The following is a 57,281-nucleotide window of genomic DNA, read 5'->3' as shown; positions in this document are numbered from 1 at the left end:
TTTATCAATATTCGCTTGATCATCTTTCGGCTCTCCAGCAAAACGAGCTGAATAAACTCCTGGTTTTCCGTTTAAAGCATCTACAATAAGACCTGAATCGTCCGCAATTACGATAGAATTCAACTGTCTACTCAGACTATCTGCTTTTAAGATCGCATTTTCTTCAAATGTTTCACCAGTTTCTTCGACTTCTTCAATATGAGGAAAATCGTGTAATGATTTCACTTCTAAATCAAATCGCTCAAATAACTCAGCAAACTCACGTACTTTCCCCACATTTTTTGTCGCTACAACAACTTGTTTCATATTTTCCACCTCTACTCTATATGAGATACGATGTCACCTAACGCTTCTTTTTGCTTGTCAATCAATTGGAAAATACCTTGTTCCGCAGCATCAAGTAGTTCATTTAACTGAGTTCTGCTAAACGTCGCTTCTTCTCCAGTTCCTTGCACTTCAACAAACCGACCTTTTCCAGTCATAATCACGTTCATATCAACGTCTGCTTTAGAATCTTCGGCATAGTTTAAATCTAAAACAACACCTTGCTCCTCAACAATTCCTACTGACGTTGCTGCTAAATAGTCTTTCACTGGAATTTTAGATACTTTTTCTGCTTGTAGTAGCTTCTCAAACGCTAATACCATCGCTACATATGCACCTGTAATAGAAGCTGTTCTTGTTCCACCATCTGCTTGAATAACATCACAGTCAATCCAAACCGTTCTCTCGCCAAGTGCTTCTAAGTCAACTACCGCACGTAATGCTCGTCCAATTAAACGCTGAATTTCCATTGTACGTCCTGTTACTTTCCCTTTACTTGACTCTCGAATTGTACGTTGTTCTGTCGCACGTGGAATCATCGCGTATTCAGCTGTTACCCAGCCCTTTCCTTCTCCACGCATAAACGGTGGTACACGCTCTTCAATTGTTGCTGAGCAAATTACCTTCGTATCCCCAACTTCAATTAGCACTGACCCTTCTGGATGTTTTAAATAATTCGTATGAATATGTATATGGCGTAATTCTGTTTTCTCTCTACCATCTACTCGCATAAAATAACCTCCTCATAACTAATACTCGTTAGTATAGCCAAATTTAAATGTATGATATGTATACAATAAAAGAAGGAGAACCCAAAAAGCAATTCCCCTTTCTTACTTAAGTATATCAAATTATTCGCGATTAAAAACCACCTGCGTTCACGTTTTGTGGACGATTAACAGGTTTTGTTAACTTTTCACCCTTCTCATCCATAAGATTCGCTTTTCCATTCACTTCAATAGAAACATTTTTCACACCTTGTTTTTCCGTTAACGATAAAACTAATGATTTCAATACGTAGTTTGAAATCTTACTTTTATCTTTATTCGCAAATATATTTTCATTAAAGTTTAACGTAATATTCCCGTCTTGCAATTTTGGATTCGTAATAAGTTTGACACCTGGATTAAAATCACTCAACAGCGAATTTTGATTCGGCCCTTTTACTAGTTCATTTACAACTGTCGTAATATCATTTTCTTTCCCTTCTGCAACACGGCGCGTGACTGGTACATAATATTGCTGTTTATTATTCTGCGCCATAAAATACAGCGTGACTGGTTTTGTATTTGTTACATCTGCTACTTGTTCATCATCAAAGTTAATACCATTCGCACGACTCACCCCTTCACCAAGCGGCGTACCACCATTAGGCATCTTCGCTAACTTTTCACCATTTATTTGGAACTGCACTTGTTTTATTTCTTTAAACTGCGTCAAAGTCCAAGCTACTGACTCAACAATTTGACGCTCTTCTTCTTTTGCATAGTTTTTCATTTCCTTAGAGAAATCAATGACTGCCGTACCATCTTTTTTCAGATTAAGGGTCATCGTTGTATTTGCGGGAATGACTGCACGGAACCCATTCGGTAATAAATCAGTTACCGGCCCATCTTTCACAAGGTATTCTAACGTTTGCTGCACGACCTCATTTGCTTTCGGAGTTGGTATAGCTAACGTTTGTGGTACAACATAACCATTTTTATCAACAAGGTATAGTTCTCTATTCACCGTTTGTCCTTGTTTATCTTTCTTAGCTGTTTCTTTCTTTCCACCCTCTGTATATGTAACTTGTTTTGGCGGATCAATTTGTTCAGTCGCTTTCTCCTGATTTATAAAGCCACACCCTGTTAGTAAAACAGCGCTCACAGTAGCACCAACAACCCATTTAAAAGTGGATTTAGGCATGCCATTCCCCCCTAAAATCTAAGTTTGTACTATTATGTATACGAGCTGTTTCATGTTTTAGAACAAGCCATGCTTCTTATAAACAAAAAAACTCCTGATTTCTCAGGAGTTCACTTATATGAGTCTACTATTATTCTGTTTCTAAATTAATATGTTTCACATTTTCAATTGGCTGACCGAACCACTTTGATGCGATTTCTTTAAATAAGCCTATTTTTCCTGTTGTTAAAAAGAGATGATCACTTTGTTCTTCTCCATCATTCAACATTTTACTATGGTATAAAATCGTACTTACTTCACGTGCTGTTTCATCACCAGAACTAATTAATTGTACTTTATCTCCCATTACCTTTTTAATAACCGGACCTAAAATCGGATAATGTGTACACCCTAAAATAAGGGTATCAATATCAGTTCTTTTCAGCGGTTGCAATGTTTCTCTTACAACTTCATACGCCATTTCACTTTCGAAATTCCCACTCTCTACAAGTTCAACGAAAGGTGGACACGCTAAACTTTCTACCATAACACGGTTATTAATAGACTTTAACGCATCTTCATATGCACCACTTTTCACCGTTCCAATCGTTCCAATAATCCCAACATGGTACGTATTTGTCACTTTTAAAGCTGTACGTGATCCTGGGTGAATAACTCCTACTACTGGAATTGGTAATTGTTTCTGCATCTCTTCTAATACAACCGCAGTTGCTGTATTACACGCAATAACTAACATTTTGATATTTAAATCTAGTAAATGCTCCGTCATTTCCCACGTAAATTGACGCACTTCTTCTCGAGAACGCGGGCCATACGGGCAACGTGCTGTATCTCCTAAATATATAATACGCTCTTTCGGCAACTGACGAATTAATTCCTTCGCTACTGTTAAACCGCCAACTCCTGAATCGATAACACCGATTGCTCTATTCAACTTCATCACCCGTTTTCTCATTCATCATTTTATTTTATGTTTATCAGTATATTTTACGCACTTTAAGTTCGCTCACTTAAAATGCTTCTGTATAAAATTTTTTCATTTGTACCTATATAGACTAGGACCTTTTTTATTTTGCTCCTTTTTTTCGTAATTTGCAAGACAGAAAAATAACCGACCTTCTATATGAAAGTCGGTTTCTTCTATATTAATATCTTCATTCATACTTTCTTCATTGTGCTATCTTTTTCCGAAAAGAGGGCATTCCAATTAAAAAGAAAAAGTGAGCTGAAATTAAGACTACAATCATATATAGCATGAAACAAACAAAAAAATAGCCGACTCTTTGTATAAAAGTCGGCTGCTTTCTTATAGTTCGAGCTCTCCCATACGAAGAAGCTCAACAACTGCTTGTGAACGTCCTTTAACCCCTAGCTTTTGCATTGCGTTTGAGATATGGTTGCGTACTGTTTTTTCACTTATAAAAAGTTCACCTGCAATTTCCTTCGTTGTTTTATCTTGAACCAGTAATTCAAATACTTCTCTCTCTCTCTTTGTGAGTAAAGGTTTAGATTGATACGCTTTTTCCTTCAACTGGTATAACCCTCCTTGCTTAAGCCAGAGCTGTATATGTGTAAGTTGGGTGTTTATTTAGTCAAGATATTGTATGAACGAAATGTGCAGGTGGTGAATGAAAATGGGCTTTATTTCTTATGTTAATTTAGACTTTTATACAGTGCGTACACTCGTTTTATCCACTTACTTTCCCGTACGCCATATTTGTTCTAGCAATATACTTACAACTGTACCTACGAACAAACCATTTCCGAATATATATTGCATAACAGACGGCAAGGATTGGAGTGCGCCAGACGGTAAAAACATAACTCCGCTTCCAAATAATACCGCAACCCCTAAAATCGTTACATTCCTTTCGCTGAGCTCCACTTGTTTTATATTATGCAACCCAATTCCAATTAGCTGTACGAACGAAGCCATTAAAACTGCAGATGCAACTGCAGACGGTAAAGATGCTAAGTAACGAATAACACTTGGAAAAAGCGACATAACAACTAGTAACACACATGCCATTAAAAACGATCGTATATATTTTTGTTTTGTTAAGCGTATAAATCCTGCCGTTGCTGGTAACGGCACGACACCTACAGTTGAAAATACAGAGGAAATGATATGCGAAATCCCTCCAATCCACGTACCATCCTTCAACTGTTTTTGTTCAATAGTCGCTTTATGAATCGTAGCTTGATTAATTGCTATAATAGCTGCCACTGTATTTGAAACTAGAATACATACCATAACGAAACTTGATACCGCCATACCTATATTCCATTTTGGAAGTCCCCAAGCAAATATATGTGGCAGTTGCACAAAATGAGTTACTTGAGATGGAATCGTCACTTTCCCTGCCATTAGAAAAATAATCCATCCGCTAATTAATCCTATTAAAACTGCATAACTTTTGACAAAGCCTTTTCCAAAATTAGAAAGTATAATAACGAACAGAAATATACTAAACGCGATTAACGCTGTAAATCCATCGATTTGAGAAACAGTAGCTGTAATTCCTAGCATTCCTTTTAAAAATACACCACTTAATTGTAAACATAATAAAAGTAAAAATGTCCCTGTCACAAGTGGCGTAAATAAAAATAAAATACGTCCGATAAAACCAGTTACTCCTAATCCTATTAAAATGACTCCGGAAATTATCATTCCTAATTCTAAAATTTGCAGTGTACTATGTAATTGATCCTGCCCGACAGTTGCATAAGCAAGTACGGTAAATACACCAACCCAAGATCCAGCTGGGCCGTCCGCAATTGGTAGTTTATGTCCAAGCCATCCTTGTAAAAAAGAAGATATACCAACTACGAAAAACGTACGCTGCATTAAATAAAATACTTCTTCCGTCGTAAGATGAAATAATCCGCCAACGACAATTGGTAGTGCGATTGAATTTGCTAACAAAAAAATAAACCATTGCAAAGTTCCCATAATATGATTTTGATTATGTTGACTGTCCAAATCTTTCATCCCTTCTAGCTTTCCTATAAGAAATATATCTTTAGAATAAAAAAGAAGAGTTCTATACTCACAATTAGAACCCTCCTCAAAGCATTTAAATGATTCTTCTACACAAGATTATTCAATTCCACCTCATTTAAACTTCCGACAACAATATTTCCCTTATACACAACTAAACGCTTCTCTGTTTGACGCGCTACCGCTTCAGCAGTGCATGTTGCATTCGTCAAAACAAAGCTCGCTTCATCCCCTACATTCGGCCATACTCGCTCCCCTTCATTATTTAACGTCTCTTTTCCTCCCGTAATAAAGCGAAGCGCTCTACCTAATGATCTTTCGTCACTCCACCCAAATCGCTCTGCTAATCGATTTGCCTTTTGAAGCATATCACCTGTTCCGAAAGGCGACCAATGATCTGTAATGCTATCATTTCCTAATGAAACTTTAACACCTTTTTCATCTAATAATGGAATCGGGATTACTTGTTTACCAATTGGCACGGTTGAAGTAATATCAATGTTTAAAGCTGCTAGTCTTTCTGCCACTTCTTCAGCTTCTTTATCAGTAACCCCACCAAGTCCAAGAGCATGACTAATTGTTACACGACCTTGCCATCCCGCTTCTTCTGTTAGACTTGCCAATCTCTTCATCGTAAATGTTCCAAGATTACTCGCATCATGCAAATGAATATCAACATCTGCATTAAATTCTACTGCGATATCCATAATTGTATGTAATGATTTTTCGATGTCATTATCCACTGTAGCTGGATCCACTCCGCCTACTAGATGCGCCCCCATACGCATCGCATCTTTTACAAGTTGCACAGAATTACTGCGTAATAACCCATGTTGTGGAAAAGCAACGATTCTACCAGACACCCGATTTTTATATGTTTCTAATGCCGCTAACGTCGCCTCCAAATTACCAAGTCCAATAATCGGATCAATATTACAATGCGTTCTAATATTCGTTGCACCATTTCGAAGCAATAACTTTAGCATATTTTCCGCCCTGTCTTGAGCAGTTGCTAATTGCTTCGGTAAAATCTTTTCTTCTTCACTAAAGCGTGTAAAAATACTGTCTGCTGGCATGCAAGCTTTCCAAGGCCCACTATAATACGTTTTATCAATATGAATGTGCATCTCTTCGAAAGCTGGCAAAATTAATAAGCGATTAGCATCAAGAGTTAATATCCCTTCCTCTTGAACAACACCTGCTATAATTTTTTTAATTCTCTCATCTTCAATGAGTAAACTACATAATTTTGTTTCTGTTCGTGAAATTTCCTCTTCTTCATATGTATACCCTGATTCAAGCATTACATTAGTCAACCAATATACTGTCATCTCTATTTCCCCATCCTTTATTAAAAATCACCTCATACCCCTTACTATAATTTTAATATCACCTGAAAATTAAGACAATTAATAAGACCGTTTCCCTAAAAAAATGTCATACAACCTCATAGTCTTCTCATAAATTTCCATATAGAATAGAAGTATGTAGCTTCATATAAAAAAGGAGTTGATCGTCATATGTCAAAAAAATTATGTAAATCCGAAACTGATAAAATGATATTTGGTATATGTGGTGGTTTAGGAGAATATTTTGATATTAGTTCTACTCTCATTCGTATCATTTGGGTCATTGCTGTTTTATGTTTTGGGACGGGATTTTTAGTTTATTTTATTTGTTTATTACTTATGCCACGTTCGTACTAATGGCATCATTCCATATACTTAAGAAGAGCATATAAAAAATCACCTATAGAATTCTTTTCTATAGGTGATTTTTTCATGAAGAATATTTCATCGTTAAATGTAATACCGCCACTTCATCTTCATTATTTCGGTAACTATGTTTCTTATTTGCTTCGAATTGAATGGAGTCAAACTCATTTAACTCGTACACATCATTCTCCACTTGAATCGAAACTTTCCCTTTCATTACTGTTACAAGTTCAATAGCACCTTCATGATGAGCTTCCGGTTCATATATACTATTGGATCTTAAACAAGCACGGTGCATTTCCATCCCTGTTTCTTTCGTGTAACGGAACATCGTTTCTAAATGCCATGCTTGTCCTACATCTACTGCAAATCCTTCTCCGCAGCGCGCAACAGCTACAGGTTCTCCAACAACCATTAATCTTGATAAAGGAATCGATAACCCTTTCGTTATTTTCCAAATGACAGCTAACGTTGGATTCGTTTCGCCTCTCTCAATTTTTCCTAATGTTAATTTACTAACCCCTGTTTTTTGAGCCAACTCTTCTAAACTTAATTTTTTTTCATTTCGAATTTGTCTTAATAACTGACCTACTTGCTGAATGACTTCTTTCGTTTGCATATCTTCATTTTCTTTCATCTATAAAACCACCTTAAAGTATAAAATAGTTTACTTTTTTGACATTAAAGTATATTATACTATACATAATTATTTGTTTCCAAAAGGAGTGTTATATTTCATGCGCGCAATATTATTAGGTCTTTTGTCATCAGCCTTTTTTTCTGCAACTTTTATTATTAACAGAGCGATGAATGTATCGGGAACTAGCTGGGCTTGGACAGCTTCCTTCCGTTTTTTATTTGCTCTCCCTATTTTATTCCTTATCGTTTTATTTCGCAAAAACTTAGGTGGGTTATGGGAAGAGTTAAAAAAACATCCATTTGCATGGATCGGATGGGGTTCCGTTGCAGGTATTGGCTTCTATTCTTTATTAAGTTTCGCAGCTGTCTTTTCTCCAGCTTGGCTCGTTGCTGGAACTTGGCAAGTTACGATATTAGCAGGTTTACTTTTATCACCACTATTTTTCGTTAAAATAGAAACAAAGTCAGGTACGAAACTTGTACGTGGAAAAATTCCCCTTCGCAGCTTATATGTAGCGTTATTTATTTTACTTGGTGTAATTTGTATGCAAGCAACTGAAGCAGGCCACATTACAATGACTCAGTTCATCTCAGGGTTTTTACCTGTCGTGTTAGCTGCTTTCTTATATCCATTCGGCAACCGAAAAATGATGGAGCTTGTGGGTAGACGTCTTGATACGTTCCAACGTGTATTAGGAATGGCAATTGGAAGTCTCCCTATTACAATTTTACTTGGTATATACGGATTTTCTACTACTGGTATTCCAACATCCAGCCAAATGCTACAAGGATTTTTGTTAGCATTATGTTCCGGCGTTATTGCAACGATGACATTTTTCTTTGCTACTGACTTAGCAAAAGACAATCTCGCTTTACTTGGTGCTGTTGAAGCAACACAAGCTGGAACGATGGTCTTTACAGTGCTTGGTGAAATTATTTTCTTGAATGGTTCATTCCCCGGTGGCCTTTCCCTATTTGGAATGATTATTATTATGTTAGGAATGGTTGCAAATAGTATTTTAAATCGATCTGTTCCAGTCGTTAAACCGAAAAAGTCAGCATAAAAAAGATATGGTTCTTCTTCATAGAGCCATATCTTTTTTTATTGTCCCCCTATTTCACCTTATCAGAATAGTATTTCATTGGCTGTTTATACCAAAACTTATGTTATAATACGTTTCATGCGCATTAATAGGAGGTAAATTATGTTAAAAAAAGCAATTGCTGAATTTATTGGTACATTTGTACTTGTATTATTCGGAACTGGAGTAGCTGTCACTGGCGGCGGAATTGAAGGAATTGGAACATTAGGAATCGCTATGGCTTTCGGTCTATCTATTGTAGCTATGGCATATAGCATCGGCACAATTTCTGGATGTCACATTAACCCAGCAGTATCGGTAGCTATGTTCATCAACAAAAGAATGAATGCTATGGAACTTTGTTATTATGTATTAGCTCAAATTTTAGGTGGTTTATTAGGAACAGCAACGTTAGTAACAATTTTAAAATCTGCTAAAACACCTTTAGATAATTTAGGACAAAATGGTTTTGGAACTCTTGGTGTATCTGGAGCATTTTTAGTTGAGTTCGTTTTAACTTTCGTATTTATTTTAGTTATCGTGGCTGTAACAGGTAAAAAAGGAAGTTCTTCTTTAGCGGGACTAGTAATTGGTTTCACACTAGTTTTAATTCACTTATTAGGTATTCCGTTAACTGGAACATCTGTTAACCCAGCTCGTAGTATCGCGCCAGCTTTATTTGTTGGTGGAGAAGCACTTTCTCAACTATGGGTATTCATCGCGGCACCAATTCTTGGTGGTATCGTAGCAGCTGTTGTAGGTAAATTCATTTTAAACACTGAAAAATAGAATTTTCAGTGTTTATGAACAAAAAAGGCGAGCCCTCATGATGAGGAAGCTCGCTTTTTTATTCTTTCATTTTAGATTTTAAATTTGTAACTAATTGCTCTACCGTTACATTTGCAAGTACGTTTTCCATCGCTTCTTGCGCTTGCATTAAAATAATTTCTAATACTGATTGAATATTAGCTCCTACTGGACATTCAATGTTGGGATTTTCATGGAAGGAAAATAGATGCCCTTCTTCTACAACTTCCACTGCTTTATATACATCAAGTAATGTAATTTCTTCTAAATCACGAGCAAGTGTTGTACCGCCTTTACCGGCTTGTACATCAACAAGTCCTGCTCTCTTCAACATTCCTGTAATGCGACGAATCACAACTGGATTTGTATTCACACTACCAGCAATCCATTCAGAGGTACAGCGAGAGTTTCGATCTATCGCAAGTAATGTCAGCATATGAACACCTACTGTAAACCGGCTACTAATCCCCATCTGCACACCCTCCTTTTTATTCATTCTATTAAAAGACGACTCTTATTATTATATACTATTTTTAATTTATACATAAAGAAAAAGCATGATTTCAGTAGGAAATCATGCTTTCTTTTTATTGGCGTTTAATAAATTTTGCTAAATCTTTAAATTTCACTTTATCTGAGTAATTCATTACACCGTTTACGTAAATGCGACTTGTAACAGCATTTAATATACCGATCGTCACCAAGAGAACCGCCAGTGTGATTGTAATTTCTAACATCCCTGCCTCACCAGCTACAATACGTGAGAAGGTAACCATCGGTGTAAAGAACGGAACGTAAGAACTTACAACAACGATAGTACTATTCGGATCACTTAATGATTTAATACTAATGAAGAATGCAGCCATAATTAAAATCATTACTGGGAAAGATACAGCTTGTAAATCCTCAGTCTTAGACACGACAGCCCCGGCAGCTGCATACATCATCGCATATAGTAAATACCCCGTAATGAAATACACAAGGAACATGCTTATAACTTTTGCATCTAATTTTGTAAAATCAATTGGAATCCCAAATAATGAAGCATTATCTAAATCAACCCAACCTAACAAATACGGAATAAGGTAACCACACGCCAATATGACAAGTTGTAATAACGCTGTAGAAACAACTGCTAATATTTTCGCATACATCATCGTAAGAGGCCTTACTTTCGGAAGCATTACTTCCATTACACGTGACGCCTTTTCCGACGCAATATTCATTGCAATTGTATTTCCGAACGCAACAATAAACATATATAAAGCAAACGTAAAGAAATAGGCAATTCCGAAAGAAGAAGAACGATCTTTTATCGCTTCTTGTTTCACTGAAATTTCAGTTTGCAATTGTTGTGCAATTTCCGGTGAAACATTATGCTTTGTAATTGTCACCATTGTATATTGTTGTTTTAAATAACCTGCCATGATTGCAGAAGTTGCCTGGCTTGGAAATCCATTATACATATACGTAACCTCTGGCGCTCCATTCTTTTCCGTTACATGAAACAAACCATCCAGCTCACCATCTTCTACTTGTTTATGCAGTTTATCAAAATCCGCTTTTGAACCAACAGTTATTTTTGCTGATGGTAATAGCTTGGTTAACTCTTCTTTTTGTACGTTGTATGTGGAACTTTCTGTCACAACTGCAATTTTATCTTTATCCTTATTTTTATCATTGCCTGAAGTAAAATGATTGAATGCAAAAATCCCAAACACAACTAAAAATAAAATCGCACTCGTAATTATTGATTTTTTAGATAAAAATGCTTCTCTAAAGTAAAATGAAAATACGTGAGAAAATTTACGCATCGTTATTTCGCCCTCTCTACAAAGATTTCGTTTAACGTCGGCTCTAACATTTTAAATTGTCGTAAGGTAACACCTTGTTCTTGCAATTGTTGTAAAATCTTTAGAGCTTCTGCATCGTCTTGTACTTTTACATAAAGAAGGCCTTGTTGTTTTTCATACGGAACCTGTATAGCTTCTAATCCCTTTGCATTCTCTTCTGTATCTTCAATCGTTAAATTACGGAAACCGTATTCTTTCTTAATATCACTTAACTGTCCTTTTACGACTGCTTCACCTTTTTTCAAAATACATACCTGTTGGCAAAAAGCCTCTACTTGTTCCATACGATGACTTGATAAAATAATTGTCTTTCCGCTTTTTACTTGTTCTTCAATAATGCTAGCTAGCATCCCAGCATTAACCGGATCAAGTCCGCTAAACGGTTCATCTAAAATGAGAAGCTCCGGGTCATGAAGAAGAGCAGCAATTAATTGGATTTTTTGCTGATTCCCTTTTGAAAGCTCTCCAGCCGTTTTAAATTTATATTCTGGTATCGCTAAACGCTCTAACCAGTGATCAATAGCGAGATCTACTTCTTTCTTCGACATTCCTTCTAACCTACCAAAATATCGCAACTGATCTATTACTCTACTTTTTGTATATAAGCCTCTTTCTTCTGGTAAATACCCAATCGTTACGCCACTATTCCCAAATGATTTTCCATCCCATGTAATTGAACCTTCATTAGGCGTTAATAATCCGAGAAGCATTTTGATTGTTGTTGTTTTCCCTGCACCATTTCGCCCAAGTAACCCTAGCACTTCACCTTTTGGTAACGAAATCTGCAAACCGTTAACTGCTTTTGATTCCCCAAATTGTTTCGTTAAGTTTTGAATTTGTAAACTCAAAGTATAAAGCCTCCCCTTTAGTATCAATCGTACTCTCTTTCAAAGACTATGTTTATGCATGATAAAATATAGCACTATACTTCGTCCTCTTATATGTAACATCACTCTTAATCCATCATTTGTTCTATTTAGTTAAAATTGTAAATAATAAAGTTCTTTTTGTCAATTATAATTGTCATTACGACAATAAAACTTGTCAAAATGACTGTTATTATTTTGCTCATCTTTCTAATATAGGACATACTACTATATATACAAAAGACAATATGCAAATGTTCATATAAAAATATTATATTTTAATATATAATATAAAATGATTTTCTAACATCAAGGAGGATACATATGAAGATGAAGAGGGGCATTACCACTTTATTATCTGTAGCCGTTTTGTCTACATCGCTTGTAGCATGCTCAGGAACAACAGAGAAAACAGTGGCGAAAGAAGAGAAAGTAAAATTAACAGACCAGCAATTAATGGCTGATTTATGGTATCAAACAGCTGGCGAAACGAAAGCACTTTACTACCAGGGGTACAATATCGGTCAATTGAAGCTTGATGCAGCTCTTGCAAAAGGGACAGAAAAAAAACCTGCTATTGTACTTGATTTAGACGAAACTGTTTTAGATAACAGTCCTCATCAAGCAATGAGCGTAAAAACAGGAAAAGGTTATCCTTATAAATGGGACGATTGGATTAATAAGGCTGAAGCGGAAGCCCTTCCAGGCGCAATTGATTTCTTAAAATATACAGAGTCTAAAGGTGTAGATATTTACTACATCTCAAATCGTAAAACGAATCAATTAGATGCAACTATTAAAAACCTTGAGCGCGTAGGTGCTCCTCAAGCAACGAAAGAACATATATTACTACAAGACCCGAAAGAAAAAGGTAAAGAAAAACGCCGTGAACTCGTTTCTCAAACACATGATATTGTTTTATTCTTCGGCGATAACTTATCTGATTTCACTGGTTTTGATGGAAAATCTGTAAAAGATCGCAATCAAACAGTAGCAGATTCAAAAGCACAATTTGGCGAGAAATTCATCATTTTCCCTAATCCAATGTACGGTGATTGGGAAGGTGCTCTATATGATTATGATTTCAAAAAATCAGATACTGAAAAAGATAAAATCCGTCGTGACAACTTAAAATCGTTTGATGCAAAATAAAGAGGATGGCATTCGCCATCCTCTTTATTGCATATTTCTTGTTAAAGGTAAGATAAACACTTCTACACGTCTATTTTTTGCTTTTCCTTCTGGTGTATCATTTGGTGCCATTGGACGGTATTCTCCGTAACCAATTGCACTAAATTTTTCTGGTTGCAGTTCTTTATTTTGAAGTAATACCTGCATAAAATTTACTGCACGCTGTGTACTTAACTCCCAGTTTGATGCAAACTGAGCATTTGCGATAGGAACAGTATCTGTATGACCAGATACTGTAATTTCACGGGGTGATGCCGAAACAAGTAGATTAGACATCTCTTTTGCAATCCCTAACGATTCCAACTTCACATCCGCTTTTCCTGAATCAAATAGGATATTTTCTAATATTGTTACCATTAACCCTTTTTCTGTTAAATCAGTTTTAAAAGAAGAAGATAATTGATTCTCAGCAATATACTTGTCAATACCTTGTTGTACTGCTTTTAATTCATTCATTTCTTGCTGCTTCACTTCATCTTCAGCATTTTTTTTAATCTTCTCAGACTCTAAACTACTAGCCGATAACTCTTTTTCATTCTTCGGTTTTTGATCACTTAAAAACTCTTTATTTCCCGTTCCACCTGCTAGTTCACTTCTAAAAGCTACTGCCATCTGTTTAAACTTTGCAGCATCTATACTACTCATTGCGAATAAAACGATGAACAATGCAAATAACAACGTTAACATATCAGAATATGGAATTAACCAAGTTTCATCGATATGCTCATCATGTTTTTTCTTTTTTCCTCTTCTATTTTTCTTACTCCGCATTTTTTTCTGCCCCTTTTTCTAGCTTTTTACGCTCAGTTGCAGAAAGTGCACCTAAAATGCGGTTCTTCATAATAAACGGATATGTACCTTCTTGTAACATTAATAAACAATCAATAATTAAACGTTTTTTCTCGATTTCAGCTGCAGATTTTTGTTTTAACTTATTTGCAAATGGATGCCATAACACATAACCTGAAAAAATACCAAAAATCGTTGCAATAAACGCACCTGAAATAGCATGTCCTAACTTCTCAATATCAGTTAAATTCCCAAGCGCAGCTACAAGACCGATAACAGCACCTAAAACCCCTAATGTCGGTGCATACGTACCAGCTTGTGAAAAAATTGCAGCTCCTTTTGCATGCCTTTCTTCAATTGCTTCTAATTCAGCTTCTAAAATCTGCTCTAAATCTTCCGCGGATACTCCATCAATCACGAATTTCATACCACGTAAAAGAAATTCATCTTGAATTTTGTCTAATTGTTGCTCTAAAGACAAAATACCGTATTTTCTACTTTCAGATGTCCAATGAACAAATAATTCTAGCAACTGTTCATAACTTAAATCCTTTTTATTTGAACCAAAAAGAACTTTAAATAATTTTGGGACCCTTTTTAGTTGATTCATCGGAAATGCAATACATACTGCAGCAAATGTACCGATAAAAATAATTAATGCTGCGGCAGGATTCAATAAGGCTGTTACGTCCGCGCCCTTGACGAACATCCCTACTACTACCGCTACAAATCCTAAAATGAGTCCAATAATTGTTGCAAAATCCATTCCCATTCACTCCTAGTCTATACAAGAAGTTCTTTATTCTCGATAATCGTTACATCTTCTTATATATATATATTACATAAAAAATTCATTTCGTGAAAGATAAGAAATGAATTATATGAAAAAATACTACAATTTCACACATTTTCTGACATTTTCTTTGCATTTCTATTACGTTACGACTCTTATATTTCTTTTTCAACAAACTAGACTTATAATAAAAACAATACATATTTTATTAAGAAAGGACTGTGATTACAAGGCATCATGAAAAAAATAATAATTATTTCTGCCGCTACTATTGTAATCGGTATCACATCTTTCACTTATTTCAGTTCTAAATCACCATTACAAAATGAGGCGAAAGCTGTCGAAAGTCAAAAACATAGTAACCATCCAAAAGAAGAGATTCCTGCTTTTCCAAAAGCTGATCATAATGAAAAGAAACTAGATGATAATTTTTCCGTTGTAACAAATCCAGATTCTGCTCTAGTATTAGTCAATAAACATCGTAAATTACCAGATGGGTACATTCCAGAAGATTTAACGAAACCGAATGTACCATTTACTAGCCCAAAAGATAAAGAGAAAACATTACTTCGTAAAGATGCCGCAGACGCTCTTGAGAAAATGTTCCAAGCAGCCAAAGAAGAAGGATTAGAACTGACAGCAGTTTCAGGTTATCGTTCTTACAAACGCCAACAATCGTTACATAACACATATATTAAGCGCCAAGGGAAAGCTGAAGCCGATTCAGTAAGTGCCATTCCTGGGACAAGTGAACATCAAACTGGTTTAGCAATGGATATTAGTTCAAAATCTGCTAAATTTCAATTAGAGCCCATCTTTGGAGAGACTGCAGAAGGAAAATGGGTTGCGAAACATGCCCATGAATTTGGTTTTGTCATTCGTTATTTAGAGGATAAAACAGAAACAACAGAATATGCATATGAACCGTGGCATTTACGCTACGTTGGTAATCCACACGCTACATACATATATAAACATCATTTAACATTAGAGGAAGCAATGGAAGACAAAAAATAAGAGAGCGATTTGCTCTCTTATTTTTCTTTTACTCTATCATTGTAGTAATTTTTTCTTCCATTCTTCAGGCCACGGTTCGCCTCTTCCTGTTTTTTTCGATGCTTGAACCATCATTCCACGACCAACTAAACAAACTTCTCCTTCTGCATTTTTCACCATATAGTGTAAATCTAAAGAAGAATTCCCAACTGATCCTGCTTTTACATACACCTTCAACTGTTCATCAAAATAAATTTGCTTAATGAAATTACATTGTAAATCAGCAACAACAATCATCGTTTCTGATGATTCATGTGTCCATTCTTGCATAAATCCGAGCTCTTTAAATAATGCGATACGAGCTTCTTCAAAATAAGTAAAAGCAACGACATTATTTACATGCCCAAACATATCTACTTCACCAAAACGAACTTTTACAGGATTGTAAAATGAAAAACCACTTTCCCATTTCTCAAAGTCATCAATATAAGAAATTCTCTTCATTGTTCCCTCTCCTTTTCCCTTTAATAAACAGAATAAACTGAAAAATAAAGTTATAAATATTGCCTCTTCAAGATGAAGAGGCAATATTTATTAATAGTTATTGTCGCTACCAAAGAAATCTTTGAACGATTGAATTGTTGTATCACGGTTTAATGCTGCAATTGAAGTTGTTAATGGGATTCCTTTTGGACATGATTGCACACAGTTTTGAGAGTTACCACAGTTTGCAAGTCCTCCATCTCCCATAATTGCACGTAAGCGATCTGCCTTATGCATTTCACCCGTTGGGTGTGAATTGAATAAACGAGCTTGTGATAATGGTGCTGGTCCAATAAAGTCAGACTTACTGTTTACGTTTGGACATGATTCTAAGCAAACACCACATGTCATACATTTTGAAAGTTCATAAGCCCATTGACGCTTTTTCTCTGGCATTCTTGGTCCTGGTCCTAAGTCATACGTACCATCAATTGGAATCCAAGCCTTAACGCGTTTTAACGCATTAAACATACGACTACGGTCAACTTGTAAGTCACGAACAACCGGGAATGTCTTCATCGGTTTTAAGCGAATTGGTTGTTCTAACTGGTCAATAAGAGCTGTACATGATTGACGTGGTTTTCCGTTAATCACCATCGAACATGCGCCACATACTTCCTCTAAACAGTTCATATCCCATGCAATCGGAGTCGTCTGGTTTCCTTTTGAATCAACAGGATTACGACGAATTTCCATAAGCGCCGAAATAATATTCATATTCGGACGATACGGAATTTCAAACTCCTGATCAAACGCTTGCGCGTCTGGTCCGTCTTGTCTCGTAATGATGAGGCGGATTGTTTTCTCAGACATGTTGTTTATCCCCCTTCTCTTCACCCTTAGCAGCTACATCATGTTTTGAAGAATAGTCACGTTTACGTGGTTTAATTAAGGAAACATCCACGTCTTCGTAATGGAATGCTGGTGCATTTCCTTCTCCTTCAAATTTTGCCATCGTAGTTTTTAAGAAGTTTGCATCATCACGATTTGGGAATTCAGGTTTGTAATGCGCCCCACGGCTCTCATTACGGTTATATGCGCCAATTGTAATAACACGCGCTAACTCAAACATATTTGCAAGTTGACGTGTAAATGAAGCACCTTGGTTACTCCATCTTGCTGTATCGTTAATGTTAATACGTTTGTAACGAGCCATTAACTCTTCAATTTTTGCATCTGTTTCTAATAACTTTTTATTTTCACGAACTACTGTAACGTTATCTGTCATCCATTCTCCAAGCTCTTTATGAAGAACATACGCATTTTCGTTACCATCGAGCGTTAAAATATTGTTAAATTTCTCTGTTTCGATCAATTCATTTTGCTCATATACAGTAGATGAAACAGCATCTGATGATTTAGTAAGACCTTTCATATATTCAATTGCATTTGGTCCTGCTACCATACCACCGTAAATTGCTGATAATAGTGAGTTCGCACCAAGGCGGTTACCACCGTGCATAGAATAATCACACTCACCTGCTGCAAATAAACCTGGAATACTTGTCATCTGCTTATAATCAACCCATAGTCCGCCCATTGAATAATGAACAGCCGGGAAGATTTTCATTGGTAGTTTACGAGGATCGTCACCTGTAAACTTCTCATAGATTTCAATAATTCCACCAAGTTTAATATCTAGTTCTTTCGGATCTTTATGAGAAAGATCTAAGTACACCATGTTTTCACCGTTAATACCTAGTTTTTGCTCTACGCAAACATCAAAGATTTCACGCGTTGCAATATCACGAGGTACAAGGTTTCCGTAAGCCGGATATTTCTCTTCTAAGAAGTACCATGGTTTACCATCTTTATATGTCCAAACACGCCCACCTTCACCACGTGCAGATTCACTCATAAGACGTAATTTATCGTCTCCAGGAATTGCCGTTGGGTGAATTTGAATGAACTCACCGTTCGCATAATATGCGCCTTGTTGATATACAGCAGAAGCTGCTGTACCTGTATTGATAATGGAGTTTGTTGATTTTCCGAAGATGATACCAGGGCCCCCTGTTGCCATAATCACGGCATCAGCTTGGAAACTTTTAATCTCCATAGTTTGTAAGTCTTGTGCAACGATTCCTCGGCACACACCTTCATCATCAACAACAGCTCGTAAGAAATCCCAACCTTCATATTTCGTTACAAGTCCTGCTACTTCGTGACGACGTACTTGCTCATCTAATGCGTATAGTAATTGCTGTCCAGTTGTTGCACCAGCAAATGCTGTACGGTGATGTTGTGTTCCACCAAAACGACGGAAATCAAGAAGTCCTTCTTCCGTACGGTTGAACATAACACCCATACGGTCCATTAAATGAATGATACCAGGTGCTGCTTCACACATTGCTTTAACTGGTGGTTGGTTCGCTAAGAAATCCCCACCATAAATTGTATCGTCAAAGTGGATCCATGGAGAATCCCCTTCACCTTTCGTATTTACGGCACCGTTAATTCCACCTTGGGCACACACAGAATGCGAACGTTTTACTGGTACTAAAGAGAACAGTTCAACATTTACTCCTGCTTCCGCCGCTTTAATCGTTGCCATTAAGCCAGCCAAGCCACCGCCGACTACTATAAGTTTCCCTTTCATGCTCTCCCACTCCTTACTGGTTTGCTAGCTGTGGATCGATGAACGCTAATAATGCACTCACACCTACATAAGATAGACCTAAGAAAATAGCTAATGTTACATAAGTAGAGATTCTTTGTGAACGTGGAGATACTGTAATTCCCCAGCTGATGCAGAATGTCCATAGTCCATTTGCAAAGTGGAAAATTGTTGAAACAACACCAACTAAGTAGAATGCAAACATAGCTGGATTGTTTAAAATATCTGCCATCATATCATAGTTTACCTCTTTACCTAACATTGCTTGAATACGAGTTTCCCAGACGTGCCAAGAAATGAAAATCAGCGTAACGATACCTGAAATTCTTTGGAAGACGAACATCCAGTTACGGAAATAACCGTAAGAAACCGCATTGTTCTTAGCTGTAAATGCAATATATAAGCCATATATAGCATGGTACAGTATCGGTAAAAAGATGATGAAAATCTCTAGCGCATACCGGAATGGAAGGAGCTCCATAAAGCCTGCAGCTTTGTTAAAAGCCTCTGCTCCTCTTGTTGCAAAGTTGTTTACAATTAAATGTTGCGTCAAAAAGACACCAACCGGGATGACCCCCATTAATGAGTGCCACTTACGAAACGTATACTCGCGGCCTTTCATGTCCCCATTACCCCCCTTGAATGTTTAACTGCTGTTTTCAGATTAGTTTATGGCAATAATGTTTTTTCACTATTGGCATAAGAAAAACTGAAAAAATTATTCGAAATATTTCAGCATAATTTGATACCAAGTTCATTTTACTCCTATTTTTGTCGAAGCGTCAAGAAAACGTATACATAATTTGCATATAATTTGCCAATTCTTTTTTTCTTCTTATATATTCAGATTTTCCCGAAGAAAAATCTGTTTTTATAAATGCGAAATGTTATATAATAATCCCTATAGAAAGAGGGGAATATTGTGAGCAAAAATACAATCGATATAACATCTTTAGAAGATGTTTCATTGAACGCCTTCGCTTATGAATTGCTACGTGAAGAATTACTACCTGATTTAATTGGTAACGACTTAGATGGTATTTTATACTGGTCCGGTAGAAACCTTGCAAGAAAATATCCACTAGAAACAATTGAAGAAGTTATTCAGTTCTTTGAAAAAGCTGGTTGGGGCACTTTAAGCATCATTGAACATAAACGTCGTGAAATGCAGTTCCAACTTAAAGGCACACTCATCGCTGAACGTCAAAAACAAAAAAGACATTCTTCTTATCAATTAGAAGCTGGATTCATCGCTGAGCAAATTCAAAAGCAACGAAGCGTCGTTGCAGAGTCATACGAAGAAAAGAAAAAACGTTCGGACTCTATTACATTTCTTGTGAAATGGGATATAAAAGATCTCATTGAAGTGTAGCATTACCTACAGTCAACTAGACATATAAGTTTAGTTGACTTTTTTGTATTTTCATTCAGATATGTTTATTTTAAATCTTCAGAAATTATACCAAAAAACAGAAGACATTGTAAACTACAACGTCTTCTTATCTGTTAAATACGTATAAATTGTCTCCGCGACATTTTTCGGCATACCCGCTTCGACAAATTCTGCTACAGAAGCTTCTTTCATCTTCTTCAATGAACCAAAATGTTTTAACAATACCTTTTTCCGTTTATCACCAATTCCCGGAATATCATCCAGCGCTGATTGAATAACAGATTTCCCGTGTAATTGACGATGGAATGTAATCGCAAATCGATGCACTTCATCTTGAATACGCTGCAATAAATAAAATTCTTGGCTATTCCTCTCAAGCATCACAGGTTCAGGTGGATCTCCAATAATTAAATGTGATGTTTTATGTTTGTCATCTTTTACAAGTCCTGCCATTGGAATATATAATCCGAGCTCATTCTCCAGAACATCGCTTGCAGCCGCCAGATGACCTTTTCCCCCATCAATAATAATTAAATCTGGTAAAGGTAAATTCTCTTTAAGCGCCCTCGTATAACGGCGTCTCACAACTTCTCTCATAGACTCATAATCATCTGGTCCTTGAACTGTTTTAATTTTATATTTTCTATATTCTTTCTTTGCTGGCTTCCCATCAATAAAAGCAATCATTGCCGAAACCGGATTTGTCCCTTGAATATTTGAATTATCAAACGCCTCAATACGATACGGCGTTTCAATACCGAGCTGCTTCCCTAAATGATCTACAGCTTTAATTGTTCGCTCTTCATCACGTTCAATTAAATAGAATTTCTCTTCAAGAGCGATTTTCGCATTTTTATTCGCTAATTCTACAAGATCTTTTTTCTTACCACGTTTCGGCTGTGTCGCTTCAACTTCTAAAAAACGCTCCACTAATTCTGAGTCTATACTTCCTGGAACGACAATTTCCTTCGGCTTAAAATGACTACTGTTTTCATAAAATTGACCGATAAACGTTAAAAATCCCTCTTCTGGTTCATCATAGATTGGAAACATAGAAACATCGCGTTCAATTAGCTTTCCTTTCCGAACGAAGAACACTTGAACACACATCCACCCCTTATCAACTGCATATCCAAACACATCACGATCTACTAAGTCACTCATAATCATTTTTTGTTTTTCCATAATCGCATCCATATGAGCAATTTGATCTCTTAGCTCTTTCGCCCGTTCAAATTCTAGTTTCTCTGAAGCCTCATACATCTTTGTTTCTAATTCTGAACGAATTTCTTTATGCCCACCATTTAAAAACTTAATAATTTCATCTACAATTTCTTTATTTTGTTCTTCCGTCACTTCCTTCACACACGGCGCTAAACATTGGCCCATATGATAATACAGGCAAACTTTATCTGGCATATTCGTGCATTTACGAAGTGGATACATACGATCTAGCAGTTTTTTCGTTTCATGAGCGGATTGCGCATTCGGATAAGGACCAAAATACTTTCCTTTATCCTTTTTTACGTTTCGCGTAATGAGTAAGCGCGGCTGTTTTTCAGCCGTGATTTTGATAAACGGATATGTTTTATCATCTTTTAATTGAATATTATATTTTGGATCATATTTTTTTATTAAATTTAACTCTAAAATAAGAGCCTCCAAATTTGAGGAGGTTACAATATATTCAAAGTCAACAATTTCTCCTACAAGCCGCAGTGTTTTTCCATCATGCGAACCAGTAAAGTACGAGCGCACACGATTTTTAAGCACTTTTGCTTTTCCGACATATATAACCGTTCCTTGCTTATCTTTCATTAAATAACAACCAGGTTGATCTGGTAAAATGGCCAACTTCTCTTTCAAATGTTCGTGCACTCGTCACCCTCCATTTCTACATGCTTAGCATTTTTATTTTCACACGAAAACATACTATGCCAAAACACCCAACATACGTTCTTTTATTGTAACGGAAAGGTTGTAAAAAAGAAAATAAAAAAAGCTACCAAATGGTAGCTTCTTTATTTTAGAAGTGTTTAGAAACTAATTCTACTAACGCTTCTTTCGGTTTGTAACCTAACGCTTGATCAACTACTTTACCGTCTTTTAATACGAAAAGAGCTGGAATGCTCATTACTTCGAATTGACGAGCAGTTTCTTGGTTTTCATCAACGTCTACTTTTACTACTTTTACTTTTTCGCCTAGTTCTGCATCAATTTCCTCTAATACAGGAGCGATCATTTTACAAGGTCCACACCAAGGTGCCCAGAAATCTAATAATACAACACCTTCGCTAGTCTCAGCTGCGAAGCTTTGGTCATTTGCGTTTACAATTGCCATTTTATTTCCTCCTTCAAGTATATTCTACCAAGAGTATATCATTAACTTATATACGTGGCGAATAATATGTATCGTTATGTATTGTAACAAAAAAATGTTCCTTTATACTATATAAAAATACAGATTAAATACTAAAAAGATGAGAGACAGGGGATCTCTCACCTTTTTCTATATATAGGGGTACTTCACTTGGAACTCAAGGGTACTCAAATCATGAATGTACTTTTAACTTTTTAAACTCTTCTGTTAAAAGAGGTACGACTTCAAATAAGTCACCGACAATACCGTAGTCAGCTACTTTGAAGATACTTGCTTCTGGATCTTTATTAATCGCAACGATTATTTTTGAGTTAGACATACCAGCTAAATGCTGAATCGCACCAGAAATACCACATGCAATGTATAAGTCTGGCGTAACAACTTTACCAGTTTGACCAATTTGTAATGAGTAGTCGCAATACTCAGCATCACAAGCACCACGAGATGCCCCAACAGCGCCGCCTAGTACGTCAGCTAATTCTTTTAATGGTTTAAATCCTTCTTCACTCTTCACACCGCGTCCGCCAGCGATAATAACTTTCGCTTCAGAAAGATCAACACCTTCTGCAGTTTTGCGGACAACATCTTGAATGATTGTACGTAAATCTTTCACATCAACTGTAATAGAAGACACGTCACCGCTGCGAGACTCATCTTTTTCAAGAGTTGTAATGTTATTTGGACGCACTGTCGCAAATAAGATACCGTCTGTTACAATCTTCTTCTCAAACGCTTTACCAGAGTAGATTGGACGAGTGAAGATAACATTTCCACCTTCAACTTCTAAACCAGTTACGTCAGAGACTAGACCTGCTTCAAGCTTCGCCGCTAATTTTGGTGATAAATCTTTTCCAAGTGCTGTATGTCCAAATACAATACCTTCTGGCCTTTCTTCAGCATACACAGCTAAAAACGCTTGTGCATAGCCATCAGATGTATATGATTTTAATTTATCATTTTCAACTGTCACAACGCGATCTGCACCGTAATGAATCAATTCATTTGCAAAAGAGGCAACGCTGTCTCCAACTAGAAGACCTACCACTTCACCGCCTTCTGCAATTGTTTTTGCTGCTGCTACCGCTTCAAACGAAACGTTACGTAGCGATCCGTCACGAACTTCACCCATTACTAATACTTTACGAGCCATAGATTTTCCCTCCTGCATATATAATTTCGTATTTTATTAGATTACTTTCGCTTCTGTATGGAGCAACGATACAAGTTCTTTTACTTGATCTTGCAGCTCGCCTTGTAACACTTTTCCTGCATCTTTCTTAGGAGGCAAATAGATTTCAATTGTTTTTGTCTTTGCTTCCACATCATCTAATTCTAAATCTAAATCATCTAATTCTAATTCTTCTAGTGGTTTTTTCTTCGCCTTCATAATACCTGGAAGCGATGGATAACGTGGTTCATTTAAACCTTGTTGCGCTGTTACTAAAACTGGTAATGATGTTTCAATTACTTCTGTATCCCCTTCAACATCACGCTCAATCTTCACGTTTGTACCGTCAATTGCAAGTTTTGTAATTGTCGTTACATACGGAATATTTAACGCTTCTGCCACGCGTGGACCAACTTGTCCAGATGCACCATCAATTGCAACGTTCCCACCTAAAATTAAATCTACTTCTTTATCTTTTAAATATTCAGCAAGTACTTTTGCTGTTGTGAACTGGTCACCATTTTCAACATCATCTTCAATATTAATTAATACCGCTTTATCGCAGCCCATCGCTAATGCAGTACGAAGTTCTTTCTCACTATCTGCGCCACCGACTGTTACAACTGTAACTTCTCCACCTTGTGCGTCTCTTACTTGAATTGCTTCTTCAATCGCATATTCATCGTAAGGGTTGATGATGAATTCCGCTTCGCCATCGTAAATTGCACCGTTTTTAATTACGATTTTTTCTTCTGTATCAAATGTTCGTTTCATGAGTACGTAGATGTTCATTCCATTTACCCCCTTGTTTTTCAGAAAGATTCTATCAATTTTAATTTTCTGTTAATTTATATTAAAAAAATAATTGAACTACCTGCCGCTAAATGAAGGTTTACGCTTTTCTAAAAATGCCGCTACACCTTCTCTTCCATCCTCACTCGTAAATACTTCACCAAAAATTTGAGCTTCGCGCTGTACACCTTCGTAATAATGAGACGATTTTGTCGTTTGCAATAACTCTAGCACAGCACGAGTTGTTGCTGGACTTTTTCCAGCAATTTGTTTTGCAACTTTAAGCGTATCATCTAAAAGTGTTTCTTCAGAAAACACTCCGTTAACAAGTCCCCATTTTAATGCTTCTGCACCAGTAATTGGTGTACTTGTTAACATCATTTCACAAGCTTTTGCTTTCCCAACATAACGTGGTAAGCGCTGTGTACCTGCAAAACCAGGAATTAATCCAAGTGTTAATTCAGGTAAACCAAGCTTTGCACTTTCAGTTACAAAGCGCATGTGGCAAGACATAGCAAACTCAAGGCCGCCGCCAAGTGCCGCTCCATGAATTGCCGCAATAACTGGTTTTGAACATTTTTCAACGCGCTCAAACGTAACTTGTCCAAGCTGTGCTAATTCTGTCGCTTGTTTCGCTTCAGTAACAGATGTAAATTCTTTAATATCTGCTCCTGCTGAGAAGAAGCGCCCTTCACCATGAAGAACAACCACACGAATGTTATCATCCTTTTCCACTTGGTCAATTAACTCAGTAACGTCATGCATAACTTGTGAAGACATTGCATTAGCTGGCGCATGGTTTAGCGTCGCCACCGCAATATGGTCTTCAACTCTTACAGATAGGAATTTCAACATGATCCCTCCCATTATTGACGATAACCACAAGCTGCAATAAGTAGCCCATGTACCGTTTTTGAAAGTGCGACCAGATCATACTTATGATCGCTCATTACCCAATTGGTCACAACTTCATCTACTGTTCCAAAGATCATTTGTCTTGCCACGCGAACATTTAAGTCCGCCTGAAATTCACCTTGCTTTATACCTGTTTCTAAAATCTCATCCATAACTTGTAAGTAGCCTTTTAATACTTCATTTATTTTAAGGCGCAAGTCTTGATTGGACTGTCTTAGCTCTAATTGCGTAACGATAGCAAGTGGATCATTTTGTGATAACAGCAAGAAGTGCGTTTCTACCAACATGAATAACTTCGCTACAGCGCTTTCAATTCCTGCTGTTTTTTGACGAATTGTTTCAATAAATTCTCCCATCTTCTCTTGGAATAAGGATATTAATATATCTTCTTTATTTTTAAAATATAAATAAATCGTGCCATCAGCTACCCCAGCTTGCTTTGCAATTTTAGAAACTTGCGCTTGATGGTATCCATTCTCTGCAATCACAATGACTGCCGCATCAATAATTTGATTGTATTTCGGTCTATTTTTCTTCACTTTACTGTCCCCTTCAAGAAGATGACTGAATGAATAGTCATTCATATTCTTATAATACTGACTATTTAGAAAAGTGTCAATCCTATTTTTTCAAAAAGAAAGGGCCTTAGCCCGTTTGCTCATCCTCATTCTTTCTCTTCTCTTCATCTATTAGGACACGGCGTAAAATTTTCCCTACTGTCGTTTTCGGCAATTCATCTCTAAACTCGTATACTTTCGGCACTTTATAAGCCGCTAAATATTTACGTGCAAACTGATCTAATTCCTCTTCAGAGCATTCGGCGCCTTCTTTCAAAACAACAAACGCTTTTACAGTTTCCCCTCGGTACGGATCAGGAACACCGATTGTCACTACTTCTTGCACCTTTTCGTGTTCATATAACACTTCTTCTACTTCACGAGGATATACGTTAAAACCGCTAGCAACAATCATATCTTTCTTACGATCTTTCACATAGAAAAAGCCATCCTCATCCATGTAACCAACATCCCCTGTATGAAGCCAGCCATCTTGCAATACAGCCGCCGTTTCCTCTGGCTTATTCCAATACCCTTTCATAATTTGTGGGCCTTTAACAACAATTTCACCAATTTCACCTGGAGGTAATGCCTCTCCTGTTTCAAGTGACATAATGATTGCCTCTGTATCTGGCCACGGTACCCCAATACTTCCTGGCACACGTTTTTCCCACAAGAAATTCCCATGTGTAACTGGTGATGACTCCGTTAATCCATAGCCTTCTACTAGTTTACCACCTGTAACTCTCTCAAACTCCTCCTGTACTTCTACAGGAAGCGGTGCGGAGCCACTAATACAAGCCTGAATAGAAGAAATATCATATTCTTTTAAAAGAGGGCTATTTAATAGAGCAATATAAATAGTTGGTGCTCCTGGGAATAGTGTGACTTTATGTTTTTTAATTGCTTCAAAAACCATTTTCATATCAAACTTCGGAATCAGAACCATTTTATATCCTTGCATAATACTTAAATTCATGACAGCTGTCATCCCGTACACATGAAAAAACGGAAGGACACCAAGGATTACTTCTTCTCCATCTTTACAATTATATAACCAATGTGCTCCCATTAAAGTGTTCGAGACAAGGTTTTTATGCGTCAACATAACCCCTTTCGGAAATCCTGTCGTCCCCCCTGTATACTGCAAAAGAGCTAGATCATTTTCAGGATTACACGGCACTTCAACATCCGTATTTACTTCTCTTTCTACTGAATTCCAAAGATGAATCGTTTCACTTTCTGATACTTTCACAACTAAATTCGACTGTTTCTTCTGCACAAATGGATACAATAAATTTTTAGGGAAAGGTAAAAAATCTGCAATACGGGTTACGATAATATGTTCAAGCTTTGTCGTATTTTGGACATTCGTCACTTTCGGAAATACTAAATCCAGGCAAAGAATTACTTTTGCTCCTGAGTCACGAAGTTGGTATTCTAGTTCTCTTTCCGTATACAATGGATTCGTTTGTACAACGATACCTCCCGCAAGTAATGTACCGTAATATCCAATTACAGATTGCGGACAGTTCGGCAACATAATGGCAACTCGATCCCCTTTTTCCACACCTAGCGTTTGAAGATAATTTGCAAATCTCTTCACCTTATCATGGAAATCTGAAAATGTAATATCCTTCCCTAAAAAGTGAAGCGCTTTCTTTTCCGGATAACGAGAAGCCATCTGTTCTACATATCCATGAAGCGGCTGAATATCATAAGAAATCGTACTTGGAATTTCCTCTGGATAATTTTTTAACCAAGGTTTTTCCATCTTCATTCCTCCTTCAAATACATAAAAAGTAAATGAATGTTCATTCATGATGATTGTTTTCATTATATTATAGTCACCATAACGTTACAATCATAATATTCTGACTTTTATATAACTATGCCTTATCTCATTAACCTCTTATTATATGTACCAACTCTCCTAATCTTAAAAGAATAAGAGAGTTATAACTATTTAGCTTAGTCTTATAATCGTTAATACCGCACCTGGAGTAGCTGTTGACAATATTGCAACAGCTACCAAACCAAATAATTGCAAACTCATCGCACTTCCAGCTGCAAGAGAAGCTCCATTGATTGTAATTTGAGAACTTACTGCTAATGAAGTAGTAATATTAATCGTATATGAAATATAATAATTTCCAGCATTCGCAACTGTAAATACTGTATTTCCACCAGACACAGTAATTCCTGGACCTATATTTTGATTATTTGGAAGCGGGACATTTGTTCCACCGAGAAGTACCGATATCGCTGTACCCGACGTATTATTTGCAAATGCATACGTCGCAGTTACACTGTACCGGTTGAACCGATCTTAGGAACTGTCCCGCCGCAACTAAAACAGCATGAATCAATATGTACATCATTTTGATTATTACACCCACAATATCCATTTATATTATTGCGCCATGAAGACATGTTGATCACTTCCTTCAAACGCAATCGTTTAAGTACAAACAACGAATTAGAAATCATATATCAAATAATAATGAAAAACTTTACCTAGTGAAGACAAACACAAGTTTATTCCGTACATTCTAGTAATTATTACATGCAACATTCTATCCTTTTGCTTATACTTTCACCTTCCTTTTTTATTATTCTTTCCCATATATCAAAAGGAAACTATCCTTTTTTCACGAATTTAACCTATGAACAAAAACAGGAGGGATGACAATGTACCAAACAATTGAAGGCTTTTTACAATCATGGAAATACGAGGCTGAGTCTACTCAGAAAATGCTCGATGCATTAACGGATGAATCTTTATCACAAGAAATTGCACCTGAACACTGGACGTTAGGAAGAGTCGCTTGGCATATCGTTACTGCAATTCCTGTTATTCTATCTGGTACAGGATTAAAGTTTGAGGGTGAAACGAAAGATTATCCCGTACCAAATTCAGCAAAAACAATTGCAGATGAATATCGAAAAGTGAATGCATATTTTGTTGAAGCACTTCAAAGCGAATGGACTGATAAAGACTTGGCTACTATTAACGACTTCTTTGGTCGTCCCATGCCGAATTCTATATTTTTAATGACACTCATTAATCATCAAAATCACCACCGCGGGCAGATGACTGTTTTAATGCGTCAATCTGGATTAACAGTTCCTGGCGTATACGGTCCTGCAAAAGAAGAATGGGCTGCTGCCGGAATGGAAGCTCCTAAAATGTAACGATAGAAAAAGATAAGTGGGATATTCGTTTCGGGAAATGGGTGGAGAAGCTCCTTCATTTCAAACTGATGTGAGTTCTCAAGAACAGGTTGAAAATTTAATTCAATCAACCTTTGATAGTTTTGGAAGACTAGGTTTTGCTTGTAATGTTGCGGGATAGGTTCTATGTCTGAATATTAGTCGTGGTTAAAAATGCAAGATGTTTCGCCACAAGGGCATTCTACAAGATTAAATTGATGAATAAAAAACTTTTTTGAGTTGCGCAGTATATTCTGAATATAATCTCACTTATGAACGAGCAATCAGTCGATGATGACATCTCAGTAAAAATCCTCTCTTAATGTTATAAAAGAAGCGATAGAAATTAGTAACCTTTTGTGTCGGCACACTAAACTATTGGAGGGATTAAAATGTTAAACAATGGTGTCGTACTCTACACTGAGGAAAATGGTATTGCAAGAATTACATTAAACAGACCGGAAGCACTAAATGCGTTAAACCGAGATGTTCTTGAGCAACTTTCCTCCGTCTTGGACAGGGTTAAAATTAATTCAAGTGTAAAAGCATTGATAATTATCGGTGCCGGAGAAAAGGCATTTTCCGCAGGTGCTGACATTCAGTTTCTCAATAAAGCCACTCCACTAGAAGTACGGGATTTAGCTCAGTTGGCTGTTACGGTTACTCATAAAATCGAGTCATTAGGAAAAGTGGTTGTTGCTGCCATCAACGGATATGCACTAGGAGGTGGACTTGAGTTAGCTGAATCCTGTACGATTCGTATTTGTGCTAATCATGCAAGATTAGGACATCCTGAAGTCCGTATTGGAGCTGTTGCCGGATTTGGAGGAACTACGAGATTGCCCAGACTTATAGGTAAGGGACGTGCTACAGAACTGTTGCTCACTGGAACCGCGATAAGCGCAGACGAAGCTTATCGAATAGGACTGGTTAATAGGACTGTTGAGCCTGATAAATTATTATCAGAGGCAGAAGCGTTTATCCAAGAAATTCTATCTCAGGCTCCTATCGCAGTAAAAATGACTTGGGAGGCAATTCATCGGGGAGGTAATTTAACTTTAGAAGAGTCGGCACGTCTTGGAGCAGATTATTTCGGTTTGATAGCGTCCACAGAGGACTTCAGAGAAGGTACTAAATCATTTTTAGAAAAGACCAAACCACTATTTAAAGAAAGATAGTTAATCGAACCAATCATTTTGGGTTAAACTCTTTATATGTAAAAAATGAAATTTCTTTGCAAAATCATATATTTACATGAGGTAAAATAGCTTATTTTTATCAATCTTTTTTATAGTTTGTTAATAGGAGGACCACCACATCGCTATCAAGCTAAGATTTTAAAGTACCCCCCATAACGAAATTTTTATCTCTCTACAGTTATTTATGAGAATTCGGCTCGTTTTTTCGTTTTGGGGGATAATTAGTTTTTTAACTTGATGGGATGTGGCGAAACTCCTATTTGTGTAAAGTTATAAAGAAAAGACACTCATATAAGAGTGTCTTTTCCGATAGTTTTTTTAGCAGAAGCAAGCAGCTCCAACTATAATTAATAAGATAAAGAGCACAACGACTAAAGCGAATCCACCACCAAAGCCTATGCCACAACTACCACCAAAGCCCATATTAATCTCTCCTTTGAGTAAGAGGGGGAATTCGAGTTCACACATGTGTTTTAACGGGTTCACATTACTTTATGATTTTACGCCTTAATTGAGCAGGTCCTTTTGAAAATAAAGAAAAGACATCCTAAGATGCCCTCCTCCGACTTGATTAAATATTAATTATTTTAATTCTGTATGTTTTCCTTGCTCGCCATTACCTTGCCAAATTCAACCTTACCCGTATGAAGATTGTCCCAACGTACGTATTGGTACCACATGTTTGGTTCATCTTTAAATTTAACATGTGCTCCATATTGACCTATTTTACTATTAAAAGAAGATTTAATTTCTAGAATATCTGACTTCATATAGCCTTTTTTTCCAGGCGCCACATAGTACCTATAATAGCTTCTTCTCTTAATTTTGGATCACCTGTAATAAAATAACGATCTATTATACCTTTTCCCATAATAAATATGTAACTATAAGAGTTCCTTTTCTCATGTATAAGTATCTTCCTTATTTCCCTCTATCCTTTATATAAGAATAAAAGAATTATACTGTGAAATATAAATTTAAGAATCAAAAAGAAAAGACACCACAAGGGCCTTTCTCCTCCTTCATTTTTTATATCAATAGAGGATTTTTATTAGTATACATATTGAAAATGCTAATTTATTCATTCTTTTAGAAGTATTAGTATCCTCGGATGGTGGTATATGTTCGGTGGTTCTAGATAAACCTATTTTTGGTATATTAACATAAATCGCTTTAGAAGCAACTTTTTTTATTTGATAGGTTTCGTGAAAAACACCGATACTCCCATTATCTTTAATCTTATTATTGTATGATTTCCAAGCATATGAATGTTTTTTCCGTGGGCATAGTTTACTAATTCATCAAATCCCTTCCAGTATTGAATTAAGATTACTTTTCTTCAACTAAATTTTTTATGAGAGAAAATAAGTTTGCTTTTGTTAGATAGATTTTTTATATTTTTTTGCCAAACTGTCTATTTCATTTATTAAGCTTAAACATATTCTATTTGTATAAGTAATGATGAATTAATTTAATAGAATTTCATTGTTATTTATTAAAATTTAGTAGGAAAGGAAGATATCACAATATGGCTGAACTTCAGCAAGAAACTGAAATTCGTACTTTGTTACAAGCATTCCAATTGGTAGGAGCAAGAGTTGTATTATTTTTACCATCGTTCCATGTAGAGGGTCTTATTACACGAATTGGAGAAACTTTTGTTACTCTTCGTCGTGGTAATGGAGAAGGCGTTGAAGTGGAAAGCAATGATAATGGTGGAGCTCTTGAAAATCCAAATCAAATTAGTGTTAAAATTAGTGACATTTTATCGGTTAGTGACGATCAAGGAGCGTAATAAATTTAAAAAATGTACTGGGTATTTATAGATACCCAGTACATTTTTTATAACATGTTTATTATATAGTACATATCATATGTTTGTAAGGGGGGATACGGGTGTGTCAGTTTTGTTCTGATTTTAAAAATAAGGAACGGAAATTTAGATTATTTGAAGTAAATCCTAGTCCTTTTTTTACTCCATATAAATCAAAAAGAATGTCTGATACTTCAGCTGAATCAGACAAATCTTCTGATGCTTTATTAGAGTCAAAAATGTCTTCTAATAACTCTGTAGAACTAATGAAATCATCTTCTCAACATTTAGTAGATAATAGTTCTAATGACTCTTTAGAATTAATAGAATCATCTTCTCAACATTTAGTAGATAATAATTCTAATGACTCTTTAGAATTAATGGAATCAACTTCTCTTTCTTTAGTAGATAATAGTTTTCTAGAATTAACAAATGAGATTAGAGAACTTTTATATTCTTATCAGTTACTTCATTTACGTACTGTATTATTTTTAGAAGGAATTCATATTAAAGGTTTTATAATGAATGTAAGTTATAATTTAGTTACTATTAGTGAACCAAATGTAGAAGTAAAAAGTAATTTAACTAATAATATTATAGGTTTTCCAAATAAGATTAATGTTAGACTTGATTCTATTCAAGCAATTGCTGATGTAGGATAGTTTTTTATAGTTTTTGTAATTATTAGGAGCTATTAGGTGTGCCATTTTTGTCACACCTAATAGCTCCAGTTATATCAAGGGAGTAATTTTTTTGTAGATGGTCTCTATTATCACAATTATTAAGGGCTAATAGTTCTGGGAGGAACAGGTAGTATTTTTGGGCAAACGACGCTCAAAAATCTCCACCTTCATAATAAAAAAGAGAAAAAACAAAATGAATAAGCATTTGTGTGAGATTAACATACTGCACTATTATCAAATAATTTAGGAACCAAATTGAAACTCTTCCATAATATATACTTAGGAAAAACAGTTTTGGAAGCAGAACGCCCTTTCCATCGGGGCAACCCGAAGGGAAGACCACCTTAGGGTGGTCTTTTTTCATTTTAGGTAATTTTCAGGTGTGATGAATTCCTCTCACAATGTCTTTTTCTGTAACTTGTTTCATGTGAAACTTTATAATGCATCTTCCCTCTCTATATTTTTAATTCCGTAATATGCAATCGCAACTCCAATTGCTGCAAGTGCTAGTTGAAGGGGAAGAAAAGTTGCTGTAGAAAACATCGGATTGTTATTAATTGCAATTGACACAACGATAATAGATGAAGCGATTGTAGTTGGCACCGAATGTTTACGCATTCCGAAATATAGAGGGATTAAACTTATTCCCGCAGTTGCAATTGCTAAAGGGACAAGATTTACCCCTTCTTGAATCAATTGATCTACTGTAAATGAATTAGGAAGAATTGAAAAATAACTATCTATCCCAAAAAGAATTCCTACTACTAAAATGTTAGATAAAATAACTGTTATAAATGTTACTAGCGCTGTAATAGCTAACTTACTAACCATCATTTTCTTTCGGTTAACTGGATAAGAAAACATAAGTAATATTGTTTTATTTTTATATTCATCAATTATTAGTTTCGCTATTAGTACGCCACCAAAAACAATAAATGTTGCTCTTACTAACGTACTAGCCATCAACAAAATCATCTGTGGATCCCTTATTTCTGGATCTCCTTCTATTTGAGCAACAATACTAAAAAAGATTAACAGTGCCAGTATGGTGATATTTGCAATAATTGCTCCCTTCACATACCATCCAAGCTTAAACTTCTTCAATTCTAGCTTCATAAGACGTAGCATGACAGTCCTCCTTCCTTTTATTTAAGGTTTAATCGATATAAATTACCCCTGTTTCACTTACAACCTTTACTTTATTTGTCGCATCACCAATAGTTCCTTCTTTTATCTTTTCTGTATTTTTATCTTTCTTAAGTCCGTTTAAATCTACCATTATGTCAGTCGAATTACTTTTAGCCGTAAGTTTCAATGAAGTCGGAGCATCTTTATACCTTACGCCAATATCGCCTGATTTTGTTTCTACAAATAATGATTTTCCTTCTGTCATATCTTTCAATAATACTTCACCCGATGTTGAAGTGATGCTCATATTTTCGTTTTTTACATTTTTCACATAATTATCGCCAGTAGTAGAAGCTACATTTACTTCTTGTAATGAACTATCTTTTAAAATTAAATCTCCACTTTCGGATGTGAACTCCCCCTTTTCCGCCGATAGTCCTGCAAACATTTCATCTCCCGACTTGCTTTTTGTCACGATACTTTTTACTACTATATCGCTTATTTTCACATTACCCGATTTATTATTTAATGCAATTTTATCTATTTCTTTCTTCGGAATAGATATAGAAATGATATTTTTCTTCCTAAACGTAAAACCATTAAAAAATCTGGTCACCTTTTGTTTTTGCTTAATCATAATTTTATTTCCGTCATTTTCTATCTTGACGGGATCTAGATCTTTATCTACTTGTTGACCTTGAGCGGAAATTACTATTTTATTAGAGTCTGTACTTATAAATTCAATATCCCAGTTTTCATTGTCTACTTCTATTTCTTTTATATTATTTATCTCAAAAGAATTTTCTTTCTTAAAATCTTTCCTATGAAATGTCTTAAAACCAAAAAACACACTAGCAATTGTAATAAATAAAATTGCAATTACTATTATTTTTTTCACTATTCATACCCCAGTTCGTTGTTGTTTTAGGCTTGCTTCACGCCACATCAATCTTATCGATTTTACGATACGAAAGATAACTAATAAAAATTCCTAATAAACAGAGCACCATTGGGATAGCTATAAAATCAAACATACTTACTTGACCGTTTCCAACGTTACCACTAATTATCATCCCGATTATTACTGCGGAAGTAATCGTTGTCGGTGTCGATTTCTTTCTCATCCCAAAAAATAAAGGAATTAAACTTATACCAGATATCATAAATGCACTTATAAGAGTAGCTGGAATGGTAGTTATTATTTCACCTATTGTAGCAGGCGTTTCAATCAGTCCCATCATTGGACTTACAAAATATACGAGCAAACTAATAATGAAAGTAGCGATAATCGTGCTCACAAAACAAAAACAAAAAACAAGTGTTAATTTCGCTCTCATTAGCAATTTCCTTTGCAGTGGGTACATAAATAGTAGCTGTATTGTTTTGCTCCTATACTCATCAATTACTAAACGTGATAAAATGACCGAACTAAAAATAATGAATGTGATCCTAATAAAAATATTTGCAGCAACCATTTGTTCTGTGAAGTTAGAAAGTACCACTTCTACCTCACCTTTCGCTCCCAACGCCATAAGGCTTACTGCAGCAAAAATTGCTATAATACAAATTGCTACCCCTTTAAAGTAACTAGATAATTGATGTTTCTTCCATTCAAGCTTCATTAATCTAAACATGTAAACCACGCCTCCATTCCTTACATAACGTCTCTACGCTACTAGCATTCTAATTCCAGCTGTAATTACACTTACTATTCCTATCACTAGTAAAACTAATATCCACTTTCGTTCTGGTTTTCTATAATATAAAATTCCACTTATCAGCATTAGGATAAATCCAGCTATAACATTTAGTATTAATACATTCATCATCATATCCCCCTCGCTGAAATTACATTAAGCGTGAATACCTTCCCCATCCATTACGTTTAAGAAATATTCTTCTAAAGAACTATGTTTCTTATTAATACTTTCAATTTCTACATCGTTCATAATGAGTGCTTTTGAAATTTCTTGCTGAGACGCTGCCGTATCATACACACGAATTATATTTCCACTCATTATTTTGTAGTTTTTTATACCAAGTTTATCTTCTAAAATATAAGCTGCACGTTTCACATCAGGAACAGTGATTTCAATGTACTCTGTTTGTTTTCCGTTAATACTCTTCATTGAAACTTCTTTTATTAGTTTTCCGTTTTGGATAACACCAATTGTATCTGCCATTAGTTCCATCTCGCCTAAAATATGACTAGAAACTAATAATGTAATACCATATTCTTTGCAGAGCATTTTAAACAAGTCTCGTAATTCTTTAATACCAATTGGATCTAATCCGTTAATCGGTTCATCTAAAATGAGTAATTCCGGCTTTGTCACGATGGCCCTTGCAATACCAAGTCGTTGTTTCATTCCTAATGAAAAATCTTTTACTTTTTTATTATCTATGCCTTGCAGTTTCACTAAATTTAAAGCATGGTCAATTGCATTTTTATCGTAATAGCCCATATATTCACAATGTAATTCTAAGTTTTCTTTTGCCGTTAATTTATCATAAAAGATTGGATATTCAATAATTGTCCCCATTCTTTTTAATACTTCATAGGATGTGTCTGTTAACTTCTCACCGAAAATTTCAATATCACCGCTCGTCGGTTTTATTAAATTTGTAATCATTTTCATAATCGTTGTTTTACCAGCACCATTCGGTCCTAAAAAACCGTAAATCTCTCCTTTTTTCACATGCATGTTAACACTAGAAATAACTTCTTTCCCTTTAAACACTTTCGTCAGCTGATTCGTTTTTAATATATATGTCATGTCACTTTCCCCTTTCGCACTGCTCTATATTTCTATAATAGACAACGGAAATCTCTTTTTTCTTACCCGTTCCTTACAAATTCCTTACGTTCAAAAAAGCCTGTAGAATCTACTGCTCTACAAGCTAAAATTGCATCTTTGTTAATATAACTGTAAAAATTGTTTTTTCATACGGCTTACTAGAAAGATGAATTTTTCCATCCATCGCTTCCACAAGCCGTTTCGTGATCGTTAATCCTAGACCGCTTCCTTGGTACAATCTATTTCTTGAATCTTCAAGTGTGTACATACGCTCAAATACTTTATCAATATGAGATTCATCAATTCCTTTCCCTTTATCCCATACGTCTATATACACACTCGTTTCATCATCTCTTAATACCATACCGAGCGTCTTCCCATCATATCCATAGGCAATCGCATTTGATATTAAATTGTTTAACACCCTTCCAATCACTTCTGCATTTCCAAATGCATATATATTTCTCTCTGGTATATCAATATGAACCTCGAATCCCTTCGAAGTTACTAAATCATAAAACGATAAAATCTTCTCCCTGCATATTTCATTCATGTTTATCTTCGTTATTTCAATTGCTTTATCACCAGATTCCAGTTTCGCTAAATCGAAAAACTTATGAATCAGTTCCATTACTTCTAATGTTTTCACATGTACCTTTTGTAATAATAATTGCCGTTCTTCTCCACTTATTGTTTTATCTACATTTAACATTTCTGTATATCCAAGAATGACGGTAAGCGGCGTTTTTAAATCATGTGAGATGTTCGAAAGCATTTTTCTCATCGAAATTTCTACTTTCGCATGATCTGCATTCGTTTTCTGTTTCGCATCTAACAAATGATTAATAGTAACTAATAGTTTTTGCAGTTCTTTATCATCTGTCATAACTAATAACTTCTCACCAGTTTTCTCTTTTACAATATCCTCTAATTTTTCATATGTATAACGTAAATTTCTATTATTATTTTTTCGAATTTTATATTGTACATAAATTATTATTAACAATATAAAAATAACGGCCGTTAAAAAAGTAACCATACTACATCCCTTCCAGCTTATAACCGATGCCCCACAATGTTTTTATATACGCTGGGTTAGATGGATCAGTTTCAATTTTCTCGCGCAATCTTCTCATATGGACATTAATAACGTTGTCATCACCATAATATTCTTCATTCCAAATTAGTGAATAGATTTGCGCTTTCGTAAATACACGATTTTGGTTCTTTACAAACAGTTTTAAAATCTCAAATTCTTTTAAAGTAAGTTTAAGATGTCTTCCCTTTTTCTCCACAGTAAAATTAATTGGGTCAATTATTAAATCACCAATCTGAATGGTCTCATCTTTTGATTCCACAGCTGAATACTTTGTAGATCTTCGAATAGCAGCTTTTACACGCGCTGCTAGTTCAATCATAGAAAACGGTTTACAAATGTAATCATCCGCTCCAAGACCTAAACCAACTGCCTTATCAACATCTGTATCCTTCGCTGACATCATTAAAATCGGAACGGCACTTTTCTCTCGAATGATTCGCACAACCTCTAAGCCATCTAACTTCGGCATCATAATATCGAGAATGATCAAATTAAATGAACCTTTTAAAAATGCGGTAACTCCTTCTTCTCCATCAGATGCGATTGTAACTTGAAAACCTTCTTTTACTAAATATGTTTCAACCATCTCTTGAATTGAAATATCATCTTCAACTAATAAAATATGATGTGACATATGTCTATCCCCTTTTTTACAAACATTAACATATCAATTGTATCGCAACGAATGAATGCTGGAAACAATTATATGAATTTTCAAACCAACTTCCCTTCCTTCCTTAACAATGATATGATGAAATTTACTACGATAGTTCATAATTAACTTTATATAAAGGAGACTTATCATGTCAGAAAATAAAAAAGTAAGCTTAGCTGATTTAATGCGCGAACAACTTGCAAAGAAAAAGCAAGGAAATGGAAATGGTCAAAATGCAAAAAATCAAAGCCAAGAAACGAAAAAATTACAAAACCAACAAACGAAGAAAACAAACAACCAACGTAGACGTACAGGTGTGTAAATGAACGGGCAAAAACGTTCTAATATCGCACCCGGTCTTGAAGTTGATATTGTATTAAAACAAGATCAGCGCACAGGCAAGCTAACAAGAGGAATTGTAAAAGATATTTTAACGAACTCACCGTCTCATCCGCACGGCATTAAAGTGCGATTGCAGGACGGACAAGTTGGAAGAGTTCAAAATATTGTTCAATAGGAAAAGGAGCTCATTTGAAATTGAGCTCCTTTTCTTATTTTCATTACCCTTTAATTTTTTCGATGAAAACTACTTTTAAATAGTCTCCCTCTTTAAATTGATCAATTGTACGGAAATCTTCGGGTAAAGAATGTTCTTCTAATATTTTATATTTTCCGTTCATTTCTTTAAATGCAGTGTCGATAAACCCTTTAAACTTTTTCATATCGAATGTACTACAATTCGTAGAAGCAACGATAATACCGTTATTCTCTGTAATCGCAATCGTCTCTTTTAATAAGTTTTTATAGTCTTTCGCTGCGCTAAATGTATACTTTTTAGAGCGTGCAAAGCTCGGAGGGTCTAATACAACCATATCGAATTTCATCTTTTTCTTCGCAGCATATTTAAAGTAAAGGAATACATCTTCTACAATGATATCTTGCGCTTCATAATCAATTCCGTTCACACTAAATTGCTCAATTGTTTTACTTAAACTACGATTTGCAAGGTCAACACTCGTTGTTTTACTCGCTCCGCCAAGCGCTGCAAATACAGAGAAAGCGCCTGTATAAGAGAACATATTTAACACAGTTCTTCCCTGTGCATATTTATCACGAATTTGTTTTCGAACGTTACGCTGATCTAAAAATACACCAACCATCGCTCCGTCATTTAAATAGACAGCAAAGTTCACACCATTCTCTTTTACGATAAGCGGGAACTCACCGCGCTCTCCTGCTACGAAATCATCGCCTTCAATATATTTCCCTTTCGTATCAAAACGCTTTTTCTCATAAATACCTTTAAAGTTAGCGACTTTTTGAAGAGCTGCTATAATCTCATCTCTGAAAGTATAGATCCCTTCACTATACCAGCTTACTACGTAATAGCCGTCATAATAATCGATGATTAAACCGCCAAGACCATCGCCTTCACCATTCACAACACGGAATGCTGTCGTTTCATTTGATTTATAAAAATGTTTTCGTTTATGTAAGGCAGATTTGATTTTACTTTCAAAGAAAGGTTGATTAATTTGCTCTTTCTCTTTTCTCGTTAAAATCCATCCGTATCCTTTATTTTGTTTTCCGTAATAGCCTTTTCCGATGAATTGGTTCTTCTCATCTACTACTTTGATGATTGTCCCTTCTTCACTCACATCATTTAAATTTTGTATAGCATCTTTTAAAATAAGTGGATATCCACTTTTAATTTCCTTTATAAACTTCGGTTTTATTTTTATAGTTACTTCAGATCGCATGTAATGTCTTCCTTTCCATTTGAATGCTTTCTAATTCGTAGGAAGCATTTAAAAAACAAGACTGAAAAAACAGCCCCGTTTCACTATACCATATTATTGCTTTTCTAGTACAACTAGCCTACCCTCTCGCATAACCGCTATATATTTACTAACTTTTGAAGTGAACATCTTACTATCTACAATAACCGAAAAAATTTATATAAAAGAGACTTTCTATCATAGAAAGCCTCTTTTCTTTACTTTTCTACAGCAACTTCTTGTTTTTGAAACAAAGAAATTACATATCCAACTGCAATACCTACCATGGCAGGTACTAACCAACCAATCCCTACACTGTATAATGGAATTTTATTTAAAATAGGCGCTAATGCAGCAATCTCAAGATTTGCATTGTGCAATCCATCGAAGAAGCTAATCATAAATGCTCCTACAATACCACCTACATACATTACTAAAGGAAGACGAACATAGTTTTCAACAAGTGATAAAACGATCAATACAATGCCAATCGGATAAATTGCAATTAAAATTGGTAATGCTAATGCGTTTAACTGAGTTAATCCAAGATTTGCTACCATAAATGCTAATACACAGAAAATGAAAACGACTTTTTGATAAGAAAGCTTTGGCAATAAGGAAGAAAAGTACTCCCCACAAGCAGCAACAATACCTACCGAAGTTGTTAAACATGCTGCTGTAATTGCGATCCCCAGTAATAAAGTTCCGTAACTTCCAAATAAATGATTCACAACGTTTGTTAAAATAATTCCTCCGTTCGCGCCCATTCCAAGTGATACACTAGAAGCCCCCAGATACGCAAGCGCTAAATACACAAGTAGCAAACCAAGTGCTGCAATAACCCCTGCAAAGATTGTTACTTTCGCAATGCTTTTCTTATTTGTAATCCCTTTTGCTTTTAAAGCATGAATGACAACATTCCCGAATACAAGTGCTGCAAGTCCATCTAAAGTTAAATATCCGTCAATAAAACCTTTAAAGAGCGGAGCACTATATGCTTCTGTCGGTGCACCAAATTCTCCAATTGGTGTAATAAGTGCTTTAATCACGATAATTGCAATAACAGCTAATAAAATTGGCGTTAATACTTTACCGATGCGGCCTACTAATTTTGAAGGATTTAAAGCTAAATAAAAAGTTACCGCAAAGAAAATAAATGTAAAGATAACAAGCGGATAGGATTGACCAGCTATCTCACTTGGTAAAAACGGTGCAACACTCATTTCATAAGCAACTGTTCCTGTACGCGGAACACTTACGAATACGCCCAAGCATAAATAAATTGCAGTAATAAAAACTAGTGCGAATACAGGGTGTACACGTCCCGCTAGCTCATTAATATCTCCCTTTAGAGCGATAACAATTACTCCTAATAAAGGCAATCCAACGCCTGTTACGATAAAACCAAACAACGCGATCCATACATCTGTTCCAGCACCTTGCCCTAACGCTGGTGGAAAAATCATATTGCCTGCACCAAAAAATAGTGCAAATAACATTAAACTTATTGCAAACATCTCAGAAAACTTTAAAGATGATTTCATTTCTACTAACCTCCTAAATGATTAATTAACAAAATATTCTGAATTAAAATCCGTCACATATCCTCTTTCAAGCATACTTCCCCGTAAAAGAACGCAAAAAACACCCGTCCCTAACAAAGGGACGAGTGTTGAAATCGTGGTTCCACCCTTATTCTAATAAAATGAATTTATAACAAAATAAGCTCATTTTATAGCTCGTGTAAATTGATAACGGTTTTATCCGCCAAGAATTACAATGCATCACGCAGTTCACTCTTGGAGTTTAGAGGTGGTAAGCATGTCTTTTCGTATTAGGAAGCTCACAGCCTAAGGCTTCCCTCTCTGAGAATCGTAAAAAACAACTCATGTCCTCATCATTACTTTTATAAAATATCTTGTCGAAACTTGTTGTTTTTTATTATATGGGCTATTTTTTAAAAAATCAATAGTTTTATTTTTTCTGACAAAAAAATATAGGGAGAAAACTTTTCTCCCTATAACTGCCCTATTAATGTTTCTAATTCCTCAGCTGTAACGCTCCGCCATTTCCCTACCTCAAGCTCATTTAGTTCTATATTCATAATGCGCACTCGCTTTAGCTTTATTACAGTGAACCCGAAAGCACGGCTCATTCTACGAATTTGCCTGTTCATTCCTTGCGTTAAAACGATGCGAAATGTTGATTGATCGACTCTCGTCACTTTACATGGCTTCGTCATCCCATCCTTAATCTTTACACCGCTGGACATCATATCAATAAACCAATCTGTAAATGGTTTATCGACTGTAACAACATATTCTTTCTCATGCTCATGATCTCCGTGTAAAATTTGATTCGCAATCGCACCATCATTCGTTAATAAAATGAGTCCCTCCGAAGCTTTATCTAATCGTCCAACAGGAAAAATCCGCTCTGGATAATCGATATAATCAATGATGTTTCCTTCAATCGCTTCAGCTGCTGTACAAGTAATTCCGACTGGTTTATGAAAGGCGATATACACCTTTTCTTTCTCTTCCTTTGCAATAACCTGTCCATCAATCGTTACAACATCACTTTCGTTAACGAAGGCACCGTGCGTACATATTTCGCCGTTAATAGCCACGCGTCCCGCTTTAATAAGACGGTCTGTTTCGCGTCTAGAGCAGGATTTTGCTTCGCTTATGTATTGGTTGATTTTCATGTTTTATTCCTTTTCGTGTAGATTAAAAACGTCAATCTATGGCAATATCATTATGCCAAGATTGACGCTCTTTTACTTCGCAAAAACAACTAAATAAATAACCCCAATCACCAAAAATATTCCACAACAAGCTAACAATACTTTTGCAAGTTTGTCCATAAACATATAATGGTTTCCCCTTTTGTTTGGTTGTTTGCTATTTTAATTCGACAACTGTTACACCTAGGCCTCCCTCGCCCATATCACCGTAACGGAAGCTTTTCACACCGCGGTGCTTCTTCAAGTAATCTTGTACACCTTGGCGAAGTGCTCCTGTTCCTTTACCGTGAATGATTGATACACGGGGATAGCTTGCAAGCTGGGCATCATCTAAATATTTCTCAACGCGCACCATTGCATTTTCAAATCGTTCACCACGAAGGTCAAGTTCTAGTGAAACGTGATAGTCTCTACCTTTTACTGTTGCAACTGCTTTTTTCTCTGTTTGCTTCGGCGTGTTGATGTATTCCATGTTAGACTCTTTTACTTTCATCTTCAGAATACCGATTTGTACGCTCCACTCTGTATCACTTACTTTTTCAAGTAATTGACCTTTTTGACCGAACGTTAATACTTTTACTTCATCACCTGCACGTAATTGTTGTTTCGGCGCAGTGTTTTTCACGTTTACTTTTTGTTTTTTCACAAGTTCTGGCGCTGCGCCTTCTAGACGACTCTTCGCTTCAATAAGCTCGTGATCTTTCACGTTTGCAAGCTGGGCTTTACGCAACTGACGAAGTTCTTGAATAATGCCTTCTGCTTCTTTCTTTGCAGCTTCGACTTTTTCTTCCCCTTCTTTTTGCGCTTTTAATAATCGTTCATCACGCTCTTCGTTAAATTCAACAATTTGACGTTGTAATTCGCGATGAAGTTTTTCAGATTGCTTGCGCAGTGCCTCTGCTTCGTTCCAGTCACGTTCTGCGTTCTTTTGACTTTCTTCTAACTTCGCAATCATATTTTCAATTTTATTCGTATCTGTACTTATATGGTTACGAGCTCGATCAATAACGCGATCAGATAATCCAAGGCGCTTCGAAATCTCAAAGGCGTTACTGCGTCCTGGTACACCGATTAATAATTTATACGTTGGGCTTAATGTATTTACATCAAACTCAACACTCGCATTAATAACCTGCTCACGGTTATATCCGTATGCTTTTAATTCCGGGTAATGCGTCGTTGCGACAACGCGAGCACCGCGATTACATACTTCATCTAAAATTGAAATTGCTAGTGCAGCCCCTTCTTGCGGGTCTGTTCCAGCACCTAATTCATCGAATAAAACTAAGCTTTCAAAATCAGCTTTTTCTAAAATATCAACAATGTTCACCATATGTGAGGAGAACGTACTTAAACTTTGTTCAATTGATTGCTCATCACCGATATCAGCAAAGATATTTTTAAATACACAAATCTCTGATTCATCCATTACTGGAATGTGAAGACCGGATTGCGCCATTAATACACAAATACCAACTGTTTTTAGTGTAACGGTTTTACCACCCGTATTCGGTCCTGTAATAACAATCGTCGTGAAGTCTTTACCGAGCATAATGTTATTTGGCACAATAATTTCCGGATCAATAAGCGGATGACGTGCTTGTCTTAAATCCATATAACGTTCGTTATTTACGATTGGCTTCGTTGCTTTCATTCGTTTTGCATAAAAAGCTTTCGCAAAGATGAAGTCAAGATTCGCAACTACTTCTACGTTAGATAAAACGATATCCGCTTCTACTGCTACTTCTTCTGTTAACATCAATAAAATTCGTTCAATTTCTTGTTTTTCTTTCACTCGTGCTTCTTGAAGCGCGTTATTTAATTCTACAATGACTTGCGGTTCAATAAATAACGTTTGACCAGAAGCAGATTGATCGTGAACAATACCGCCATATACACCGCGGTATTCTTGTTTTACCGGGATTACGTAACGTTCGTTACGAATCGTTACAATCGCATCTGATAACATCTTTTGTGCGTTTGAAGAACGCGTCATATTCTCTAACTTTTCACGAATACGGCTTTCCGCAGTACGAATTTGGTTACGAATACCACGCAGTTTATCACTTGCGCTATCGACTACTTCACCGCCGTCACCGATGCAATTTGTAATTTTCTTTTCTAAGTCATATAAAGATACAATTTGAGCGACATGTCTTTCTAAAATCGGAAGTTCCACACCGTTATCAACCATATCTTCGATGAAACGTTTCATTTGGCGACTACCGTACATCGTATTTGCAATATCAAGTAGTTCGTTTGGACTTAACATACTTCCGATCTTTGCACGCTTCACATTTGAGCGAACATCAGTAATACCACCTAATGGTGCACTCCCTTTTAAACGAATGACTTTCGCCGCCTCATCCGTTGTATCTTGCATTTCTACAATTTCTTCAAAATTAGTGCTCGGCACTAAATTCTTCACTTTATCACGACCAAGTGAAGAGGCTGTATGTTCAAGTAATTGTTCTTTTACTTTATTGTATTCTAATACACGCAACGTTCTTTCTAACATGTTGCAGGTCCCCCTTGTGTTACTTATTACGTTTAATATAGTCTAATAAACGTTCAATATCCCACGTGTTAATCACGGTATCTTTTTGAATCCACCCTTTACGTGCAGCCGCTACACCTGTTTCCATATCTTCTAACATTTCAAGTGTATGAGCATCCGTATTAATCGCTACTTTCACACCAGCGTCTTGTGCTTGCTTTAATAATTTCGCGCTTAAATCTAGACGGTTCGGATTCGCATTTAATTCTAAAACTGTATTTGTTTCTTTTGCGAGCTCAATTAATAAATCTGTATCTACATCGTAACCCCCGCGGCGTCCAAGAAGACGTCCTGTCGGATGGGCAATCATTGTGACATGCTTATTCTCAAGGGCCGTACGCAGACGTTTCATAATCGTTTCACGGTCCTGTGAGAAGCTAGAGTGAATCGCTCCAATAACATAATCTAATTCTGCTAATACTTCATCATCAAAATCAAGTGTTGCATCCGGTAAAATGTCCATTTCAATTCCACGTAAAATTGTAATGTCTGGATACTTTTCATTCATGCGTTCAATTTCTTTCGCCTGCTCGCGAAGGCGCTCTTTCGTTAAACCGTTCGCTACTTTCAAGTATTGTGAGTGATCAGTAATCGCCATAAACTTATATCCACGAGCACGGCACGCTTGTACCATTTCTTCAATGGAAAAAGCACCGTCACTCCATGTTGTATGCATATGTAAATCACCTTGTATATCAGAGAACTGAATTAAGTTTGGATACTCTTTAATTAATTCAATTTCTTTTCCATCCTCACGCACTTCTGGCGGGATAAATGGAAGACCGAAATGAGCAAAGAATTCTTCTTCAGTCTCGAATGTTTTCACTTCACCTGTTTCCAAGTTCTCTACACCGTACTCACTAATTTTTTCGCCTTTATCTTTTGCAATTTGGCGCATTTTTACGTTATGGTCTTTTGATCCTGTGAAATGGTGAAGAGTCGTAATAAATTCTTCTGGTTTTACTAAGCGGAAATCGATCGAAATATCATATTCATACTGAAGACGAACAGACACTTTCGTATCACCGCTCGCGATTACTTCAATCATATTATCGAATTGCAGTAAATGCTCACGTACTGCTGCTGGTTCTGTCGTTGCAATAATGAAGTCTAAATCCTTCACTGTCTCACGAACACGTCGTAAACTACCAGCGCGAGAGAAACGGATTACTTCAGCAATATTCGACAATTTCTCCTCTATTTCCCCGGCAATAGGCAATACCATCGCAATTGGTAAACGCTCTGGACGAGAGCCTACTTGATCGATTGCTTCTAGTATTTTCTCTTCTGTTTTTTTACCGAAACCAGCTAAAGCTTGTACTTTATTTTCCTCACAAGCAGCTTTTAACGTCTCCATATCAATAACGCCTAGCTCTTTATATAATTTAGCCACCTTCTTACCACCAAGGCCTGGTAGTTTTAATAACGGCAATAAGCTACTTGGTACTTCTTTTTCAAGCTCTTGTAATACTTCTGATGTTCCCGATTCTATATATTCTTGAATAACTGCTGCCGTTCCTTTTCCGATGCCCGGAATCTTTGTGAAATCTTCAATTTCAGAAAGACTACGATCATCACTTTCTAGAGCTGCCGCTGCTTTACGAAATGCAGATATTTTAAATGGATTCGCGCCCTTTAGTTCCATAAAAAGCCCGATTGTCTCCAGTAATTTAATAACTTGTTTTTTATTTACTTTCATCATTGCCCCCGCCTTTCTTTCATAGAAAAAAACTCCTCTTTCCGAAAAAAGAGAAGTTATACTCTGCTACCTGTCTGCCATAGCTCCTTCACCTTTTCAGAAAGAATCGGTGTATCGTCTACAATTATTTTGCTAATTGATGATTTTTGTAATGGTGTTTGTATTTGTTCAATCGGAAGAATGTTTCCAACGATAATTAAGACAAACAAAATAATGTATACTTCTAAAAATCCGAGGATTGCCCCCGCAAACGCATTTACTTGCTTTAAAACCGGTATTTCTGCAAACATATTTAACAAATTACCAAGCAATGAAAGTGCGATTTTTGTAATAATAAATAATACGATAAACGCAATCGCTTGATAAAATACAGTTTCAATATTATTTGCATCAATCCATTCTGGAACAGATACATTTTTATCAAATGGATACGGAATAAATTTCGCAAGTGCTGGCGCTAAATCTTTACAGTACCAGTATGCAACAAGGTATGCGATAATAAAGCTTGTTAACTTTACAAGTTGCAGAATAAACCCTCTGCGTAAGCCGAGGAAAAATCCCATAACAAGCAGTAAAATGATAATAATATCAATCATGTTATTCCATTCCTTTTTTTGTCATACTTTCTTTCAACTTTTCATGTTCTTCTTTTAATTTTATGTAATCGTGTATGACGTTTACCGCCGTCAATACCGCTAGTCTACTCGTATCAAGCGAAGGATTCTTGGCATTGAGTTCGCGCATTTTATCATCCACAATCGCTGCTACCATGCGGATATGACTTGTACTTTCATCGCCAACAACTGAATATTGCTGACCATAGATTTCTACATTAATTCGACTTTTCTTTCCCTTTTGTTGTGACAACTCACCGGCCTCCAATCACGTACAGAATCCTAAAGTTTATCATACCATGAACCTTCATAATATGGAAACAGAAAGAACAATCCGATATGATAAAAATAACAATATAAAAAAAGGAGCGACCATTTTGTCAAATTCTATCGTAATACAAACAAGTTCTACAGTAATTGAAGACATGAAACAACAATATAAACAAGCGTTAAGCCCGAAAATTCCGCAGGGCGGTATCTTTATGGCAAAGGTGCCATCTTGCACAATTACAGCGTATAAATCTGGAAAAGTAATGTTCCAAGGAGGACGTGCTGAAGCAGAAGCTTCTCGTTGGCAAACTGTCTCTCAAACACCGAAAACAGCTGTAAAAAAATCGGTCGATTCACATCGTTATGCTCCGCCTACTTCCATCGGTACAATGTCTATTGTAGGGTCTGATGAAGTTGGTACTGGTGATTACTTCGGACCGATGACAGTAGTTGCTGTATATGTGGACGCAAAACAAATTCCGCTCTTAAAAGAACTTGGTGTAAAAGATTCCAAAAACTTAAACGATGCCCAAATTGCTGAGATTGCAAAACAACTCCTTCACGTTGTTCCTTATAGCTCTCTCGTTCTTCACAATGAAAAGTATAATGAGCTATTTGATAAAGGAAACAACCAAGGTAAACTGAAAGCTTTACTACACAATAAAGCCATCACAAACTTATTGACAAAAATTGCGCCTACAACACCAGAAGGCATCTTAATCGACCAATTTACGCAACCTGATACATACTATAAATATTTAGCGAAACAAAAACAGGTACAGCGTGAAAATGTTTATTTCGCTACGAAAGGTGAGAGCGTTCACTTAGCGGTAGCCGCTGCTTCCATACTAGCCCGTTACTCATTCGTAAAACAATTTGACGAACTAAGCAAAAAAGCCGGTATGTCACTTCCAAAAGGTGCTGGTAAACAAGTTGATATCGCCGCTGCTAAATTAATTCAAAAGCTTGGTAAAGAAAGATTGCCTGAGTTTGTGAAACTACATTTTGCTAATACAGAGAAGGCGTTTCGCTTATTAAAATAGTATCGACAAAAACAGGAGCCTGCAAACTCCTGTTTTTTGTTTCATATTGCCTCAATTCAATATAATTGCATGTACTATTTTCCTCTTCCCTCTCCTAACTATATCGCTAAATCAACTCATTTTTCGTGATTCCCCTATAAAAAGGGAGAGCCACCAAGACTCTCCCTTTTTATATTAGCTTCGTTTCTGCTTCTTATTTGATGAAGATACTTTATGAGAACCGGTTTCATGTGTCGTTGTTCCTTGTCCTTCTACTTCTGGAGAACCTAGGACTGATCTAGAATGATCTGTTTTCACTTTTTTACTCATTTATATTCACCCCTTCGCGTTACTTTTTGCTATGAGGTAATAAACTATTCAAAATAAAAAGCGAGAGGAATCCCTCTCGCTTTTTTATATTTTAGAATTCAGAAGAACCTGGAGTTCTTGGGAATGGAATTACGTCACGGATATTAGCCATGCCAGTAATATACATTAGGAAGCGCTCGAAACCTAGACCGAATCCAGCGTGTTTTGTACCGCCGTATTTTCTAAGTTCTAAGTACCACCAGTAGTCCTCTTCGTTCATACCTAGTTCTTTAATTCTGTCTACTAAAACATCCATTCTTTCTTCACGTTGGCTTCCGCCGATTAATTCGCCGATGCCAGGAACTAGAAGGTCAGTAGCAGCTACTGTTTTACCGTCTTCATTTAAGCGCATGTAGAATGCTTTAATGTCTTTCGGATAGTCAGTTACGAATACAGGGCGTTTGAAGATTTCTTCTGATAAGTATCTTTCATGCTCTGTTTGTAAGTCAATACCCCATTCTACTGGATATTTGAAGTCAGCGCCTGATTCTTGAAGCACTTTAATTGCTTCTGTATAAGTGATGCGACCGAAGTCAGAGTTGATTACGTTGTTCATGCGCTCTAGAACTGTTTTATCAACGAAGCTGTTGAAGAATTCCATTTCTTCTGGTGCATGCTCTAATACGTATTTCATTGCATATTTCAGCATATCTTCTGTAAGGTTCATTACGTCGCCTAATTCAGCAAATGCAATCTCAGGCTCAACCATCCAAAACTCAGCTGCGTGGCGAGTTGTGTTAGAGTTTTCTGCACGGAATGTAGGTCCGAATGTGTATACATCACGGAATGCTAATGCATAAGCTTCAGCGTTCAGCTGTCCACTTACTGTTAAGTTTGTTTCTTTACCGAAGAAGTCTTTTGATTCATCAACTTTTCCGTCTTCACCTTTTGGTACGTTGTTTAAATCTTGCGTTGTTACGCGGAACATTTCGCCAGCACCTTCTGTATCACTACCAGTGATGATTGGTGTGTGAACATGTACGAATCCACGCTCTTGGAAGAACTGGTGAATCGCAAATGCTGCAATAGAACGTACACGGAACGTTGCAGAGAATGCATTTGTTCTTGGACGTAAGTGAGCGATTGTACGTAAGTATTCAAACGTGTGACGTTTCTTTTGAAGTGGGTAATCAGAATCTGATAAGCCCTCGATATCAATTTTTTCTGCTTTAATTTCAAATGGTTGCTTCGCTCCAGGTGTTGCGATTACTTTACCTTCTACTTTAACTGAAGAGCTAAGTGGAAGCTTTGCAATTTCTTTGAAGTTATCTAATTCTGTATCGAAAACGATTTGAACGCTTTTGAAGAAGCTACCATCGTTTAATTCGATGAAACCAAATGCTTTTGAATCACGTAAGTTACGAATCCAACCTGATACTTGTACTGTTTGATCTGCATACTTTTCTGTATCTCTATACAGACTTTTTACTAATGTGTTTTCCATAGTGAAATTCTCCTTTGCTGATATATTTAAATACAAAAAAACCTTTCATCCATAAAGGGACGAAAGGTTTAGCTTCGCGGTACCACCCAATTTGTCATAAAGACCAACTTTAACTCGTATGTAATACATACTTCCCGGTTTGTAACAGGCCGGATTCCCGTCTAAGTCTACTCTTGAATACAAGCTTCAATTTCGGTTAGCAACTCCAAGGTGTTCTTCACATATACCGCCTCATCAGGCTCTCACCGTCCCTGACTCGCTTTGGATTATAGTATATACTACTTTTCCTTATCATCGTCTTTCATTTTGTTAAACTAAAATTAATGTACTACATTCGAGAGAAAGATGCAAGATGCCTTGATATATATCGGTGATTTTTGCAATTTATCGACCGCAACTTCAAATTTATCAGCGATTTTTATAATTTATCGGCGATTCGACATAGAATATCGACTTATCAACAATAATCGACAACCGCTCCAATAAAAAAATTGCCGGAATTAAATCCGGCAATTTTTTATTACTTACGTAACTCCGCACCAAATTTCTCTTCTACCGCTGTTAATACACGGTTATGTGCTTCTGTTACTTCTTCGTCTGTTAATGTACGTTCTGCATCGAAGTAGTTCATAGAGAATGCAAGTGATTTCTTGCCTTCTTCCATTTTTTCACCTTCGTATAAGTCGAATAGTGTTACGTCTTTCAGAAGTTCTCCGCCAGCTTCAGCAATGACTTGCTTCATTTCACCAGCTTTTGTTTCTTTTGTTACTACAACAGCCATATCACGTGTCATAGATGGGAAACGTGGAATTGCTGAGTAATAAGTTTCCTCCGCGTCTGCACCGAATACTTTTACAAGAGATAGTTCGAATACGAATGTATCTTTCACATCTAATTGTTTTTGCGCTTCAGGGTGCAATTGACCGATGAATCCAATTACTTCACCATCTAATACGATGTCAGCTGTACGGCCTGGGTGCATACCTTCACGTTTTGCTGGTGCATATGTGATTTGGTTTGCAACGCCAAGTACGTCGAATAATCCTTCTAGTATACCTTTCACAACGAAGAAGTCTACCACTTTCTTCTCACCTTGCCATGCATGGTGAAGAGCAAGACCTGTCATAACACCTGCAAGATGTTGTTCTTCTTTCGGAAGTTCTCCTGCTTCTGTTGGCAAGAAGACAGAACCTACTTCATATAAAGCGACGCTGTCGTTTTTACGAGCAACATTGTATGAAACTGCTTCTAACAATTGTGGTACTAAGCTTAAACGAAGTTGGCTACGCTCTTCACTCATTGGAAGTGCAAGGTTTACAGGAGCTTTTTCGTTTGGCTCAACCATATATTGTTTCGCTTTGTCAGCGCTTGTTAATGAATACGTGATTGCTTCATATAAACCAGCACCTTCTAAGAATCGACGTACTTTACGACGTTTCGTTTGTGCTGCTGTTAATTTACCACGAGTCATCGTTCCAGAAGGTAATGTAACTGGAATGTGGTCATAACCGTATAGGCGTCCCACTTCTTCTACTAAGTCTTCTGAAATTGTAATATCAGGACGACGTGCTGGTACGTTCACATGGAATGTTCCTTCTACTTCTGTGAATGGGAATTTTAAGTTTGTGAAAATTGTACCCATTTCACTTGCAGAAATATCTGTACCTAATACACGGTTTACTTTTTCAGCTGTAACAGATACTGTACGTTCTTGTACTTGTAAGTTATCAGCTTCTACTACACCTTCAAGTGCTTCTCCGCCAGCGTATTTTGCCATTAAAGCAGCAGCGTGTTGAATTGCTTCAAATGTACGTGTTGGGTCGATTCCTTTTTCGAAACGTGCACTTGATTCACTGCGAAGACCTAAGTCTTTTGATGTACGACGTACTGTTTGACCTGCAAAGTATGCAGACTCAATTAGAACGTTTACTGTATCATTTGTAACTTCAGAATCAGCTCCGCCCATTACACCCGCAACAGCTAAAGCTTTTGTGCCGTTTGTAATTACAAGGTGGTGGCTTTGTAATGTACGCTCTTGATCATCTAACGTTTCAATTGTTTCGCCTTCTTTTGCAAGACGAACAACGATTTCTTTTGAACCTAATTTATCGTAATCGAATGCATGTAACGGTTGACCGTATTCCATTAAAATGTAGTTTGTAATATCTACTACGTTGCTAATTGGACGAATGCCAGCTGCCATAAGGCGAGTTTGCATCCACATTGGTGATGGACCAATCTTTACGTTTTTAACCATTTTTGCAATATATAATGGATTTTCTTCTTTCGCTTCTACACTTACAGAAATGTAATCAGAAGTTTTTTCTGCTGTTTCTTGTAAGTCGATAGCTGGAAGCTTCACTTCACGGCCATAAATAGCAGCTACTTCATATGCAACACCTAACATGTTTAAGCAATCTGCACGGTTTGGTGTTAAACCAAGTTCAAGTACTTCATCATGTAAGTTTAAAATTTCAAGTGCATCTGCACCAACTTCAGCGTCGCTTGGGAAGATGAAGATACCATCTGCGTATTCTTTTGAAACTAATTTTCCATCAATGCCAAGTTCTTGAAGAGCACAAACCATACCGTGAGAAGCTTCACCGCGTAGTTTCGCTTTTTTAATTTTAAAGTTACCAGGAAGTACAGCACCAACTTTTGCAACTGGTACTTTTAAACCTTTTGCAATGTTAGCAGCACCACAAATAATTTGTACTGGTTCTTCTTCACCGATATCGATTAAGCATTTGCTTAATTTATCAGCTTCTGGGTGTTTTTCACATTCTAATACGTGACCAACTACAACACCTTTTACACCTTTATTTAATACTTCAACGCCTTCTACTTCAATACCACTTTTCGTGATTTTGTCTGCTAGTTCTTGTGCTGTTACATCTTTAATATCTACATACTCTTGTAACCAACGATATGATACGAACATATTTATCCTCTCCTTCCCTTACGCTCGTTTGAATTGTTGTAAGAAACGTACATCATTTGTATAGAAATGACGAATGTCATCAACGCCGTATTTCAACATTGCGATACGCTCTGCGCCCATACCGAATGCGAAACCTTGATATTCTTTTGAATCATAACCAGCCATTTCAAGTACGTTCGGGTGAACCATACCTGCGCCTAAAATTTCGATCCAGCCAGTTCCTTTACAAGTGCCGCAACCTTTACCGTGACACATCATACAAGAAATATCCATCTCTACAGATGGCTCTGTGAATGGGAAGAAACTTGGACGAAGACGGATTTCACGATCTTCACCGAACATCTTTTTCACGAATACTTGCAGTGTACCTTTTAAGTCACTCATGCGAATGTTTTTATCAATTACAAGACCTTCAATTTGCATGAATTGGTGTGAATGTGTCGCATCATCGTCATCACGGCGATACACTTTACCAGGACAAATAATTTTGATTGGGCCTTTTTCTTTGTTATTTTCCATCGTACGTGCTTGCACAGAAGATGTATGCGTACGTAGTAACGTTTCTTCTGTAATGTAGAATGTATCTTGCATATCACGCGCTGGGTGATCTTTCGGTAAGTTTAATGCCTCGAAGTTGTAGTAGTCTTTTTCTACTTCTGTTCCTTCAGCTACTTCATAACCCATACCGATGAATACATCTTCAATTTGCTCTACAACAGCTGTTAACGGATGATGACAACCTGTTTCAACAGGACGACCTGGCAATGTAACATCAATTGTTTCAGTAGCTAATTTCGCTTCAATTACTGCTTTTTCTAAGTTACCAATTTTGTCATCTAGACGCGTTTGAATCGCTTCACGTACTTCATTTACTAATGCTCCCATACGTGGACGCTCTTCTGCTGATAATTTTCCCATGCCGCGTAATACTTCTGTGATTGGGCCTTTTTTCCCTAAATACGCTACGCGTACATCGTTTAAGCCCTTTAGCTCTTTCGCTTCTTCAATAAGCTCTAACGCTTTTTGCTTTAGCTCTTTTAAACGTGCTTCCATTTGGAACCCTCCTAATTTTAAAAATAAAAAAACCTCGCTCCCAAAAAGGGACGAGGTAAATTCGCGGTACCACCCTAAATTGACAGAACAAGTCTGCCCACTCATTAGTTATAACGATCAATTCTGACCGGAACGCCTTTACATATACATGGTCCTGGCGTCAACTCCAGAGGTGAATTCACTTCCGTCTACCATAAGAATGCTTTCAGTCTACGGCACTCTCTCCCTATATGGCGATTTTGTAAGCTACTCTTCTCTATCAACGTTTTTCGTTATTTAACTTTAATTATATGTTCATTACGAACATGTACTTCAACTTATTATAAGAAGTTTTTTATTTGTTCGCAACTGGGCTTTGTAAATAATACGTTAAAATCCCTGCTGCAACTGCAACATTTAATGATTCTGCCCCGCCGTAAATCGGAATATACAAGTTTTGATCCGTTTTCGCAAGAATTTCTTGGCGCACGCCACTTCCTTCATTTCCTACAATTAATGCAAAACTTCCAGCTGGTGTTACTTCACCGTAAGGAACTCCATTTTCAAGAGCTGTTCCATATACAGGAACGTTATTTTCTTTTAACTTGTCTACCCATTCTTCTAAGTTCCCTTTTACAATCGGTAAGTGGAAAACAGAACCTTGTGTAGAGCGAAGTACTTTACTATTATATGCATCAACGCACCCTTCTCCAAGCACAACGGCATGAATACCAGCTGCATCAGCTGTACGAATAATTGTCCCTAAGTTACCTGGGTCTTGAAGACCATCTAATAAAAGAAACTTCCCATCTGTAAGAGCTACTTCACTCTCGTGTTTCTCACAAACAGCAAATACACCTTGCGTCGTTTCTGTTTCACGAAGTACTTTTACGATTGCTTCAGGCACGATATACATTTCCACATCATTAACTGTCCAATCTTTCGGAAGATCTGTCTGATCAGAAACGATAAGTTCTGTTACAACTCCTGCCTTCAAAGCTTCCTCCACTAAGTGGAATCCTTCTACAAAAAATAAGCCTTTTTTATCGCGTTCTTTTTTCGTTTGCAGCTTTTTCCACTGCTTCACACGCGGATTTTGTACTGAATCAATGTTTTTCATAATATGTATTTCCCTCTCTTCTTGTCTTATCATTATAGCCTATTTTTCATACATATTTACATAAAAAAGAACAAAAACTAACGTCAGTTTCAATTCTGAAGAAGAGGTGAAAGCAATGAATTTTAATTTACGCGGCGCTGTATTAGCGAATGTATCTGGTAATACGCAAGACCAATTACAAGAAACGATTGTCGATGCCATTCAAAGCGGTGAAGAAAAAATGCTTCCAGGCCTTGGCGTTTTATTCGAAGTTATTTGGAAAAATGCTGGTGAAAATGAAAAACACGAAATGTTAGAAACACTAGAGCAAGGATTAAAAAAATAAGCAACAAAAGGTCACCTTAGTATAAGCTGAGGTGATTTTTTTATGGAAAAAAATTTTTCTTTTCCTAAACATTTCTACTTTACTAACACCAATTGATGGAGTACAATGTTCAAAATACATTTAAACCGATCGATTTTCTTCATATACACCATTAGATAAAAGGAGTGAATGTTTTATGCACCGTATTACGCTTGAACAAATTTTTAAACATCATATTACACAAAAATACGTAAATCGTTCTGGAATGGTCCACGCGATTGCTGTCGCTTACCATGCGTTTCACTTAGCTAAAAAGCATCACGCCTCAGTCGATGCTGCGACAAAAGCTGGTTTCCTGCATGACATTGGGCATCATACGTGGTACACAGGCGGCGAATGGGATTATGACTTATATAAAAAGAATGATATACATGCAATTAAAGGAGCAGAAAGAGCTCATAAATTGCT

General features: G+C 36.4%; 61 protein-coding genes, 2 pseudogenes and 3 other annotated features (2 of these 66 running past the window's edge). Of the genes and pseudogenes, 15 read left to right on the top strand and 48 right to left on the bottom strand.

The annotated features are described in order from the left end of the window. From ACQKNR_RS15925 to ACQKNR_RS15895, 7 genes are all read right to left on the bottom strand, one after another. On the bottom strand, positions 1-306 hold the 5' portion of the coding sequence (locus tag ACQKNR_RS15925; protein ID WP_427318717.1) for an XTP/dITP diphosphatase. The gene continues 303 nt to the left of window position 1, outside the view; the window shows 306 of its 609 coding nt (coding positions 1-306); it begins with the start codon at positions 304-306; the stop codon falls past the left edge of the window. 11 nt (positions 307-317) lie between these two features. Further along, on the bottom strand, positions 318-1,055 hold the full coding sequence (gene rph / locus ACQKNR_RS15920; protein WP_427318716.1) for a ribonuclease PH: 738 nt from the start codon (positions 1,053-1,055) through the stop codon (positions 318-320). 130 nt (positions 1,056-1,185) lie between these two features. Continuing rightward, positions 1,186-2,232, bottom strand: coding sequence for a GerMN domain-containing protein (locus tag ACQKNR_RS15915; protein ID WP_427318715.1), 1,047 nt, complete (start codon positions 2,230-2,232; stop codon positions 1,186-1,188). A gap of 130 nt (positions 2,233-2,362) precedes the next feature. After that, positions 2,363-3,172, bottom strand: coding sequence for a glutamate racemase (racE, locus tag ACQKNR_RS15910; RefSeq protein WP_427318714.1), 810 nt, complete (start codon positions 3,170-3,172; stop codon positions 2,363-2,365). A gap of 366 nt (positions 3,173-3,538) precedes the next feature. After that, the gene (gene gerE, locus ACQKNR_RS15905) at positions 3,539-3,763 is read right to left on the bottom strand and encodes a spore germination transcription factor GerE (RefSeq protein WP_000659484.1); all 225 of its coding nucleotides are present in this window, start codon (positions 3,761-3,763) and stop codon (positions 3,539-3,541) included. A gap of 165 nt (positions 3,764-3,928) precedes the next feature. Next, positions 3,929-5,224 carry a purine/pyrimidine permease gene (locus tag ACQKNR_RS15900; RefSeq protein ID WP_427318713.1) on the bottom strand — a complete coding sequence of 432 codons (1,296 nt, stop codon included), beginning with the start codon at positions 5,222-5,224 and terminating at the stop codon, positions 3,929-3,931. Positions 5,225-5,322: 98 nt separating this feature from the next. Continuing rightward, positions 5,323-6,564: an amidohydrolase family protein gene (locus tag ACQKNR_RS15895; protein WP_427318712.1), complete on the bottom strand. Its 1,242-nt coding sequence runs from the start codon at positions 6,562-6,564 to the stop codon at positions 5,323-5,325. Between the two features lie 189 nt (positions 6,565-6,753). Between ACQKNR_RS15895 and ACQKNR_RS15890 the strand changes: the two genes are divergently transcribed. Continuing rightward, positions 6,754-6,939 (top strand): PspC domain-containing protein, encoded by a 186-nt coding sequence (locus ACQKNR_RS15890; RefSeq protein ID WP_427318711.1) that lies wholly within the window; start codon positions 6,754-6,756, stop codon positions 6,937-6,939. A gap of 73 nt (positions 6,940-7,012) precedes the next feature. Here the strand turns inward: ACQKNR_RS15890 and ACQKNR_RS15885 are convergent, their stop codons facing one another. Then, a complete protein-coding gene (locus ACQKNR_RS15885; protein WP_427318710.1) occupies positions 7,013-7,585 on the bottom strand; it encodes a helix-turn-helix domain-containing protein in 573 nt (190 codons plus the stop codon). Positions 7,586-7,685: 100 nt separating this feature from the next. Here ACQKNR_RS15885 and ACQKNR_RS15880 point away from each other — a divergent pair, with 100 nt between their 5' ends. Next, complete coding sequence (locus ACQKNR_RS15880; RefSeq protein ID WP_427318709.1) at positions 7,686-8,651, top strand: DMT family transporter; 966 nt, start codon at positions 7,686-7,688, stop codon at positions 8,649-8,651. 141 nt (positions 8,652-8,792) lie between these two features. Beyond that, the gene (locus tag ACQKNR_RS15875) at positions 8,793-9,458 is read left to right on the top strand and encodes an aquaporin (protein ID WP_427318708.1); all 666 of its coding nucleotides are present in this window, start codon (positions 8,793-8,795) and stop codon (positions 9,456-9,458) included. Positions 9,459-9,516: 58 nt separating this feature from the next. Here ACQKNR_RS15875 and ACQKNR_RS15870 read toward each other — a convergent pair whose 3' ends face one another. From ACQKNR_RS15870 to ACQKNR_RS15860, 3 genes are all read right to left on the bottom strand, one after another. Beyond that, positions 9,517-9,948 carry an Rrf2 family transcriptional regulator gene (locus tag ACQKNR_RS15870; protein WP_193410516.1) on the bottom strand — a complete coding sequence of 144 codons (432 nt, stop codon included), beginning with the start codon at positions 9,946-9,948 and terminating at the stop codon, positions 9,517-9,519. 115 nt (positions 9,949-10,063) lie between these two features. Continuing rightward, positions 10,064-11,290: an ABC transporter permease gene (locus tag ACQKNR_RS15865; RefSeq protein ID WP_427318707.1), complete on the bottom strand. Its 1,227-nt coding sequence runs from the start codon at positions 11,288-11,290 to the stop codon at positions 10,064-10,066. A 2-nt stretch (positions 11,291-11,292) separates the two neighbouring features. Next, entirely contained in the window at positions 11,293-12,177 is an 885-nt protein-coding gene (locus ACQKNR_RS15860) for an ABC transporter ATP-binding protein (RefSeq protein ID WP_427318706.1), read from the bottom strand. A gap of 342 nt (positions 12,178-12,519) precedes the next feature. On the opposite strand from ACQKNR_RS15860, the gene ACQKNR_RS15855 reads away from it, so the two are divergent. Next, entirely contained in the window at positions 12,520-13,347 is an 828-nt protein-coding gene (locus ACQKNR_RS15855) for a 5'-nucleotidase, lipoprotein e(P4) family (RefSeq protein ID WP_427318705.1), read from the top strand. 24 nt (positions 13,348-13,371) lie between these two features. On the opposite strand, the gene motB is transcribed toward ACQKNR_RS15855, so the two are convergent. Both motB and motA read right to left on the bottom strand, forming a co-directional pair. Beyond that, positions 13,372-14,157, bottom strand: coding sequence for a flagellar motor protein MotB (gene motB / locus ACQKNR_RS15850; protein ID WP_427318704.1), 786 nt, complete (start codon positions 14,155-14,157; stop codon positions 13,372-13,374). Next, entirely contained in the window at positions 14,147-14,941 is a 795-nt protein-coding gene (motA, locus tag ACQKNR_RS15845) for a flagellar motor stator protein MotA (protein WP_193410521.1), read from the bottom strand. Before motA ends, motB begins: the two co-directional genes overlap by 11 nt. Positions 14,942-15,205: 264 nt before the next feature. Here motA and ACQKNR_RS15840 point away from each other — a divergent pair, with 264 nt between their 5' ends. Further along, positions 15,206-15,985 carry a M15 family metallopeptidase gene (locus tag ACQKNR_RS15840; protein WP_427318703.1) on the top strand — a complete coding sequence of 260 codons (780 nt, stop codon included), beginning with the start codon at positions 15,206-15,208 and terminating at the stop codon, positions 15,983-15,985. Positions 15,986-16,021: 36 nt separating this feature from the next. Here ACQKNR_RS15840 and ACQKNR_RS15835 read toward each other — a convergent pair whose 3' ends face one another. The 4 genes from ACQKNR_RS15835 to sdhC all read right to left on the bottom strand — a co-directional run bounded on the left by ACQKNR_RS15835 (position 16,022) and on the right by sdhC (position 19,746). Next, complete coding sequence (locus tag ACQKNR_RS15835) at positions 16,022-16,468, bottom strand: acyl-CoA thioesterase (protein ID WP_427318702.1); 447 nt, start codon at positions 16,466-16,468, stop codon at positions 16,022-16,024. Positions 16,469-16,558: 90 nt separating this feature from the next. Beyond that, positions 16,559-17,320 carry a succinate dehydrogenase iron-sulfur subunit gene (gene sdhB / locus ACQKNR_RS15830; RefSeq protein ID WP_001291827.1) on the bottom strand — a complete coding sequence of 254 codons (762 nt, stop codon included), beginning with the start codon at positions 17,318-17,320 and terminating at the stop codon, positions 16,559-16,561. Then, positions 17,313-19,106: a succinate dehydrogenase flavoprotein subunit gene (sdhA, locus tag ACQKNR_RS15825; RefSeq protein ID WP_048531519.1), complete on the bottom strand. Its 1,794-nt coding sequence runs from the start codon at positions 19,104-19,106 to the stop codon at positions 17,313-17,315. Before sdhA ends, sdhB begins: the two co-directional genes overlap by 8 nt. A 13-nt stretch (positions 19,107-19,119) precedes the next feature. After that, positions 19,120-19,746 (bottom strand): succinate dehydrogenase cytochrome B558, encoded by a 627-nt coding sequence (sdhC, locus tag ACQKNR_RS15820; RefSeq protein ID WP_000678354.1) that lies wholly within the window; start codon positions 19,744-19,746, stop codon positions 19,120-19,122. Positions 19,747-20,046: 300 nt separating this feature from the next. On the opposite strand from sdhC, the gene ACQKNR_RS15815 reads away from it, so the two are divergent. Beyond that, the gene (locus tag ACQKNR_RS15815) at positions 20,047-20,496 is read left to right on the top strand and encodes a YslB family protein (RefSeq protein WP_427318701.1); all 450 of its coding nucleotides are present in this window, start codon (positions 20,047-20,049) and stop codon (positions 20,494-20,496) included. 114 nt (positions 20,497-20,610) lie between these two features. Here the strand turns inward: ACQKNR_RS15815 and uvrC are convergent, their stop codons facing one another. From uvrC to ACQKNR_RS15770, 9 genes and pseudogenes are all read right to left on the bottom strand, one after another. Continuing rightward, positions 20,611-22,395, bottom strand: coding sequence for an excinuclease ABC subunit C (gene uvrC, locus ACQKNR_RS15810; RefSeq protein ID WP_427318700.1), 1,785 nt, complete (start codon positions 22,393-22,395; stop codon positions 20,611-20,613). A 148-nt stretch (positions 22,396-22,543) separates the two neighbouring features. Continuing rightward, positions 22,544-22,858, bottom strand: coding sequence for a thioredoxin (gene trxA, locus ACQKNR_RS15805; protein ID WP_001018943.1), 315 nt, complete (start codon positions 22,856-22,858; stop codon positions 22,544-22,546). Between the two features lie 211 nt (positions 22,859-23,069). After that, positions 23,070-24,047: an electron transfer flavoprotein subunit alpha gene (gene etfA, locus ACQKNR_RS15800; RefSeq protein ID WP_427318699.1), complete on the bottom strand. Its 978-nt coding sequence runs from the start codon at positions 24,045-24,047 to the stop codon at positions 23,070-23,072. Positions 24,048-24,083: 36 nt separating this feature from the next. Further along, positions 24,084-24,857, bottom strand: coding sequence for an electron transfer flavoprotein subunit beta (etfB, locus tag ACQKNR_RS15795; protein ID WP_427318698.1), 774 nt, complete (start codon positions 24,855-24,857; stop codon positions 24,084-24,086). Positions 24,858-24,935: 78 nt separating this feature from the next. Continuing rightward, the gene (locus tag ACQKNR_RS15790) at positions 24,936-25,712 is read right to left on the bottom strand and encodes an enoyl-CoA hydratase (protein WP_427318697.1); all 777 of its coding nucleotides are present in this window, start codon (positions 25,710-25,712) and stop codon (positions 24,936-24,938) included. A gap of 11 nt (positions 25,713-25,723) precedes the next feature. After that, complete coding sequence (locus tag ACQKNR_RS15785) at positions 25,724-26,311, bottom strand: TetR/AcrR family transcriptional regulator (protein ID WP_427318696.1); 588 nt, start codon at positions 26,309-26,311, stop codon at positions 25,724-25,726. A gap of 106 nt (positions 26,312-26,417) precedes the next feature. Continuing rightward, positions 26,418-28,103 (bottom strand): long-chain-fatty-acid--CoA ligase, encoded by a 1,686-nt coding sequence (locus ACQKNR_RS15780; protein ID WP_427318695.1) that lies wholly within the window; start codon positions 28,101-28,103, stop codon positions 26,418-26,420. Positions 28,104-28,295: 192 nt separating this feature from the next. Beyond that, positions 28,296-28,640, bottom strand: a pseudogene (locus ACQKNR_RS15775) (BclA C-terminal domain-containing protein); the annotation flags it as partial. Further along, the gene (locus tag ACQKNR_RS15770) at positions 28,634-28,762 is read right to left on the bottom strand and encodes a hypothetical protein (RefSeq protein ID WP_427318694.1); all 129 of its coding nucleotides are present in this window, start codon (positions 28,760-28,762) and stop codon (positions 28,634-28,636) included. The pseudogene ACQKNR_RS15775 and the gene ACQKNR_RS15770, both read right to left, overlap by 7 nt. Before the next feature lie 258 nt (positions 28,763-29,020). Between ACQKNR_RS15770 and ACQKNR_RS15765 the strand changes: the two genes are divergently transcribed. Next, positions 29,021-29,524, top strand: coding sequence for a DinB family protein (locus ACQKNR_RS15765; protein WP_427318693.1), 504 nt, complete (start codon positions 29,021-29,023; stop codon positions 29,522-29,524). Between the two features lie 410 nt (positions 29,525-29,934). Beyond that, positions 29,935-30,720, top strand: a complete 786-nt coding sequence (locus ACQKNR_RS15760; RefSeq protein ID WP_427318692.1) for an enoyl-CoA hydratase/isomerase family protein — start codon at positions 29,935-29,937, stop codon at positions 30,718-30,720. A gap of 339 nt (positions 30,721-31,059) precedes the next feature. Here ACQKNR_RS15760 and ACQKNR_RS15755 read toward each other — a convergent pair whose 3' ends face one another. The 3 genes and pseudogenes from ACQKNR_RS15755 to ACQKNR_RS15745 form a co-directional block, all read right to left on the bottom strand. Further along, positions 31,060-31,164 (bottom strand): YjcZ family sporulation protein, encoded by a 105-nt coding sequence (locus tag ACQKNR_RS15755; RefSeq protein ID WP_427318691.1) that lies wholly within the window; start codon positions 31,162-31,164, stop codon positions 31,060-31,062. 164 nt (positions 31,165-31,328) lie between these two features. Next, positions 31,329-31,511, bottom strand: coding sequence for a DUF3139 domain-containing protein (locus ACQKNR_RS15750; protein ID WP_427318690.1), 183 nt, complete (start codon positions 31,509-31,511; stop codon positions 31,329-31,331). 264 nt (positions 31,512-31,775) lie between these two features. Beyond that, positions 31,776-32,080 (bottom strand): annotated as a pseudogene (locus ACQKNR_RS15745) (monooxygenase family protein); the annotation flags it as partial. A gap of 189 nt (positions 32,081-32,269) precedes the next feature. Here ACQKNR_RS15745 and ACQKNR_RS15740 point away from each other — a divergent pair. Together ACQKNR_RS15740 and ACQKNR_RS15735 are read left to right on the top strand one after the other, a co-directional pair. Beyond that, a complete protein-coding gene (locus ACQKNR_RS15740) occupies positions 32,270-32,536 on the top strand; it encodes a hypothetical protein (RefSeq protein ID WP_427318689.1) in 267 nt (88 codons plus the stop codon). 101 nt (positions 32,537-32,637) lie between these two features. Then, positions 32,638-33,216, top strand: coding sequence for a hypothetical protein (locus ACQKNR_RS15735; RefSeq protein WP_427318688.1), 579 nt, complete (start codon positions 32,638-32,640; stop codon positions 33,214-33,216). Between the two features lie 456 nt (positions 33,217-33,672). On the opposite strand, the gene ACQKNR_RS15730 is transcribed toward ACQKNR_RS15735, so the two are convergent. The 7 genes from ACQKNR_RS15730 to ACQKNR_RS15700 all read right to left on the bottom strand — a co-directional run bounded on the left by ACQKNR_RS15730 (position 33,673) and on the right by ACQKNR_RS15700 (position 38,896). Continuing rightward, the gene (locus tag ACQKNR_RS15730) at positions 33,673-34,365 is read right to left on the bottom strand and encodes an ABC transporter permease (protein ID WP_427318687.1); all 693 of its coding nucleotides are present in this window, start codon (positions 34,363-34,365) and stop codon (positions 33,673-33,675) included. A gap of 28 nt (positions 34,366-34,393) precedes the next feature. Then, positions 34,394-35,263 (bottom strand): DUF4097 family beta strand repeat-containing protein, encoded by an 870-nt coding sequence (locus ACQKNR_RS15725; protein WP_427318686.1) that lies wholly within the window; start codon positions 35,261-35,263, stop codon positions 34,394-34,396. 37 nt (positions 35,264-35,300) lie between these two features. Then, complete coding sequence (locus ACQKNR_RS15720; RefSeq protein ID WP_427318685.1) at positions 35,301-35,999, bottom strand: ABC transporter permease; 699 nt, start codon at positions 35,997-35,999, stop codon at positions 35,301-35,303. Between the two features lie 33 nt (positions 36,000-36,032). Next, positions 36,033-36,194, bottom strand: a complete 162-nt coding sequence (locus ACQKNR_RS15715) for a hypothetical protein (RefSeq protein WP_427318684.1) — start codon at positions 36,192-36,194, stop codon at positions 36,033-36,035. Positions 36,195-36,218: 24 nt separating this feature from the next. Further along, positions 36,219-37,142 (bottom strand): ABC transporter ATP-binding protein, encoded by a 924-nt coding sequence (locus tag ACQKNR_RS15710; RefSeq protein ID WP_427318683.1) that lies wholly within the window; start codon positions 37,140-37,142, stop codon positions 36,219-36,221. 124 nt (positions 37,143-37,266) lie between these two features. Beyond that, positions 37,267-38,202 (bottom strand): HAMP domain-containing histidine kinase, encoded by a 936-nt coding sequence (locus ACQKNR_RS15705; RefSeq protein ID WP_427318682.1) that lies wholly within the window; start codon positions 38,200-38,202, stop codon positions 37,267-37,269. A gap of 1 nt (position 38,203) precedes the next feature. After that, a complete protein-coding gene (locus ACQKNR_RS15700; RefSeq protein WP_427318681.1) occupies positions 38,204-38,896 on the bottom strand; it encodes a response regulator transcription factor in 693 nt (230 codons plus the stop codon). Between the two features lie 169 nt (positions 38,897-39,065). Between ACQKNR_RS15700 and ACQKNR_RS15695 the strand changes: the two genes are divergently transcribed. Beyond that, entirely contained in the window at positions 39,066-39,239 is a 174-nt protein-coding gene (locus tag ACQKNR_RS15695) for a hypothetical protein (protein WP_001293578.1), read from the top strand. Next, entirely contained in the window at positions 39,240-39,434 is a 195-nt protein-coding gene (locus ACQKNR_RS15690) for a YwbE family protein (RefSeq protein ID WP_001014310.1), read from the top strand. Between the two features lie 43 nt (positions 39,435-39,477). Here ACQKNR_RS15690 and ACQKNR_RS15685 read toward each other — a convergent pair whose 3' ends face one another. The 7 genes from ACQKNR_RS15685 to zapA form a co-directional block, all read right to left on the bottom strand. After that, complete coding sequence (locus ACQKNR_RS15685) at positions 39,478-40,677, bottom strand: class I SAM-dependent rRNA methyltransferase (protein WP_427318680.1); 1,200 nt, start codon at positions 40,675-40,677, stop codon at positions 39,478-39,480. Between the two features lie 236 nt (positions 40,678-40,913). Then, the gene (gene brnQ6 / locus ACQKNR_RS15680; protein WP_427318679.1) at positions 40,914-42,239 is read right to left on the bottom strand and encodes a branched-chain amino acid transport system II carrier protein BrnQ6; all 1,326 of its coding nucleotides are present in this window, start codon (positions 42,237-42,239) and stop codon (positions 40,914-40,916) included. Between the two features lie 114 nt (positions 42,240-42,353). After that, positions 42,354-42,605, bottom strand: a binding site (T-box leader). A 107-nt stretch (positions 42,606-42,712) separates the two neighbouring features. Next, entirely contained in the window at positions 42,713-43,402 is a 690-nt protein-coding gene (locus ACQKNR_RS15675) for a 23S rRNA pseudouridine(2604) synthase RluF (RefSeq protein ID WP_427318678.1), read from the bottom strand. A 196-nt stretch (positions 43,403-43,598) separates the two neighbouring features. Continuing rightward, a complete protein-coding gene (locus ACQKNR_RS15670) occupies positions 43,599-45,959 on the bottom strand; it encodes an endonuclease MutS2 (RefSeq protein ID WP_427318677.1) in 2,361 nt (786 codons plus the stop codon). A gap of 19 nt (positions 45,960-45,978) precedes the next feature. Further along, complete coding sequence (gene polX / locus ACQKNR_RS15665; protein WP_427318676.1) at positions 45,979-47,697, bottom strand: DNA polymerase/3'-5' exonuclease PolX; 1,719 nt, start codon at positions 47,695-47,697, stop codon at positions 45,979-45,981. Positions 47,698-47,753: 56 nt separating this feature from the next. Beyond that, positions 47,754-48,293 (bottom strand): CvpA family protein, encoded by a 540-nt coding sequence (locus ACQKNR_RS15660; RefSeq protein WP_000565405.1) that lies wholly within the window; start codon positions 48,291-48,293, stop codon positions 47,754-47,756. Between the two features lies 1 nt (position 48,294). Further along, the gene (gene zapA / locus ACQKNR_RS15655) at positions 48,295-48,564 is read right to left on the bottom strand and encodes a cell division protein ZapA (protein ID WP_000082701.1); all 270 of its coding nucleotides are present in this window, start codon (positions 48,562-48,564) and stop codon (positions 48,295-48,297) included. Positions 48,565-48,688: 124 nt separating this feature from the next. Here zapA and rnhC point away from each other — a divergent pair, with 124 nt between their 5' ends. Then, the gene (rnhC, locus tag ACQKNR_RS15650; RefSeq protein ID WP_427318675.1) at positions 48,689-49,624 is read left to right on the top strand and encodes a ribonuclease HIII; all 936 of its coding nucleotides are present in this window, start codon (positions 48,689-48,691) and stop codon (positions 49,622-49,624) included. 174 nt (positions 49,625-49,798) lie between these two features. Here rnhC and ACQKNR_RS15645 read toward each other — a convergent pair whose 3' ends face one another. From ACQKNR_RS15645 to ACQKNR_RS15625, 5 genes are all read right to left on the bottom strand, one after another. Next, entirely contained in the window at positions 49,799-49,933 is a 135-nt protein-coding gene (locus ACQKNR_RS15645) for a YuzL family protein (protein ID WP_088293470.1), read from the bottom strand. A 91-nt stretch (positions 49,934-50,024) separates the two neighbouring features. After that, complete coding sequence (asnS, locus tag ACQKNR_RS15640; protein ID WP_427318674.1) at positions 50,025-51,416, bottom strand: asparagine--tRNA ligase; 1,392 nt, start codon at positions 51,414-51,416, stop codon at positions 50,025-50,027. Positions 51,417-51,468: 52 nt separating this feature from the next. Beyond that, positions 51,469-51,720, bottom strand: a binding site (T-box leader). A gap of 216 nt (positions 51,721-51,936) precedes the next feature. Further along, entirely contained in the window at positions 51,937-54,357 is a 2,421-nt protein-coding gene (pheT, locus tag ACQKNR_RS15635; RefSeq protein WP_427318673.1) for a phenylalanine--tRNA ligase subunit beta, read from the bottom strand. A gap of 18 nt (positions 54,358-54,375) precedes the next feature. Beyond that, entirely contained in the window at positions 54,376-55,410 is a 1,035-nt protein-coding gene (pheS, locus tag ACQKNR_RS15630; protein ID WP_000388217.1) for a phenylalanine--tRNA ligase subunit alpha, read from the bottom strand. Positions 55,411-55,453: 43 nt separating this feature from the next. After that, positions 55,454-55,682 (bottom strand) — a binding site (T-box leader). Between the two features lie 62 nt (positions 55,683-55,744). Continuing rightward, complete coding sequence (locus tag ACQKNR_RS15625; RefSeq protein WP_427318672.1) at positions 55,745-56,542, bottom strand: TrmH family RNA methyltransferase; 798 nt, start codon at positions 56,540-56,542, stop codon at positions 55,745-55,747. An 82-nt stretch (positions 56,543-56,624) separates the two neighbouring features. On the opposite strand from ACQKNR_RS15625, the gene sspI reads away from it, so the two are divergent. Continuing rightward, a complete protein-coding gene (gene sspI / locus ACQKNR_RS15620; protein WP_427318671.1) occupies positions 56,625-56,834 on the top strand; it encodes a small acid-soluble spore protein SspI in 210 nt (69 codons plus the stop codon). A 175-nt stretch (positions 56,835-57,009) separates the two neighbouring features. Beyond that, a protein-coding gene (locus ACQKNR_RS15615) for an HD domain-containing protein (protein WP_427318670.1) crosses the window boundary here: on the top strand, positions 57,010-57,281 show its 5' end (the start). 286 nt of this gene lie beyond the right edge of the window; only the first 272 of its 558 coding nucleotides appear in the window; it begins with the start codon at positions 57,010-57,012; its stop codon lies off the right edge, out of view.

The sequence above is a fragment of the Bacillus sp. NPDC094077 genome (assembly GCF_050279465.1).
GTDB lineage: Bacteria > Bacillota > Bacilli > Bacillales > Bacillaceae_G > Bacillus_A.
This window is presented reverse-complemented; position numbering and strand designations above follow the sequence as displayed.

What these genes read in the sequence shown, in the direction of transcription:
- rph (WP_427318716.1), bottom strand. Translation starts at nt 1,055, where the DNA reads ATGCGAGTAGATGGTAGAGAGAAAACAGAATTACGCCATATACATATT.
- ACQKNR_RS15915 (WP_427318715.1), bottom strand. Translation starts at nt 2,232, where the DNA reads ATGCCTAAATCCACTTTTAAATGGGTTGTTGGTGCTACTGTGAGCGCT.
- racE (WP_427318714.1), bottom strand. Translation starts at nt 3,172, where the DNA reads ATGAAGTTGAATAGAGCAATCGGTGTTATCGATTCAGGAGTTGGCGGT.
- ACQKNR_RS15900 (WP_427318713.1), bottom strand. Translation starts at nt 5,224, where the DNA reads ATGAAAGATTTGGACAGTCAACATAATCAAAATCATATTATGGGAACT.
- ACQKNR_RS15895 (WP_427318712.1), bottom strand. Translation starts at nt 6,564, where the DNA reads ATGACAGTATATTGGTTGACTAATGTAATGCTTGAATCAGGGTATACA.
- ACQKNR_RS15890 (WP_427318711.1), top strand. Translation starts at nt 6,754, where the DNA reads ATGTCAAAAAAATTATGTAAATCCGAAACTGATAAAATGATATTTGGT.
- ACQKNR_RS15885 (WP_427318710.1), bottom strand. Translation starts at nt 7,585, where the DNA reads ATGAAAGAAAATGAAGATATGCAAACGAAAGAAGTCATTCAGCAAGTA.
- ACQKNR_RS15880 (WP_427318709.1), top strand. Translation starts at nt 7,686, where the DNA reads ATGCGCGCAATATTATTAGGTCTTTTGTCATCAGCCTTTTTTTCTGCA.
- ACQKNR_RS15875 (WP_427318708.1), top strand. Translation starts at nt 8,793, where the DNA reads ATGTTAAAAAAAGCAATTGCTGAATTTATTGGTACATTTGTACTTGTA.
- ACQKNR_RS15870 (WP_193410516.1), bottom strand. Translation starts at nt 9,948, where the DNA reads ATGGGGATTAGTAGCCGGTTTACAGTAGGTGTTCATATGCTGACATTA.
- ACQKNR_RS15865 (WP_427318707.1), bottom strand. Translation starts at nt 11,290, where the DNA reads ATGCGTAAATTTTCTCACGTATTTTCATTTTACTTTAGAGAAGCATTT.
- ACQKNR_RS15855 (WP_427318705.1), top strand. Translation starts at nt 12,520, where the DNA reads ATGAAGATGAAGAGGGGCATTACCACTTTATTATCTGTAGCCGTTTTG.
- motB (WP_427318704.1), bottom strand. Translation starts at nt 14,157, where the DNA reads ATGCGGAGTAAGAAAAATAGAAGAGGAAAAAAGAAAAAACATGATGAG.
- motA (WP_193410521.1), bottom strand. Translation starts at nt 14,941, where the DNA reads ATGGATTTTGCAACAATTATTGGACTCATTTTAGGATTTGTAGCGGTA.
- ACQKNR_RS15840 (WP_427318703.1), top strand. Translation starts at nt 15,206, where the DNA reads ATGAAAAAAATAATAATTATTTCTGCCGCTACTATTGTAATCGGTATC.
- ACQKNR_RS15835 (WP_427318702.1), bottom strand. Translation starts at nt 16,468, where the DNA reads ATGAAGAGAATTTCTTATATTGATGACTTTGAGAAATGGGAAAGTGGT.
- sdhB (WP_001291827.1), bottom strand. Translation starts at nt 17,320, where the DNA reads ATGTCTGAGAAAACAATCCGCCTCATCATTACGAGACAAGACGGACCA.
- sdhA (WP_048531519.1), bottom strand. Translation starts at nt 19,106, where the DNA reads ATGAAAGGGAAACTTATAGTAGTCGGCGGTGGCTTGGCTGGCTTAATG.
- sdhC (WP_000678354.1), bottom strand. Translation starts at nt 19,746, where the DNA reads ATGAAAGGCCGCGAGTATACGTTTCGTAAGTGGCACTCATTAATGGGG.
- trxA (WP_001018943.1), bottom strand. Translation starts at nt 22,858, where the DNA reads ATGGCAATTGTAAACGCAAATGACCAAAGCTTCGCAGCTGAGACTAGC.
- etfA (WP_427318699.1), bottom strand. Translation starts at nt 24,047, where the DNA reads ATGGCTCGTAAAGTATTAGTAATGGGTGAAGTTCGTGACGGATCGCTA.
- etfB (WP_427318698.1), bottom strand. Translation starts at nt 24,857, where the DNA reads ATGAACATCTACGTACTCATGAAACGAACATTTGATACAGAAGAAAAA.
- ACQKNR_RS15790 (WP_427318697.1), bottom strand. Translation starts at nt 25,712, where the DNA reads ATGTTGAAATTCCTATCTGTAAGAGTTGAAGACCATATTGCGGTGGCG.
- ACQKNR_RS15780 (WP_427318695.1), bottom strand. Translation starts at nt 28,103, where the DNA reads ATGGAAAAACCTTGGTTAAAAAATTATCCAGAGGAAATTCCAAGTACG.
- ACQKNR_RS15770 (WP_427318694.1), bottom strand. Translation starts at nt 28,762, where the DNA reads ATGTCTTCATGGCGCAATAATATAAATGGATATTGTGGGTGTAATAAT.
- ACQKNR_RS15765 (WP_427318693.1), top strand. Translation starts at nt 29,021, where the DNA reads ATGTACCAAACAATTGAAGGCTTTTTACAATCATGGAAATACGAGGCT.
- ACQKNR_RS15760 (WP_427318692.1), top strand. Translation starts at nt 29,935, where the DNA reads ATGTTAAACAATGGTGTCGTACTCTACACTGAGGAAAATGGTATTGCA.
- ACQKNR_RS15755 (WP_427318691.1), bottom strand. Translation starts at nt 31,164, where the DNA reads ATGGGCTTTGGTGGTAGTTGTGGCATAGGCTTTGGTGGTGGATTCGCT.
- ACQKNR_RS15750 (WP_427318690.1), bottom strand. Translation starts at nt 31,511, where the DNA reads ATGAAGTCAGATATTCTAGAAATTAAATCTTCTTTTAATAGTAAAATA.
- ACQKNR_RS15740 (WP_427318689.1), top strand. Translation starts at nt 32,270, where the DNA reads ATGGCTGAACTTCAGCAAGAAACTGAAATTCGTACTTTGTTACAAGCA.
- ACQKNR_RS15730 (WP_427318687.1), bottom strand. Translation starts at nt 34,365, where the DNA reads ATGCTACGTCTTATGAAGCTAGAATTGAAGAAGTTTAAGCTTGGATGG.
- ACQKNR_RS15720 (WP_427318685.1), bottom strand. Translation starts at nt 35,999, where the DNA reads ATGTTTAGATTAATGAAGCTTGAATGGAAGAAACATCAATTATCTAGT.
- ACQKNR_RS15715 (WP_427318684.1), bottom strand. Translation starts at nt 36,194, where the DNA reads ATGATGAATGTATTAATACTAAATGTTATAGCTGGATTTATCCTAATG.
- ACQKNR_RS15710 (WP_427318683.1), bottom strand. Translation starts at nt 37,142, where the DNA reads ATGACATATATATTAAAAACGAATCAGCTGACGAAAGTGTTTAAAGGG.
- ACQKNR_RS15705 (WP_427318682.1), bottom strand. Translation starts at nt 38,202, where the DNA reads ATGGTTACTTTTTTAACGGCCGTTATTTTTATATTGTTAATAATAATT.
- ACQKNR_RS15700 (WP_427318681.1), bottom strand. Translation starts at nt 38,896, where the DNA reads ATGTCACATCATATTTTATTAGTTGAAGATGATATTTCAATTCAAGAG.
- ACQKNR_RS15695 (WP_001293578.1), top strand. Translation starts at nt 39,066, where the DNA reads ATGTCAGAAAATAAAAAAGTAAGCTTAGCTGATTTAATGCGCGAACAA.
- ACQKNR_RS15690 (WP_001014310.1), top strand. Translation starts at nt 39,240, where the DNA reads ATGAACGGGCAAAAACGTTCTAATATCGCACCCGGTCTTGAAGTTGAT.
- ACQKNR_RS15685 (WP_427318680.1), bottom strand. Translation starts at nt 40,677, where the DNA reads ATGCGATCTGAAGTAACTATAAAAATAAAACCGAAGTTTATAAAGGAA.
- brnQ6 (WP_427318679.1), bottom strand. Translation starts at nt 42,239, where the DNA reads ATGAAATCATCTTTAAAGTTTTCTGAGATGTTTGCAATAAGTTTAATG.
- ACQKNR_RS15675 (WP_427318678.1), bottom strand. Translation starts at nt 43,402, where the DNA reads ATGAAAATCAACCAATACATAAGCGAAGCAAAATCCTGCTCTAGACGC.
- ACQKNR_RS15670 (WP_427318677.1), bottom strand. Translation starts at nt 45,959, where the DNA reads ATGTTAGAAAGAACGTTGCGTGTATTAGAATACAATAAAGTAAAAGAA.
- polX (WP_427318676.1), bottom strand. Translation starts at nt 47,697, where the DNA reads ATGAAAGTAAATAAAAAACAAGTTATTAAATTACTGGAGACAATCGGG.
- ACQKNR_RS15660 (WP_000565405.1), bottom strand. Translation starts at nt 48,293, where the DNA reads ATGATTGATATTATTATCATTTTACTGCTTGTTATGGGATTTTTCCTC.
- ACQKNR_RS15645 (WP_088293470.1), bottom strand. Translation starts at nt 49,933, where the DNA reads ATGAGTAAAAAAGTGAAAACAGATCATTCTAGATCAGTCCTAGGTTCT.
- asnS (WP_427318674.1), bottom strand. Translation starts at nt 51,416, where the DNA reads ATGGAAAACACATTAGTAAAAAGTCTGTATAGAGATACAGAAAAGTAT.
- pheT (WP_427318673.1), bottom strand. Translation starts at nt 54,357, where the DNA reads ATGTTCGTATCATATCGTTGGTTACAAGAGTATGTAGATATTAAAGAT.
- pheS (WP_000388217.1), bottom strand. Translation starts at nt 55,410, where the DNA reads ATGGAAGCACGTTTAAAAGAGCTAAAGCAAAAAGCGTTAGAGCTTATT.
- ACQKNR_RS15625 (WP_427318672.1), bottom strand. Translation starts at nt 56,542, where the DNA reads ATGATAAGACAAGAAGAGAGGGAAATACATATTATGAAAAACATTGAT.
- sspI (WP_427318671.1), top strand. Translation starts at nt 56,625, where the DNA reads ATGAATTTTAATTTACGCGGCGCTGTATTAGCGAATGTATCTGGTAAT.